This is a genomic window from Aminobacterium mobile DSM 12262 (assembly GCF_000526395.1).
GTDB lineage: Bacteria > Synergistota > Synergistia > Synergistales > Aminobacteriaceae > Aminobacterium > Aminobacterium mobile.
The window spans coordinates 117,844-173,773 of record NZ_JAFZ01000002.1 but is presented as its reverse complement, the minus strand read 5'-3'; the positions used below and the strand labels follow the sequence as shown (position 1 = coordinate 173,773).

The window sequence follows — 55,930 nt, the reverse complement described above, 5'->3', positions numbered from 1 at the left end:
AGCTTATGAAAGACTTGGAACATAAGCAACGCAAGCTTTTGGATCTCCAGGCCCAGAGAGAAGAAACCTCCGCTCTCCATGCAGAGGTCTACGCCTCTTGCCAGCAGTTAGCCTCTTCTGTAACTTTTGCAAAAAGGAATGTAACCCAACTGGAAAATCAGCTGGAAACTCTTTATGAAAACACGGAACAACGACTTTATCCCGAGCCAGTTCGTGTTGTATTAGCGGCGGGGAAACTAGGAAAATTAAATATAAAGGCTACTCTTGTGGCTGATGCTTTTACGTGTTCCAGTGATTTGGCGTCGCCCCTGGAAGCGTATCTTGGCGGCCGACAGTTCTGGTTGTTGGTTTCAACGCTGGAGGAGGCTCGCGAAGGCATAGAACTTGTAAAGGAACGAAAAGCAGGCCGTGTGACCTTTTTGCCGCTAGAACGATGTTATCCCCGCACACCTGACCGTAATTTTCATTTCTCTGATAAAGGAATTGTAGGATGGGCCGTAGACTTGCTCTCTATAAAAGAACCATGGGACCCGGCAGTGCGGCACCTCCTTGGAGATCTTCTTATAATAGAATCATATGATGTGGGTGTCCAATTAGCCCGTATAGGTGCTTCTTTCCCCATAGTGACTCTTGACGGAGATGTTTTTACTGTCGCAGGAAGTGTGAGCGGTGGTAAATTTCGTCGTTCTGGAGGTGCTATTGAACGGCGCCTTCTTATAGATGAACTGAACAATCATCTCGAAAAGGAACGTCTTGCTCTTAAAAATTTTTCTGCTGAATTACGGGAAGCGGAAAAACGGGAACAAGAAGTTGCTTTTCATAAAACAGGACTTTGCGAACAGGAGCAAGAAATAGAGAAGGAACTTTCAGTACTTATAGCTCGGAAAGACAGCCTCTTCAAAGAAGTACAACGTTTGAAGAGGGAAGAAGACGCATTTAAAAAAGAGGCAGAACAGGATGTAACGTTGTCGGAGCAAATAATCTTTCACTCCGAGGAACTGGAAAAAATGATCCTGGATTTTGGTGATTTACCAGATGAAGCAGATCTGGAACATAAGCTTTCCTCAGCCCAGGCCGAAGCCGCTATAACGAGGGAAAAAGTTCGAGCCCATCACGTCCTTGTAGAACGGATGGATTCGGAGGTGCGGCGCATGGAGCGAACGCTTCTCGATTTGACACAGGAACGGGAGAAGGTATCAGGGGATCTTTTGGTAAATCTCGACAGACTTCAATCTCTTGGAAAAGAGTCGTACCATGTGTGGTCTCGTCGGGGGAATGCGCTAAAAGAAGAGAAGAGAGTGCAAGACGACCTGGTTGTTATAAATAACAAGATAACTTTTTTGGTGCAGCGTCACGCAGATGCCATACAGTTTCGCCAAAATTGTGAAGAACAGCTACGTGATTGCCGTCGGCAGCTTGACAACGTAGAGGGAGAACTCACTCAGATTACCTCTTTGTGGGAAGAAAACTACCCCTATCCAGGGTCTCTTGCTCTTCCTGACGATTTGAGAGACGAAGGATTAGCGGGTGTTAAACGACTAGAGAAGAAACTACGGGAATTGGGAGAGTATGATCTCGGCGTCCTTTCTGAACATGAATCTCTCAATGCGCGGCTTGCCTTTCTTTCTGAACAAATGAAGGATGTACGCGCTGGAATAAAGGAATTGCAGGAAATGATCCAAGATACAGACAGGCGTGTGGGACAAGTGTTTGGAGAGGCTCTTGTCAATACCGATAAGCGATTCAATGCTCTTTTCCAACGACTCTTTGGTGGAGGCGAAGCTCATCTTCAAATGGAAGAGGGCCTCTCCCTGTGGGAAGCCGGGGTTGATATTTATGCTAGACCACCTGGGAAAAAACTACAGAACCTAACGCAGCTTTCTGGGGGGGAACAATCTTTATCGGCGATAGCCCTTCTTTTTGCTACTATGGAAGTGGCTGCTGTCCCTCTCGCAATTTTGGATGAAGTAGATGCCGCTTTGGATGAATATAATTTGCTCCGATTTGTAGATCTTGTTACAGATTATGCAGCGTATATACAGATATTGGCTATGACCCACCGGAGGAGCACTATGGAACGAGCTGATGTCCTTTATGGTGTTACGATGTCGGAACCTGGCCTTTCAAAAGTTATAGGAGTGAGTCTGGACGAATGGAAGGAATAAAAGCAACCTGTGATAATGTCCTTTATGGGGCCTTAAAAGCGTGGCAGCCGGTAGATGGTCCTCGGGTAACGGTGGATACTATTCTATTAGCCTCTTTTGTTCAGGCGAGAAGAAGAGATAACCTCATTGAACTAGGGAGTGCTACGGGTGTCATATCATTGCTTTTGGCCCTTCGTCTTCCTCAAAGCATACGTATAGAGGGACTTGAGATACAGAAAGAACTTGTTGATTTAGCCAAACGCAACGCTCTTGAAAACGAATTGGAGGAGCGTGTGCGTTTTTCTCTTGGAGATCTTCGGGAAGTAAAAAAGATGTATGCGCCTCAGTCTTTTGACGTGGTGGTCACTAACCCCCCTTACGACGAGCCAGCGCGGAGCCGATGGACAAAATCATTCAGTGATGCGACTGCTCGGCAGGGACTTTATTGTTCGTTACTCGATGTAGTGCGGGCGTCTCGGTTCCTCTTAAAGAATCGAGGTCATCTCTATATGATATTTCGAGCTCAACGGGCAGCAGAGCTATTGTGGAATCTTACCCAGAATAATATACTTCCGAAGCGAATTCGTCTGGTTCATCCCCGTCCAGATAAAAAAGCATCTATGATTCTGGTGGATGCGGTGCGGTCTGCCGGGACTGGTGTGACTATAGAACCTCCCCTTTTCATATATGATGAGCAGGGGTATTTCACTCCAGATTTATTAGCGGCGTACCGTTTGCCGGAAGGGAGGGCATAATGCCTCTTTTTGTAGTTCCTACTCCCATAGGAAACTTAGGAGATATAACAATCCGGGCCATTCGAGTACTTCGAGAAGCGGATATTATTGCTTGTGAGGATACTCGAAAAACAGCCGTACTCCTTCAACATTATCACATACGAGTCCCTACGATTTCTTATTATGCCCATAATGAATATAAAAGGGGAGAACAACTGTTAGAACGACTTCGTAAAGGGCAACAAGTCGCCCTTGTTTCCGATGCAGGCACGCCTGGCATTTCGGATCCCGGAGCTATTCTGATTCGTGCAGCGTTGTCCGAAAATATACTGGTGGATGTTTTGCCAGGTCCGACAGCGTTTGTTCCAGCCCTAATTCAATCAGGATTAGGGCCTCATCCTTTTACTTTTTATGGTTTTTTACCAGATAAAGCAGGAGAAAGGCAGAAAGAGCTGGCTCTTTTGAAAGATCATCCTTTCCCTATTATTATCTATCTTTCCCCTCATAAAGCTCAGAAACATTTGCGAGATATATTAAAATCTTTTGGAGATCGCCCGGCAGCTTTAGTTCGGGAAATCAGCAAAATATATCAAGAAGCTCGGAGATCGTCTCTCTCTCTTCTTCTAAAAGGTATAGAGGAAGAGGGGGTTCGTGGAGAACTTGTCCTTATAGTGGATAGGGCTCTATCCGCGCCACTTGATGAAAGTATGTGGCAGGGAAAGGCCCTTGACATGTTGCGCGATGGCATTACATCGAAAGAAGTTGTAGAATTTATAATTCAACATTACTCCGTATCAAAAAATACAGTCAAAGATTGGCTGATTCATAGGGGACAGGACTAAATTGAAAGAAGGAGGAGAAATTATGTCTGAGAAAAACTTTTATATCACGACTCCCATTTATTATGTTAACGATATCCCCCATATAGGACACGCCTATACAACTATAGCTGCTGATGTTATGGCTCGATATCGACGAATGACGGGCTATGATGTTTTCTTCTGTACGGGAACTGACGAGCATGGTCAGAAAATCCAGCAAAGCGCTGAAAAGAAGGGGCTGACAGCGAAAGAGCTGGCAGATAAAACCATGGAAAACTTCCGCAAGCTTTGGGAAGTGCTGAATATTTCAAACGATGACTTTATCCGAACGACAGAGAAACGCCATGAAGTTGTGGTTCAGGCCATATTTAAAAAACTTATGGAACAAGGGGATATTTATAAGGGGACATATGAAGGATGGTATTGTATCCCTTGCGAAACATATGTTCCAGAAAGCAGCATGGGAGAAGATAAGACATGTCCAGACTGTGGGCGTCCTCTTCAGAAAATGGAGGAGGAAAGCTACTTTTTCAGGGCATCAAAATATGCTGATCAGCTTTTAGATTACTATGAGAAAAATCTAAAAGCTATTATGCCTAAAAGCCGGTATAACGAGATAGTCAGTTTTATCAAAAGTGGCCTCCGGGACCAATCTGTTTCTCGCACTACTATCAAGTGGGGCATCCCTCTCCCAGGCGATGAAAAACATGTAGTTTATGTATGGTTTGATGCGTTGATTAACTATCTAACGGCATGTGGTTATATGTCTGATCCTCAAAAACTGGAGAAATATTGGCCCCATGTCCATCACCTTGTTGGAAAAGACATTATTCGATTTCATTGTGTTATTTGGCCCATTATGCTCATTGCGTTGGGGTTGAATCCTCCTGTCTCTGTTTTTGCTCATGGATGGTGGACTGTTGAAGGCGAAAAAATGTCGAAGTCGAAAGGGAATGTTGTGGATCCCTTTGAAATGGTGAAGTGTTATGGCGTGGACCCCTTCCGCTATTTCCTTCTTAGGGAAGTAACGTTTGGTCTTGACGGTGATTTCTCTGAGCAGGCTATGGTACAGCGTATTAATTCAGATTTGGCCAATGACCTTGGGAATTTACTCAATCGAACTCTTCAAATGGTCAAAAACTTTAGAAATGGCGTCATTCCTTCCTATACGTCTTTTAATGCCATGGATGAAGATATAAAGGAGTGTATCGTATCTACCTTTGCTCAAGTAGAGGAACATATGTCTAATTTTGCCTATGATGAAGCTCTAAAAAGCATCTGGGGCCTCATTCGACAAGGGAACAAATATATTGATGAGACTATGCCTTGGAAGCTCGGCAAAGAGGGACCTGAGGAGAGATTAGACACAGTGTTGTTCGTTCTCGCAGAGATTTTGCGAGCTACGGGCTTACTTATCACTCCTGTTATGCCTTATGCTGCTCAAAGACTATGGCAGCAAATGGGGCTTCCTGGAAAGCCAGAAGATCACAGCATTTGTGGTTACGTTTTTGGAGAATTCCCGGCAGGGATTAAAACAGCGAAAGGGGACGTTCTCTTCCCGCGTATTGACTTGGAGAAGTGGAAGAAAGAAAAGGCAGAGCGGGAGGAGAAAAAAAACTCCATGCCCGACCCAGGTAACCATGAAGAGCAAATTTTAATTGATGATTTTACAAAAGTAGAACTGAGAGTAGGGCAAATAGTAGAAGTTGAGGATATCCCTAAAGCGAGAAAGCTATATAAACTTTTAGTCGATCTCGGCTATGAAAAGCGTACTATCGTTTCCGGAATAAAGGAACATTTTACAAAGGAAGAGCTCTTTGGGAAGAGGATCGTTGTAGTGGTGAACCTTAAGCCCGTTAAACTTTGCGGTGTCGAGAGCAGAGGAATGCTTTTGGCTTCAGGCCCCGCTGATAAATCTACGTTGGCTTTGTTGACCCCTGACAAAAATATTCCCTTGGGATGTCGAGTTAGCTAAACGGGAGATAAATGTTTGTATCGGGTTTCTTCTCCTGGAAGAGACCCGATATTTTTTGAATAAGGTGTGGTAGATGTGTCATATTTTGTTGATACTCATTGTCATTTAAATTCAGAGGATTATAAAGAGGATCTCTCTCTCGTAGTCGATAGAGCGTTGGAATCAGGTCTTCGACGCATGCTTGTAGTAGGTGGCGATATTCCCTCTAGCAAAGAGGCTGTACATCTAGCAGAAAAATACAGCGCACAGGGCCTTTTTGCTGCTATTGGCGTCCATCCCCATGATGCAAGTACTATCTCATGGGGCATACCGGAAGAGTTGAAAAGTCTTGCTTGTCACCCGCGAGTATTAGCTATTGGGGAAAGCGGTCTGGATTATTTCTACGATTACTCTCCACGAGATATTCAGCAACAGGTGCTTTTATGGCACATTCAGTGGGCCAAGGAAGTGGACAAACCTCTTATCCTTCATGTAAGAGATGCCTTTCAAGATCTCTTCGCCACTCTGGATCGAAGTGGGAACTCCTTTTTCAAAGGTGTTATACACTGTTTTTCTGGAAATATGGAGGATGGAAAACAAGCATTGGATATGGGGTTTTATCTTTCTTTTGCAGGCCCTGTAACGTATAAAAGAAATCATATTTTAAGAGAAGTTGCAGCATCCATGCCTCTAGATAGACTGTTGTGCGAAACAGATGCCCCCTGGCTTGCCCCCCAGCATCATCGGGGAAAAAGAAATGAGCCATCTCTTGTTACTGAGGTATACGATGTAGTGGCCGAGGCTAGGGGAATAAGTGTGGAAGAACTGAAAAGGGTAGTCTGGCGCAATGCCTATTCCCTCTTTCAATGGGAGGATCAATAAATGTTTACATTTCGAGTACTCGCACAATGCCCGGAAACAGGAGCGAGGGCAGGAGAATTTGAAACCCCCCATGGGGTTATTTGTACCCCTGTTTTTATGCCTGTAGGGACTCAGGCAACTGTAAAAGCTATGGCTCCCTTTGAATTAGAAGCCATAAAAGCGCAAATTATTTTATCTAATACGTACCATCTCTATCTTCGCCCTGGGGCAGATATTGTGGAGGAAGCAGGTGGGCTCCATCGTTTTATGGATTGGCATCACCCTATCTTAACTGATAGTGGCGGATTCCAGGTTTTTTCCCTTGCCACCCTGAATAAAGTGACAGATGAAGGCGTTATTTGCCAATCCCATCTCGACGGAAGTCGCCATGTCATGAATCCCGAATGGTCTATGGATGTGCAACAGAAGCTGGGAAGCGATATAGCCATGTGTTTCGATCAGTGCCTTCACTATCCTTGTACTCGTGAGGAAGCAGAAGCTGCTTTAGCTCGCACGACTCGATGGGCTTATCGTTCTAAAGAAGCCCATCATAGGGTAGATCAAGCCCTTTTTGGCATTGTCCAGGGATCAGTTTATGAAGATTTACGCCGTCAATCTGCTCGAGAGATTACAGCATTGGATTTCCCGGGATATGGCATAGGAGGGCTTTCAGTGGGAGAACCCCATCACGTCATGTATCAAATGCTTGATGTGCTGAAGACAGAAATGCCCTTTAATAAACCTCGTTATCTCATGGGAGTGGGCCATCCTTCCAATCTAGTAGAAGGAGTAGCCAGAGGAGTGGACATGTTTGACTGTGTCTTGCCAACCCGTAATGGCCGTACAGGAACTGTATTTGTTTCTACAGGGAAAATAAACATTAAGAATCAGATTTATGCTCGAGATTTTTCTCCTATTGATCCTCACTGCGACTGTTATGTTTGTCGTCACTTTACTAAGGCATATTTACGCCATCTTTACAAGGCAGGAGAAATATTAGCGGCTCGTTTATGTAGTTGGCATAATCTGAGATTCCTTATACGTCTCATGGAACAGATGAGAGAGTCTATTCTCAACGGAAACTTCCCAGAATTCAGACAACATTTTAATGAAGTTTTCCATGGAGAAGGTGACGAAAATGAAAACTAAAGTCTATTCTGTAGATCGTTGGAATCCTGAGTCTGACATTATAAGTGAGGCTGGGAAAGCTATTCGAGATGGGGCACTTGTCGCTTTCCCTACAGAAACTGTCTACGGCCTTGGTGCTAATGGGCTTGATGATAAGGCTGTTCGAAAAATTTTTGCTGCTAAAGGGAGACCGGTAGATAATCCATTAATTCTTCACTTCGCTTCGCCGGAAGATGTGGAACAGGTTGCTTATGTAAATGAAAGGGCGAAGCTCTTGATGGATATTTTTTGGCCAGGTCCTTTAACTCTCGTATTACCAGTTAAGTCTATAGTGCCTCCTTCTGTTACAGCAGGATTGGGAACTGTAGCGGTTCGTATGCCCTCCCATCCTGTAGCTATGGCTTTTATTAAAGCTGCGGGAGTTCCTATCGCTGCTCCTAGTGCCAATAAAAGTGGACGCCCCAGCCCAACAGAAGCTTCCTCTGTATTAGCCGATTTAGGGGATGCTGTAGATATTATTCTGGATGGTGGAGCTACGGATGTAGGGCTTGAATCTACTGTTATAGATGTAACTGATAAAGTCGTAGTATTGCTACGTGCCGGTGGGATGCCTGTAGAGCGCATAGAAGAGGTAGTTGGGAGAGTGGTACTTCTTCCAGGTGAAGAGAAGAAAAAACGTTCTCCTGGAACGAGATATCGGCACTATGCTCCTTTGATTCCTCTTTATCTTTGGAAGGATGACTGCGATTGGCTTCGTCCTGAAGTGGCAGGGAAGAGGATCGGGTATATAGGGATGAAAGAACCGTTGCATCCAGTAGAAGAAAAGATCCTCTTTAAAACTCCGGAGTATTATGCCCACGGCCTTTTTTCTGCATTTCGTGTATTAGAAGGAAGGAACATCGACATTATAATAGCTGAGTGGCCAGAAGAAGCAGGCATAGGATTGGCTTTGCGAGATCGGCTGAGTCGAGCCGCAGGCCTTGGAAAATAAAGATTAGGCTTGCCAAAGGAGCCTTGCCTTGCTACAATTACCGTCGTAATGATAAAAGCCGGGGTGGCGAAATTGGTATACGCGCTAGATTCAGGTTCTAGTGGGCGCAAGCCTGTCGGGGTTCGAGTCCCCGCCTCGGCACCATATTTTTTAAAGACTTGCATTAAAAGCCTTATAGCGTATATAATAAGGGGCTGCGTTGTGTCGTTGACACAACGCGCCCTTTTTGTTATCTTTGTTCTTCGTTAACATATTTTCCCCCATATCTTTTACAGGGAGGTCATTAGGCGCATGGCCGAGTTTGTTCCCGTGGGCAGAATGCGGCAGAGGTTGACTTTCGGTCGTGCCAGGGATCTTGTAGAGATACCTGACATGATAGAAGTCCAACGCAATTCTTATGACTGGTTTTACCAGAGGGATTGTGATCCGGACTCCAGAAAGTTACAAGGACTGGAAGAACTTTTGAACGAAGTTTTTCCTATTGAGAGTTATGACGGGGCTTTCGCTCTCGAGTTTATTCATTATTTCATTGATGACCCTTCGGGAGATGAGGAAGAAGCTCGTCAAAGAGACCTCACGTGGTCCCAGCCCATACGTGCTACTATTCGCTTAGTTAATAGGAAAACCAAGGAGATTAAAGAAGAAGAAATATTCCTTGGTGATTTCCCTATTATGACGAAACGTGGCACCTTTATCATTAATGGGACGGAGCGAGTGGTGGTTAATCAACTTGCACGTTCAGCTGGTGTTTATTTTCATAAGGAAGAGCAGATTCCTGGGCAGGAATCCTATTCAGCGAAGATTATTCCTGATAGAGGAGCATGGCTTGAGTTTAATCTCAGCCCAGGAGATGTGCTGTCTGTCAATATTGATAACAGGAAAAAACTTCCTGCTACTATTTTATTGAAAGCTTTTGGTGTTTCAAACAATCAGGAAATTCTCGATATGTTTGGCGCCGAAGCTGAAGAGATTGACCTGACAGAAGAGGAAACGAAAGGTCGTCTTGTGGCAGAAACTGTTCTTGATGGCGATGGAAATGAGATAGTGGCAAAGAATAGCCGGCTCACCAAAGAGCATGTGGAAAAACTTTGGGATCTTGGCCGCACCAAGATACATGTTTGGGCGGTGGATCCGGCTATTGCTGCAACGTTGGAGCGAGATAGCACGTCCAATAGTGATGAGGCTGTGTTAGAAATGTTCCGTCGTCTTCGACCCAACGAACCTGCACGAGTGGAAAATGCCAGAGAATATGTCTACAGTCTTTTCTTCGATACAAGACGTTATAACTTGGGGAGAGTGGGCCGGTATAAGATGAATAGACGGCTTGACCTTAATATCCCCGAAGATAATCGTCTTTTAACCTTGGAAGATTTGCGTAAAATTATTCAAGGGGTAATCGACCTTCGAAACCCGGAAGTTAGTGATGATGATATTGACCATCTTGGCAACCGCCGAGTCCGTTCAGTGGGAGAATTGCTTCAGAACCAGATTCGTATCGGTTTGCTTCGCATGGAAAGAATAGCTAAAGAGAGGATGACGACTATTCCAGATCTCGAAGCGGCCATGGCTCGAGACCTTATCAACGTTCGTCCTATTGCTGCGGCAATTCGAGAATTTTTTGGTTCTGGCCAGCTTTCTCAATTTATGGATCAGACCAACCCCTTGGCAGAGGTCACCCATCGTCGTCGTCTTTCAGCTCTTGGACCGGGTGGTTTGAGCAGAGAGCGAGCCGGGTTTGAGGCTCGTGACGTTCATCATACTCACTATGGACGAGTATGTCCTATCGAAACTCCGGAAGGGCCTAATATCGGTCTTGTTACGTCACTTGCAACCTATGCACGTGTAAATGAATACGGCTTCCTCATGACGCCACGCAGAAAAGTAGTGGATGGGAAGGTCATGAATGAGATTGTCTATCTTTCTGCTGATGAAGAAGACGACATGTATATCGGGCGAGCTAATACTTTTATTGATGAGGATGGTTATCTTGAAAAAGAATGCCACACTCGCTATAGAGGTGACATAGAGCTCGTCCCCAGAGAAATGGTAGATTACCTAGATGTGTCTCCCAAGCAGATAGTGTCGGTTTCAACAGCTTTGATACCTTTTCTGGAGCATGATGACGCAAATAGAGCTTTGATGGGATCGAACATGCAACGTCAGGCTGTTCCTTTAATTCAGCCTGAAGCTCCAGTAGTAGGTACTGGAATGGAGCATCGTATTGCTAAAGATTCTGGCTCTTGTGTCGTTACTGATGTAGATGGCGAAGTTGTGTATGTCGATGCAGATAAAGTTGAGATACGGACGAAAAAAGGGCTTCAGGTCTACCCTCTTGTGAAGTTCCGCCGTTCGAATCAGGGCACAATTATTCATCAGCGTCCTTCTGTTTACAAAGGCGAAATGGTTAAGAAGGGCGATATTATAGCTGATGGGCAATCGGTAGATAATGGAGAGCTAGCTTTAGGGCGGAATGTTCTCGTAGCGTTCCTTCCATGGGAAGGATATAACTATGAGGATGCTATTCTTTTAAGTGAGCGCTTGGTAAAAGAAGACTTTTATACGTCTATCCATATAGAAGAATATGAAATTGAGGCCCGGGATACTAAATTAGGGCCTGAAGAGATCACTCGCGACATTCCTAACGTAGGCGAAGATATGTTGAAGAACCTTGACGAATACGGCATTGTGCGGGTGGGAGCTGAGGTCAACGCTGGAGATATACTAGTAGGTAAGGTTACGCCTAAGGGTGAATCAGACCAGTCCCCAGAAGAGAAACTGTTGAGGGCTATTTTTGGGGAGAAAGCACGTGAAGTACGCGATACTTCGCTAAAAGTTCCTCATGGAGCGAGAGGGAAAATTGTTGCTGTCAAGCGCATGACTCGAGAAAATAACCCAGATGCTTTAAGCCCTGGCGTGAGTGAAGTTGTCAAAATATATGTTGCACAGCTTAGAAAGATTACCGTGGGAGATAAAATGGCTGGTCGCCACGGCAACAAGGGCGTGGTTTCAAAGGTCCTGCCTATAGAAGATATGCCATATCTTCCCGATGGTACTCCTTGCGATATTGTGCTGAACCCTTTAGGTGTTCCTAGCCGAATGAACCTTGGTCAGGTTCTAGAAACTATCATGGGGTTTGTTGCAGTACATAATGGCTGGCAGGTAGCTACACCTGTCTTTGAGGGCGCTCAGGAAGATGAAATCTTTGAGCAGTTGGAAAAACTGAGCAAAGAGAAATATCCTGATCTTACGTCAGACGGAATGATTACCTTGTACGATGGCCGTACGGGAGAACCCATGGAGAAGAAGGTCACCGTAGGGTACATGTATATGCTTAAATTGATTCACCTCGTAGATGATAAGATTCATGCCCGTTCTATAGGGCCTTACAGTTTAATTACACAGCAGCCTCTTGGAGGGAAGGCCCAGTTCGGTGGGCAGCGTTTCGGAGAAATGGAGGTTTGGGCTCTTGAAGGATACGGAGCAGCCCATATCTTACAAGAAATGCTTACTGTGAAATCAGACGACATCAGAGGTCGCTTGAAAACCTATGAAAAAATAGTTAAGGGGCAAAATCTAGCAAGGCCGGGAGTCCCTGAAAGCTTCCGAGTACTTGTAAAAGAGTTGCAAGGACTCGTTCTTGATGTGGAGATAAAGTACAGCGATGGAACGATTGGCGAGCTGGTTATGGATGAAGAAGATGAGGAAGGAGCCAGTCGTCGTAGTGTCGTAGCAGCTCCTGAAGTTAAAGAAAAAGCAGTAGAAAAACCTGTTGAGGAAGAAAATGTAGTGGAAGAGGAACAGAAAGAAATAGAAAATGCGGAAGAACAGGTGATCGAAAACATGCTTTTTGAAGGCGTGTTCGAAGATCGTAACGACGACCCAGAGGGGGCTGAAGAATAGATGAGCCAGAAAGAAATAGTTGGGGTCCGCATTAAGCTGGCTAGCCCGGAACGAATCAGAGAGCTTTCCAGTGGCGAGGTAAAAAAACCTGAGACAATCAACTATCGAACCCTTCGCCCAGAAAAAGATGGACTCTTTTGTGAGCGTATCTTTGGGCCTACCAAAAGCTATGAGTGTGCTTGCGGCAAATATAAGCGAAGCGGGCCTAAGTTCAAGGGGATCGTCTGTGATCGTTGTGGAGTAGAAGTGACCGATAATCGCGTTCGTCGCGAGAGGATGGGCCATATAGAACTGGCCGCACCTGTCGTTCATATTTGGTATCTCAGGGGAATTCCCAGTCGTTTGAGCCTTCTCCTTGGAACGAGCACGAAAGATTTAGAGAAGGTCGTATACTTTGCTCCGACTCGCAAGCGAGAGCCAGCTTATAAGATAGTTATGGAGGGCCGGCGTCCGGACTTGGCCAAACGTGGGGATGTCATTGCGGAGAGTGAGGTTAAAATTCACTCTTATTACGATTCCAAGATTAAGGCAGAAGAGGCATATCGAATTGTAAGTGTCGATGATATCCCGGTTAATGTGGGAGATGTCCTTACTGCTCAGCAAGTATCGAGGTATAAGACGGAATATGGTGATAGCCTTTTCAAAGTAGAGCCCGCCTTTGAATTCGTGACAGTGCCAGAAGGGCTGGAATTTACTCCTGGCGATGTGGCTTCTGCGTCTGAGCTGGATCGACTTGAAAAACTTGGTCTTGAGTTTGAGACCAAGAGAGCCATAGTGAACAATCAGGAAACTTTTGTCGTAACAGCGGCAGCGAAGCTTCCCTTCGCAAAGGGAGATATTGTGTCGTCCACAGAGTTTCAGATGTTCCACGAAAAATATCCTGGTCGTTTCATGGCTCAGGTTGAGACTGTTACCATAGAAGATCCTTGCTATATCGTTATAGATAAGGGATCCTCTCCTTTTGACCCTGCGGACATTATTATGGAGAGAGAGCAGCGCTTATGCGCAGCATATGATAAAAAATTCAATGCAGGCATAGGAGCTGAAGGTGTGAGAAGTCTTCTGAGCAAGATAGACCTCGATTTTCTGTGCGCTACTCTCAGAGAAGACGTTTCGGAGAGCACAGGACAGAAAAAGAGGAAGCTTATTAAAAGATTGCAGGTAGCGGAAGATTTCAGGAGGAGCCATTCCCATGTGGAATCCATGGTCTTAGAGGTATTGCCTGTTATCCCTCCAGATTTGCGACCTATGGTCCAGCTTGATGGTGGTCGATTTGCTACGTCAGATTTGAATGATTTGTATCGCCGAGTCATTAACAGAAATAATCGACTTCGCAAGTTACAAGAGCTACGAGCCCCTGAGATTATCATTCGGAATGAAAAACGAATGCTTCAGGAGTCAGTGGATGCTCTTATAGACAATGGTCGAATGGGGAAGGCAGTTCTTGGCGCAGGGAATAGGCCTCTGAAGAGCTTAACGGATCTTTTAAGAGGTAAAAAGGGTCGGTTCCGACAGAACCTTCTCGGTAAGCGAGTCGACTATTCGGGGCGTTCCGTTATTGTTATAGGCCCGCAGCTCAAAATATATCAGTGCGGGTTGCCGAAACAGATGGCTCTAGAGCTCTTTAAGCCTTTTGTAATCAGACAATTGGTCGAGCGAAACCTAGCTCCGAATGTGAAAAGTGCTAAACGATTAATTGAACGAGGACGAGAGGAAATTTGGGGGATTCTGGAAGAAATTATTAAGGATCATCCCGTACTCTTGAATCGTGCCCCAACACTGCATCGTCTCGGGATTCAGGCCTTTGAGCCTGTGCTGATGGAAGGGAAAGCTATTCGTCTCCATCCTCTTGTCTGCACAGCTTTTAACGCAGACTTTGATGGAGACCAGATGGCTGTCCATGTACCTCTTTCTCTTGAGGCTCAGGCAGAAGCTCGGCTTCTGATGCTTTCTGCCAACAACTTGCTTTCCCCAGCAAGCGGTCGTCCTATAGTGACGCCTACCCAAGATATTATCCTCGGTATTTACTATCTTACTGATCTGCGAGATGGTTTGAAGGGTGAGGGCGATTATTTCTCTAATATAGAAGATGTTCTCGTCGCATTGAACCATAAAGTAGTTCATCTGAATGCGAAGATTCGACTAAAGAAAGATCCTGCTTGGAACGTAGAAAGTGAGGATGATCGGTGGATAGAGACTTCACCTGGTCGAGCACTTTTTAATAGCATTCTTCCAGAGAAACTCCGCTTCATGAATAAGCAATTTGGTAAAAAAGCCATAGGAAAGCTTATAGACGAGGCCTACGATGTTATTTCTAGGTCGGAACTCGTTAGAATGCTCGATGGCATTAAATCTTTAGGTTACCATTGGTCTACGGTGAGTGGAATAAGCTTTGGAGTAAAATCCATTATTATTCCGCCGGAGAAAGAGGAAATTACTCGAGAGGCGGCTGAAGAAGACGAGGAATTAATGTCTGAATATGAGATGGGCATTCTGACTCAAGAAGAGTACCTCTTCCGTAAAGAGATACTTTGGTCAGATGCTGCTCGAAGAATCTCTGACAGTATCCTTGACAATATGGCTCACGAGAACCCCATCCGCATGATGGTAGATTCTGGAGCTCGTGGTAGTAAGAGCCAGATGGGGCAGATGGCTGGCATACGAGGACTGATGTCTGATCCGTCGGGACGAATTATTGACTATCCTATTACAGCTAACTTCCGTGAGGGTATGAACATGTTGGAGTATTTTATTTCCACTCACGGAGCACGAAAGGGATTGGCTGATACAGCTCTTCGTACGGCAAAGTCTGGATACCTCACACGCAGATTGGTAGATGTAGCTCAGGATATTATAGTAACTGACCATGATTGTGGAACTAATAAGGGTATTGAGATTCATCCTTTGCTCCAAGATGGCAAGGTCATGATTTCTCTTGCTGAGAGAATCATAGGACGAACTGCCCTATATGATATCTATCATCCTGAGACTGGAGAGCTTCTTGTAGAAGCTGGAGAGTTGATTTGGCCTCAGACTGCTGAAACCATAGATAAGCTCGGCATCTCTTCCGTTTGGGTACGAAGTCCCTTAACGTGTACGTTGAAGCGTGGAGTGTGTCAGAAGTGTTATGGAATGGATCTGGCTACACGTTCTGGCGTTGCGGTGGGAGAGGCTGTAGGCGTTGTGGCCGCTCAATCTATAGGAGAACCTGGAACACAGCTTACCATGAGAACCTTCCATACTGGCGGTGTTCGTATGACGGGAGAAGATATTACTCAAGGTCTTCCCAGAATTGAGCAACTCTTTGAAGTTCGTCGACCCAAGAAGGTCGCTTTCCTCGCTGGCGTTGACGGCAGAGTCTCTGAAATTCGTGAGATGGAAGGGAAACGGAAGGTCATTATCACGAGCAATGAGCCAGGGAAGGAAGAAAAGGTTACATATAACATACCTTCATCTCAGCATTTGCTTGTAGAAGAAGGTCAGGAAGTCAATCGTACCGACCATTTAACGGAGGGGAACGTGGATCCTCAGCAACTCTTGGAAGTGGAAGGTATAGAAGCGGTACAGCGCAGTCTTGTTGATGAAATACAAGGTGTTTATCGATCCCAAGGAGTCTCTATCAATAACAAACATATTGAGGTTATATTGAGAAAAGTAGCTCCTGTCAATAGAGTACGAGTTGTTGAAGAGGGAGATACCTCTTTTGTTGCAGGCGATCTCGTATGGGTTGATGATATAGAGCAAGAAAACGGGGCTATTCGCAAAGAGAATGAGAAGAACATTATGGAGGCCACTCGTATCTTCTCAGGAAGAGTTGTAAAAAATATTGTTGCGCAACGAACAAACGACACTATAGCTCAGTATACGAATGCTCCGTTAACAGAGGAAGCGATTCGTACCCTCCTTCGTCCTGGATATCAAATATCTGAAATGAGCCTGGAAGAAGAGGGCGGGCAGGATCTGGTTCTTGTTATAGGGGAAGCTGCTTTCCGTAAGCGGATGGAGGGGCTGGAGTTGATTCGACCCTTCAAGTCTGAAGATGGGAAAGAAATTTTGGCAGGTACTGTTTTGACAGCAGGGCAGCTTGGAATTGTTACAGCTGGAGACCCCGTAGCTATTTGCGTCCGAGATAAGGGAGCTATCGAGAAGCTTATCGACGGTGCTTATTTGGCAACAGATATAGTTGTAGATGGCGAAGTTCTTGCTCAGGGTGATCGAGCTTTCGCTCAAGATGTGGCCGATGTCTGCCTTAAATATGACGTACCGTCAATAAAAACATGGCATACAGTAGAGCGCATCTCAGTACTTGACGCTCTACAGGAGCGGTTAATGGATAAAATCTGGGGACGTCCTTTGAGTCAGGCTATTGATTATGAAGGGAATGCACTCTCAGATGTGGCTCAACTCGTAGACGCTCGGATTATTAGAGGGCTGGTAGATGCAGAAATATCTGCAGTGGATCTCGAGGGGGAAATTCTTACTCGAGAAAAAGTATTGCTAGAGCTTCTTAATGACCTTGTCTACGGGAAAGTACTTCTTGAACCTATCTTTGATAAGAAAGGGCAGCTCGTTATGGACAGTGGTCAGGAAATTAACCGGGCTATGATTGACCTTTTAGTACAATCTGAGGCGGAGGAATTTGTTGTTCGCCCCATCTCTGCTCGTTCTGACGAAAAACGATTGATATGGAATGTTACTTTTGTTCGTAAGCTTAGAGAGGGTCCAAAGTGCAAGCCTTTTGTTCACGGTATTACGAAGGCTGCCTTAGCTACAGATAGTTTCTTGAGTGCCGCTTCCTTCCAGCAGACAGCTCAGGTTTTGGCAGGTGCGGCAGTAAAGGGGGACTTGGATCCTCTGGAAGGACTCAAAGAAAATGTTATCATTGGACATCTGATACCTGCAGGAACAGGGGTAGAATGGTTTAAGGAAGTAGAAGTAGCTCCATTAGGAAAAGAAATAAAAACAGAACAACAAGCTCCGGAAACGGGAGAGTCTGAAGTAAGCCAGAACTCAAAAGAAGCATAATGTAACAGATAAGTGTTCGTTTATACCTTCATAAAAATGTTACATATGCAGTAATATAAGAGCCCGGAGATATTAGTCCTTGACATTACTCCGGGCTCTTTGTTATTATTCCTTGGTGCTTTCTGCACAGGAGGGTTTTTTATGCCTTTAAGCGAGTTGGCTACCAATTTAAGAATTGTGGGCGAACGGGAAGTGCGTAGAACCCTTCAAGCCAGACGCTTGAAAAAGCTTTTCGTTGCGCAAGATGCAGACCTAGGAAGAATAAAAGATATTTTGAAAGACGCAGAAGATCAAGGAATTTCTGTGGAGTGGGTGGAAGAAAAAATTCGGTTAGGTCGTGCATGTGCCATTAGCCGAGGGGCGTCAGTTGCTGGAATTGCCAGTTCTAAAGCAGGAAATTAACTAGAACTGGAAAGCATAAATAGGTGGAAGGAGGGAGTCTTGTGCCAACAATAAATCAGCTAGTTCGTCGTGGGCGTTCGGAAAAGCCAAAGAAGAGTGACTCTCCTGCACTGCAGGGGAATCCTGCTCGGCGTGGAGTTTGCACTCGAGTGTATACTGTTACGCCTAAGAAGCCGAACTCTGCTTTGAGGAAAGTTGCTCGTGTTCGTCTCACAAACGGGATTGAGGTGACGTCCTATATTCCGGGAATTGGGCATAATCTTCAGGAGCACTCCGTAGTCCTTGTTCGTGGAGGTCGAGTGAAGGACCTGCCTGGTGTGCGATATCACATCGTTCGGGGAACGCTTGACTGTGGTGGCGTAGAAAACCGTAAAAGAGGACGTTCTAAGTACGGAGCCAGAAGGCCCAAGTAGTGTACTTAGCTTAGGCTAAGAAAGTAAGGAGGGATTGTCACCATGCCGCGAAAGGGGCATGTTAAGAAGCGCCAAGCACTAGCCGACAGTATGTTTGGAAGTGTTGCTGTAGCGAAGTTTGTAAGTAGTTTGATGAGGGGCGGCAAGAGAAGTGTTGCCGAAAAAACGTTTTATCGAGCCCTTGAAATTGCTGGAGAACGACTAGATGTAGAGCCTTTTGAAGTCTTTCAGAAGGCCATGGATAATGTGAAGCCGCTTGTAGAAGTACGAGCTCGTCGAGTAGGTGGAGCGACCTATCAGGTTCCTGTGGAAGTTCCTGCTGAAAGAGCCGAGGTTTTAGCTACGCGGTGGATCGTTTCTTTTGCTCGTTCTAAAAAAGGGATGCCCATGGCCGAGCGTCTTGCAAGAGAACTCGTTGATGCTTATAAGGGCGAAGGTAGCTCCATTAAGAAAAGAGAAGACACCCATAAAATGGCGGAAGCTAACCGTGCCTTTGCTCATTATCGCTGGTAATGCGCTGCGTCCCGAGTTTGATTAATTTTTTCTAGCTTGGTGGTGAAGTACGTGCAAACAAATATGGAAATGAAAAAAATTAGGAATATCGGAATTGCCGCTCATATTGATGCGGGCAAGACGACGACCACTGAGCGTATCCTGTTCTACACTGGACGTAGCTACAAAATTGGCGAGGTTCATGAGGGTGCTGCCACCATGGACTGGATGGAGCAGGAGCGCGAACGGGGGATTACCATTTCCTCCGCTGCTACAACGTGTATGTGGCGTGATTGTTTTATCAATATAATTGATACGCCCGGCCACGTGGACTTCACTGTTGAAGTGGAGCGCTCGATGCGTGTCCTCGACGGTGCTGTTGCTGTTTTTTGTGCCGTGGGAGGAGTTGAGCCCCAGTCTGAAACGGTGTGGCGTCAGGCTGATAAGTATCATGTTCCACGTATCGCTTTTGTTAATAAAATGGATCGCGTTGGGGCGGATTTTGGACAGGTAGTTAAAGATATCCATGAGCGCCTTGGCGTACGATCCGTTCCTCTTCAGCTTCCTATAGGAGCGGAAGATCGTTTTTCCGGTATTATCGATTTGGTACGGATGAAAGCGGTCTTCTATAGGGATGATATGGGGACAAATCCTGTTATGGGTGACGTCCCTGCCGAGATGTTAGATGAGGCTAAGGCTGCGAGAGATGGGATGATAGAGACTCTGGCAGATTTTGACGAATCTATAATGGAGCTTTATTTGAACGGTCAGGATGTACCTGAAGACCTTATTTGTAAGGCTATTCGAACTAACACCATCGCTCTTAAAATCGTTCCTGTCATGTGTGGTAGTGCCTTCAAGAATAAGGGTGTTCAGCTTCTTCTCGACGCAGTGGTCGATTATTTGCCGAGCCCTATAGATCTTCCTCCAATTGAGGGGTTTGACCCCAAAACAGAAGAGGTTCTTGAAAGGCATAGCGATGTAAACGAGCCCTTGACAGCATTAGCCTTTAAGATTATGGTCGACCCATTTGTAGGAAGGCTTATCTTCACTCGAATTTATTCGGGAAAAATTGAAAAGGGAACGACTATTTATAACCCTGTAACCAAATCCCGTGAGCGTATTGGTAGAATCCTTCGGATGCATGCCAATAAGAGAGAAGAGCTTGACGAAGCGTGCGCCGGTATGATTGTTGCTCTGCCAGGATTGAAAGCCACTCGTACGGGAGATACTCTTTGCGACGAGGCTAAGCCTATAGTCCTTGAGTCTCTTCAGTTTCCAGAGCCGGTTATTTCTCTTGCAGTGGAGCCTGAAACCAAAAACGATAAGATCAAACTTACAAAGGGACTTGTTTCTTTGGCTGAAGAAGATCCTACGTTCAGAGTTCGTACCGATGAAGAGACGGGGCAAACTGTTATTTCAGGCATGGGCGAACTCCATCTTGAAATTATTGTCGACCGCCTGAAGAGAGAATTTGGCGTCGATGTTAAGGTTGGTCGGCCTCAGGTTTCCTATCGTGAAGCCATTAAAAAAGCTTCAAGAGCGGAAGGTCGCTTTATTAAGCAGACAGGTGGCCGAGGGCAGTATGGACATGTTGTTTTTGAAATGGAGCCATTGGCAGATGGCAAGGGCTTTGTCTTCGAAGATAAAATTGTCGGTGGAGTTGTTCCTAAGGAATACATATCTGCTGTCCAAAAGGGTCTAGAGGAAGCCGTCAACAACGGTGTTCTTGGTGGATTCCCTGTTATTGGCGTAAAAGTGGCCTTAGTAGACGGAAGTTACCATGAAGTAGACAGCTCTGAAATGGCCTTTAAGATAGCGGCTTCCATGGGTTTCAAAGAAGCTATGAGGAAAGCTGGTCCTGTCCTTATGGAGCCCATTATGTTTGTGGAGGTAGTTACTCCAGAAGATTATGTGGGTGATGTAATAGGGGACATTTCTTCTCGTCGAGGACGTATCGAGGGTATGGAGATGAAAGCGAATGCTAGAGTCATTCGTTCCTACGTTCCTCTTTCTGAGATGTTTGGTTACGCGACAGATCTTCGAAGCAAGACTTCTGGCCGTGCCACTTACTCAATGCAGTTTGATCATTATGAGCAGGTACCCGCAGAGATAGCGGAAAAACTTTTGAAAGCTTAATAAGTCTTTCAGGGAGGGAGCATAAAAAATGGCAAAAGAGAAATTTGAAAGAGCGAAGCCCCATTTAAACGTAGGGACCATTGGTCACATAGACCATGGCAAGACGACATTGACAGCAGCAATCACGAAATGTTTGTCGACGAAAGGCTGGTCGAACTTCGAGGCGTACGACATGATCGACAAAGCGCCGGAAGAGCGCGAGCGAGGAATAACGATCAATATTTCCCACGTGGAATATCAGACAGAGCATCGTCACTACGCTCACATCGACTGCCCGGGGCACGCAGACTACATTAAGAACATGATCACGGGAGCAGCTCAGATGGACGGAGCGATTCTTGTTGTTTCCGCAGCAGATGGGCCCATGCCTCAGACACGGGAGCACGTTTTGTTGGCCCGCCAGGTCAACGTGCCTGCAATAGTCGTGTTCATGAACAAGACGGACCAGGTCGACGATGAGGAGCTTCTGGATCTGGTCGAGATGGAGATCAGAGAGCTTCTGAGCAAATATGACTTCCCTGGCGACGACGTTCCCATCATTCGAGGATCAGCATTGAAGGTTCTTGAGGAAGGGACCGGTGCAGAGGACGATCCAGTGAGCAAGTGCATATGGGATTTGATGGCTGCCTGTGATTCGTATATTCCGGCACCACAGCGAGAGACCGACAAGCCATTTCTTATGCCCATCGAAGACGTGTTCACGATTACCGGACGTGGCACGGTTGTTACTGGTCGAGTAGAGAGCGGCATGGTGAAGGCAGGCGAAGAAGTTGAGATCGTAGGGATTAAAGATACGATGAAGACGGTAGCCACCTCTCTTGAGATGTTCAGAAAGATATTGGACGAAGCCATGGCAGGAGATAACGTAGGAGTTCTTCTTCGTGGAGTTGACAAGGAAGATGTGGAGCGCGGTCAGGTATTGGCGAAGCCCGGTTCCATAAAGCCTCATACGAAGTTCAAGGCAGAGGTTTACGTACTGAAGAAAGAGGAAGGCGGCCGTCACACACCGTTCTTTGCAGGATACAAGCCCCAGTTCTACTTCAGGACGACTGACGTAACAGGAAGCATCAAACTCCCAGAGGGAGTTGAAATGGTAATGCCAGGGGACAATGCCACTTTTGAGGTAGACTTGATAGTTCCTATCGCTATGGATAAGGGACTTCGTTTTGCCGTCCGTGAAGGTGGACATACTGTCGGTGCTGGTGTTGTAACTGAAATTCTTGGGTAACCCCAACAAAGGGGGTCGTTGATTTTGGCAAAGAAAATTCGTATTCGTCTGAAGGCTTTTGATCATAGAGTGTTAGATAGCTCTGCCTCTCAGATAGCGGAAACGGCGGAGAGAAGTGGGGCGAAAGTATCTGGCCCTATCCCTCTGCCAACGGAAATTAATAAGTATACTGTTTTGAAATCCCCGCACAAAGACAAGGATGCGAGGGAGCAGTTTGAAATGAGAACTCATAAGCGCTTAATTGACATTGTCAATCCTACTCAAAAAACTATGGATGCGCTTATGCAGCTGAACCTTCCTTCTGGGGTGGACATCCAGATCAAACTGTAGGAAGCTCTGAGCTGAAAGGAGTGGAAGTTGATGAGCATTGGAATTCTGGGGCGAAAGCTGGGTATGACCCAGATATACAACGAAACAGGGCAAGCCGTTCCTGTAACGGTTATCCAAGCAGGACCATGTCCTGTAGTTGCACTCCGAACCCCCGATAAGAACGGTTATTCCGCTGTTCTTCTTGGCTTCGGAGAAATGAAGCCCCACAAGCTCACAAAGCCTGTGAAAGGGCAGTTCGATAAGGTTAACGTAGAGCCTCAACGGTACTTGAGAGAATTTCGTCTTGGTAGTGTTGATGGATACGAAATAGGGCAGGCTATTGATGTTTCCTTTTTCAAAGAAGGGGAAAAGATTAATGTAGTCGGCATGAGCAAGGGTAAGGGCTTCGCTGGTGTTATAAAACGTTTTAACTTCGGTGGAACTTTTGCTACCCACGGTGTATCTAAAACTCATCGCCACCCTGGTTCCAGTGGAGCGAGCAGCTATCCTGGGAAAATCTTTAAGGGTAAAACCATGCCTGGGCGTATGGGTGGAGAAAGAGTTACCGTCAAAAACCTTACCGTTGTGGCAGTAGATACTGAAAACAATCTTCTGCTGGTTAAAGGGGCTGTACCTGGTACTAGAAATGGTATCATTACAGTCTACAAGCAGGATTAGGTCGGGAACAGAAGGAGGGCAGAACGATTATGCCTACTGTGAAGCTTGTTAGTTTTCAGGGTGAAGAGATAAGTGACCTCCAGCTTTCCGACTCTGTGTTTGCTGCGCCGATTCACGTACCGGCTATGCATCAGGTTGTTGTGGCTCAATTGGCGAACCGACGCCAAGGGACTCACAGCGCCAAAGGAAGAGGAGAGGTTAGCGGGGGAGGACGGAAGCCTTGGCGGCAGAAACATACTGGTCGGGCACGTCAAGGAAGTACTCGATCCCCGATTTGGGTTGGAGGTGGAGTGGCCCATGGCCCGAAACCTCGTGACTACAGCCAGAAGGTCAATAGAAAAGTTCGCCGTCTCGCGTTGAGAAGCGCACTTTCACTGAAGGTTCGAGATAATTTGTTGACCGTACTTGAAAACTTTGATGTGGAGACTCCGTCAACAAAATCTATGCTCGGGTTCTTTGAGAAAATCAGTGCAAAGAAACCGTTGGTTATCGTACATGAACCTAACGACGCTGTAGCGAAATCCGCTCGTAATATTCCAGGAGCGAGAGTTATTAACGTGGGCAATATAAATGTCTACGATCTTTTGAATTATCAGAGTCTGGTTCTGACACAGGAAGCCGTTGCCCGGATTGAGGAGGTGTACTCCATATGAAACTCCTTGCTCACGATATTATAATCAGACCGGTTATTACCGAAAAGAGCAGCCGGTTAATGGAGCATAATAAATATACATTCGAAGTACACACCAGTGCCAATAAAATTCAGGTTCGGCATGCTGTGGAAGAAGTTTTCAAGGTCAAAGTCACGGATGTCCATATGATGAGAGTCCGTTCTAAGCCCAAAAGGATGGGTGTTTTTGTGGGAAAAACCCGTTCTTGGAAGAAAGCGATTGTTAGCCTTGCAGAAGGCGAACGTATCGAGTTCTTTGAGGGCGCGAGCATTTAGGCAGGGGGGAGACGAGAATAATGTCTGTTAAAGAGTTCAAACCCTATACTCCTGGCCGTCGTGCAATGTCTAGTCAGTCTTACGAAGATGTGACAAAAAGCGAGCCGGAACGCGCCCTGACCGCCGCTTTAAAGAAATCAGGCGGACGGAACAATTTAGGTCGCATTACTATGCGCCGTCGTGGCGGCGGAGTAAAACGTCTCTATCGAGTTATCGATTTTAGACGGGATAATATAGGTGTTCCTGGCAAAGTTGCAGCTATTGAATATGATCCAAACAGATCTGCACGTATCGCCTTGGTTCATTATCTCGATGGGGACAAACGTTATATTCTTGCCCCAGCAGAGCTGAACGTAGGAGACACTGTGGTAGCTGGACCAGAGTCTGATATCAAACCTGGTAACGCATTGAAATTGAAAGATATACCGGTGGGAACTATTGTTCATAACATAGAACTCGAGCCGGGCTGTGGCGGGAAGCTTGTTCGTTCTGCTGGGACTTCTGCTCAAGTCATGGCTAAAGAGGGTAAATACGCTTATTTGAGGATGCCTAGCGGAGAGCTTCGGCTGGTTCTCAACGAGTGTATGGCTACGGTCGGTCAACTTGGCAATGTAGAGCATGAGAATATTTCTTTGGGAAAAGCAGGTAAAACTCGGCATCTGGGCCGAAGACCGAAAGTGCGTGGAATGGTTATGAACCCAGTGGATCACCCACTTGGTGGAGGAGAAGGACGAAGTAAATCGCATAAACATCCTGTCTCTCCGTGGGGAACTCTGGCTAAAGGTTATCGTACCCGGAAGAACAAGCCTAGCGATAGGCTCATTGTTCGCCGCCGGTATGCGAAGTAGCGTGAGGAGGGACTGATATGGCTCGTTCCACTAAGAAAGGGCCCTATGTTGACCTTAAACTTCTTCGCAGGATAGAGGATATGAACGTATCGGGGAATAAAAAGGTTCTTAAAACCTGGTCTCGGCGTTCTACAATCGTTCCGGCGATGATTGGTCATACCATAGCGGTACATAATGGTCGAATTCATATTCCCATCTATATAAGTGAAAATATGGTGGGACATAAACTTGGAGAGTTTGCTCCGACCCGCAAATTAGCACATCATGCTGGGCAGGAACGCTCTTCGAGAGTGAAGTAGGAGAGTGATGGTAATGGAAGCTAAAGCCGTTGCCAGACAGGTGAGGCTCTCTCCCTACAAGGTGAGAAAGATTCTGCCTCTCATCAGAGGGAAAAAAGCAAATGAAGCGATGATGATACTCAAGTATTGCCCTAATAAGGCAGCAAGAGTCGTCAGCAAGGTTTTGCAGAGTGCGGTAGCTAATGCTGAGCATAACTACGGCATGGATACTGACAAGCTGCATGTTATTACAGCTACGGCAGATCAGGGACCCAGCATGAAACGTTTTCGCCCCGTTTCTATGGGAAGAGCCCATCCCTATCGGCACCGTACCAGCCACGTAACGATTATCGTTGCAGAACGTTAAGGAGGGGGAACTCGTGGGACAGAAAGTTCACCCAGTGGGATACAGATTAGGTGTAGTGACAGAATGGGAGTCTAAGTGGTACGCTGAAGGCAGAGATTATGCAAAGAAGCTCCATGAAGATCTCAAACTAAGGAAGTGGATTCTGGATAGATGGGCCCATGCCGGTATCGCCAGAGTCGACATAGAGCGCGTGGGTAATGTTATGCGGTTTTCAATTTGGACCTCCCGGCCTGGTGTAGTAATTGGGCGTGGTGGCGCGGAGATTCAGGCGGTTAAAGAAGACCTTCAGAAGATGACTGGATCAAAAATTATGATCAACGTTCAGGAGATTAAAAATCCTGACGTGGAGGCCCAGCTTGTAGCGGAGAACGTATCCTCTGCGCTGGAGCGCCGGGTCAGCTTCCGGAGAGCCATGAAACAGGCTATCTTCCGAGCGATGAAATCTGGTGCAAAGGGTATCAAAATCCAGTGTTCTGGTCGTCTTGGAGGAGCTGAAATCGCGCGGACTGAATGGTATAACGAGGGGCAGTTGCCTCTTTCCACTCTTCGGGCCGATATTGATTACGGCTTTTCTGAAGCGGAAACCATGTATGGAATTATTGGCGTAAAGGTCTGGATATTTAGGGACAAGGCAAACGAAAAACCTATGGCAACCAGACCATTCAGAAAGAGGGGGTAATCCGTCATGCTTATGCCGAAAAGAGTTAAATATCGGAAACCCTATCGGAGACCTCTTCGCGGTACAGCAAAGGGCGGCGTTACAGTTGCTTTTGGTGACTATGGCCTTCAGGCTCTTGATTGTGCCTGGATTACGGCTCGACAGATAGAAGCAACCCGTATCGCTATCTCCAGAAAAATGAAAAAGGGCGGTAAAATCTGGATCAGAATTTTCCCAGACCATCCCTTTACCAAAAAACCCCTTGAAACTCGTATGGGTAAGGGGAAGGGAAGCCCAGAGTTTTGGGTAGCTCCAGTTAAACGAGGGCGTATCCTTTTTGAAGTGGCCGGTGTCTCTCGAGAAGTTGTAGAAGATGCTTTCAGAACTGCTTCTCATAAGTTGCCTGTCAAGGTTAGAATTGTTGCCCGTGAAGGTCTGGGTGGTGAATAGAAATGGATGCGAAGAGTTTACGAGATTTGACTCTCGAAGAGCTTCAGGAGAAGCATCGTCAATATAAGGAAGAGCTGTTCAACCTTCGGTTTCAAAACGCCATTGGACAGCTTCAGAACACAAGCCGGATCAAAGCGGTAAAAAAGACCATCGCTAGAGTTTTAACGGTGGTACGAGAGAAACAGCAGGCTTCTGAAAGCGCTGCTGGAAGGAGGTAACGACAGATGGAGGCACGTACACCCCATCGTAAGAAACGGGTTGGCACGGTTGTCAGCGATAAAATGGACAAGACCATCGTCGTCCGTGTAATCCGGCACGATATTCATCCGTTGTACGGGAAGAGGATTATTAAAGCCACGAAGTATATGGCTAGTGATCCAGAAAACACCTGTCGGGTTGGGGATCTTGTGAGCATAGTGGAAACCCGGCCTTTAAGCCGTAGAAAATGCTGGGCTCTTGAGAGAGTTATTCAGAGAGCCCCAGTGCTTGACACTCCCGTTGACGAAGTGGCCGAGGAGGAATAGGTCATGATTCAGCTTAGAACAGTCCTTAATGTAGCTGATAACTCTGGGGCAAAAAGCCTGATGTGCATACAGGTTCTAGGCGGAAGTGGACGGCGGTATGGAACCATCGGAGATGTGATAGTCGCTTCAGTTCGAGAGGCTATCCCCAATAGCAATGTAGCTAAAGGTTCTGTGGTTAAAGCTGTCATTGTCCGTACGAAAAAGGAAGTGCGCCGTCCTGACGGATCTTATGTCCGTTTTGACGATAACGCAGCCGTAATTATCGACAACAATGGAGACCCTAAAGGGACACGCATATTTGGTCCTGTAGGAAGAGAACTCCGGGCCAAGAAGTATATGAGAATACTCTCTCTGGCTCCTGAAGTTGTCTAAGGGGGCAATGCGAGAATGAGCAAAATGAGAATTAGAAAGGGAGACCTTGTCAAGGTTATTTCAGGAAAAGACAAGGGGAAAGAAGGGAAAATTCTTCGTAATTTTCCCAAAGAGGGGAAGGTCATTGTCGAGGGCGTTAATATGGTCACTCGCCATGTAAAGCCGACCCCTAAAAGCCCTCAGTCTGGACTTGTGAAGAAGGAAGCCCCTCTTCATGCCGCAAAGATCATGCTTGTTTGCCCCTCCTGTGGCAAGGCAACGAGAGTTAGCCGAGCCTTTTTGGAGGATGGCAGAAAAGTTCGGGTCTGCAAAAAATGCGGCGAAATAGTAGACAGGGTGTAGGGAGGCAAAACCATGAATCCTCGTTTTCTTGACAAATACAAGAATGAAGTGGTGCCTCGACTGAAAGAACAGTTCGGTTACACCAATGTTATGGAGGTTCCACGGATTGTTAAAATCGTGGTTAATGTAGGTGTCGGTGAAGCGAAAACCGATATGAAATATATGGACGCCGCTCTTGCTGAGGTTCGGGCCATTACTGGTCAACAGCCTCTTATGAAGCGGGCAAAAAAGTCCATTGCCGGATTTAAACTTCGTCAAGGCATGCCGGTAGGATGTAAGGTGACTCTTCGAGGAGCCAGGATGTGGGAGTTCCTTGATCGTCTTATATCTTTGGCGTTGCCTTCCATTAAAGACTTCCAGGGAATTTCCCGTAGGGGTTTTGATGGGCGTGGAAATTATAACCTCGGGCTTAGAGAGCAGCTTATCTTCCCAGAGGTAGACTATGATGACGTAATCCGAACTCGCGGGATGAATGTTTCTATTGTAACAACTGCGAAAGCGGACGAAGAGGCCTTTGCCTTGCTGAAAGAGCTCGGCATGCCTTTCAGTAGCCGATAAGTACAAGGGGGAAATGAAATATGGCGCGTAAAGCAATGAAATATAAAGCACAGCTGCCCCCAAAGTTTAAGGTGCGGAAGTATAACAGATGCCCGATCTGCGGACGTATTCACTCGTATATGCGTCAGTTTGATATGTGCCGCTGCTGCTTCCGCAAGTTGGCTCGAGAGGGGAAGATCCCCGGAATCGTTAAGTCCAGCTGGTAAGCGAGAGCGAACATAAGGGGGTCACAGGAATGTATGTTACCGATCCAATAGCTGATATGCTGACGCGGATCCGGAATGCTAACGTGGTGTACCACGAGAGTGTTGATATCCCTCACAGCAATATGAAACTGAGCATAGCTAAGATTTTGAAAGAAGAGGGATATGTCCGGAATTATAAAGTCATCAACGATCCTGAAAAGCCCTATGCTGTTTTGCGTATTTTCCTGAATTACGGTCCTAACCGTGAACGAATTATTCAGGGACTTCGTCGGATCAGCAAACCGGGCAGAAGGATCTATGTGGGCAAAGACAATCTCCCCAAGGTTATGGGTGGTCTCGGAATTGCTATTATTTCCACTTCCCATGGCCTAAAGACTGATACTGAGGCATCTCAGCTTGGTCTTGGCGGAGAGGTCGTTTGCTACGTCTGGTAGCGAGGAGGGATTTTCTATGTCGCGAATTGGACGTAAACCCATTACCCTCGCCAAGGGAACATCTGTAACAATAAAGGATGGCAAGGTTATAGTAAAAGGGCCCAAGGGAGAGCTTTCTTCTGCTCTTGTACCTGGGATTTCTGTTTCTGTCGATAACGATGCCATCGTTGTTTCTCGAGGAAATGATGAGAAACAAACGCGAGCCTATCATGGAATGATGCGGGCTCTTGTAGCAAATATGGTGGCTGGAGTAACAGAGGGTTTTGTGAAAAACCTGGAGATTGTTGGAGTTGGTTACCGTGCGCAGATGCAGGGTAAAAAACTTATTCTCAACGTGGGGTACTCCAATCCGGTGGAATACGATCCTCCAAAGGGGATTGAAATTCTAACCGACGGCCCCACTAAAATATCTGTTAAAGGCATTGATAGGCAGCTTGTTGGCCAGGTGGCTGCCATCATTCGAGCATTCAGGAGCCCTGAGCCCTATAAAGGGAAAGGTATCCGCTATGCTGGCGAGCATATTATCCGTAAGGCCGGCAAAGCCAGTGCCAAGTAACCTGAGGTGACGTGGATGAAAACGAAAAGCAGAAATGATATGCGAATCATCCGGCACCGGAGACTCAGGAAACAAGTTTCCGGAACGCCGGAGCGCCCTAGAATGGCCGTTTATCACAGTCTGAACTATATATATGTTCAGATTATCGATGACATGGCAGGCCATACTCTTGTCTCGGCTTCGACTCTTGAAAAGGAACTTAAGGGATCCCTTTCAGGTCACTGCAACATCGAAGCGGCCAAAGCAGTAGGCAAGCTTGCGGCAGAGCGGGCCCTTGAAAAAGGCATAGTGTCAGTTGTATTCGATAGGGGTGGGCACATGTTCCACGGAAAAGTCAAAGCCCTTGCCGAAGCAGCTCGCGAAGCCGGCCTGAAGTTCTAAAGGGGAGGTCCGAGAATGACCATGAAACGTGTCGACACGAAAGGCTTAGAGCTCTCCGAGCGTGTTGTGGCTATTAACCGAGTCAGCAAGGTTGTAAAAGGTGGAAAACGTTTTAAGTTTAGCGTCCTTGTTGTCGTTGGAGATGGCGAGCAATACGTAGGTGTAGGGATGGGCAAAGCCAAAGAAATCTCCGAGGCTGTTCGTAAAGGTATTGATAAGGCGACGAAGAACCTTCGAGAATTGAAAAAAGTAGGGAGCACCATTCCCCACCCGGTAGACGGAAACTTTGGTGCGGCTCATGTGCTTCTTAAGCCAGCAGCACCAGGTACTGGAGTTATTGCCGGTGGAGTGGTTCGTGCCATTATGGAGCTTGGTGGGGTAAAGGACGTTCTTACTAAAGTTATAGGAAGAACATCTAATCCTGTTAATGTTGCTTGGGCAACGCTCCAGGCCCTTGAAACGATGAGGACGCCCGAAGAAATTTTGCGTCTGAGAGGGAAACAGACCGCTCAGACTGAGGCGGAATAAGGAGGGGTTGTCCTATGGCTAAACTGCGTATTACATGGGTTAGAAGCGCGATTGGACATCAGCTTCGACAGAAGAAGACAATCAAGGCCCTTGGGCTCAAAAAACTTCATCAGACAGTAGAGCACGAGGATGTCCCCCAAATTCGTGGCATGATCAATCAGGTCCACCACCTTGTGGAATGGGCCGTTGTGGAAGACTAGGAGGGACGCACCATGAATTTGCATGATCTTCGACCTGCTCCTGGTTCCCGCCAGAAAGCTAAACGTCTTGGACAGGGAATTGGTAGTGGGAATGGCAAAACAGCTGGGAAGGGAACAAAAGGCCATAAATCAAGAGCTGGCGGAGGAGTTCGTCCTGGTTTTGAAGGCGGGCAGATGCCCATTACACGAAGAGTTCCCAAACGCGGATTCAACAATGCCCGTTTTGCGAAGAGCTATCAGATTATTAATCTCGAACAGCTCGCAGATCGTTTTGAGGCTGGGTCTGTGGTTGGGGTAGAGGATCTCTATCGAGCAGGTCTTGTTAGAGATTTGACAAAGCCGGTAAAAATTCTCGCGAGAGGAGAAATTTCCCAGGGACTTACACTTAGGGTCCACGCCTTCAGTGCCCAGGCAGCTGAAAAAATAGCGGCTGCAGGTGGGAAGGCTGAGGTGATCTAAGTGATAGATTCCTTCAGGGATGCCTTTAAGCTACCAGATCTAAAGAGACGGATACTATTTACACTTGGAGTTTTGTTTATTTTCCGTCTTGGCGCCCATATTCCAACGCCTGGCATTGATGCGTCTGCTATGGCCCAACTTTTTGAACAGGGTGCTGGTGTGCTCGGGTTCCTTGATATTTTTGCGGGTGGTGCGCTGAGGCGATTCAGTATTTTCGCTCTCGGCGTTACACCCTATATTAACTCGAGCATTGTTATGCAGCTCCTCGTTATTGTCTTTCCTGCCTTGGAAAAAATGCAGAAAGAAGGCGAGGAAGGAAGGAAAAAGATTATTCGTATTACCCGTTGGGGGACGATTCTTTTTGCTGGCATACAAGCGATAGGCATGACGTTCTGGCTTGGCCGAGTGGGAATATTCCATGGAGGCTTTTTTGCTGGGGTTATCGTAGTTGTGACGGTAACTGCTGGAGCATTAGCAGTGATGTGGCTTGGCGAGGAAATTACAGATCATGGAATTGGTAATGGCATTTCTTTGCTTATTTTTGCTGGTATCGTTGCTCGGCTCCCAGAAGCTATTATTCGTAGCTGGAGAATGTTGCGGTTAGGAGAAATGAGCATATTTGTTTTGATCTTAGCTCTTCTTCTTATGTTTGCTGTAATTGCAGGGTGTATTCTTCTGCAAGAAGGACAGCGACGTCTTCCAGTGCAATATGCGAAAAGGGTGGTTGGGAACAAGGTATATGGCGGACAAAGTACCTTTATACCATTAAAGGTTAACCAGTCTGGCGTTATGCCTATAATCTTCGCATCATCAATTCTATTGTTCCCTTATTCTATTGCCCGATTCTTCTCTGGGAACATTGCTTTAGCTGTTCAGAAGATGTTTGAGCCTGGCAGTACTGTTTATATGGTACTTTATATTGCTCTTATTATCTTCTTCTCTTACTTTTATACAGCGGTGGTCTTCAACCCAGCGGACATTGCCAATAACATGAAGAAGTATGGCGGGTTTATATTAGGGATTCGCCCAGGTCGCCCTACGTCGGAGTTTATAGAAAAGGTTATGACCAGAATTACTCTCGGTGGAGCGATTTTTCTCGCGATTATTGCCCTCGTCCCCACATTAATGACGAATATTATGGGGATTACGAGTTTTTACTTTGGTGGAACTGCGGTCTTGATTGTAGTAGGAGTAGCTCTTGACACTGTTCACCAGATCGAAGGACAGCTTCTCATGCGGCATTATGAAGGTATATTGAAGCGCCGTGATTCTAAGAGCGGAAGCTTCCTCAGATTCTAAGGGGGATAGAAGAAGCTATGCGAGTCGTTCTGCTAGGACCGCCTGGCGCAGGCAAAGGAACCCAGGCGGCAGAAATAAAAAAGAAGTATGATGTAGCCCATATCTCTACGGGGGATATTCTCCGACAAAACGTAAAGGATCAGACGTCCTTAGGTCGTCAAGCACAAGAGTATATGAATGGCGGAAAGCTTGTTCCTGACGATATTATTGTTCGTATGATGGGCGAGCGGTTGAAAGAGAAGGACTGTGAGAAGGGGTTTTTGTTAGACGGATTCCCTCGCACGGTTCCGCAAGCTGAAGCGTTAAATGAACTTTTGCAAGCAATGCATCTTGCTCTTGATGCTGTTATATTGCTTGATGTGGATGATGATTTAGTGGTAGAAAGATTGTGTGGTCGTCGTATGTGCCGCCAGTGTGGGGAGATTTATCATGTGACGTTTAAACCCTCCCTCAAAGGTGCCCATTGCGCCAAATGCGGTGGAGAACTATATCAGCGCGACGATGATAAAGAATCGGTGATTCGAAGTCGTCTCAAGGTATACCATGAACAGACAGCACCACTCATTGCTTATTACGAGGAGAGAAATTTATTGCGACGGGTCGATGCTGGGACGTCAAGTTCTCTCGTAATGACTGCAATTGAGGCGTTATTTACTAAGAAGGTAGCTGAATGATTGTACTTAAGACGGAAGAAGATCTCCGATATATGCGGAAAGCGGGCCGGATCGTTGCTGATGTTCTCGATCTCATAGCAGGGATTGTCCGGCCCGGCATCACCACAGCCGATATTGATCGAGCTGCAGAAGAGCTTATGACAAAGGAAAGTGCAACGCCAGCCTTTAAAGGGTATCGGGTTCCAGGTATCCCCGTCGCTTTTCCGGGAGCTGTGTGTGCTTCTATTAATGAAGAGATAGTTCACGGGATACCTACTCAGGAGCGATATCTGGAAGAGGGGGACATTATAAGCATTGATGTAGGGGCTTGTTATAAAGGCTATTACGGAGATGCAGCTTGTACTTTCCCTGTCGGACAGGTGAGTCTTGAACGCCAAACTCTTATTAACGTGACCCTTGAAAGTTTAAACAGAGCAGTCTCTGTAGCAAAAGATGGGAATACCATAGGAGACATTGGATATGCGGTGGAATCCTATGTTGTTCCTAAAGGGTTTGGGCTCGTGAGAGATTACACTGGGCATGGTGTGGGGAAACACTTACACGAACCACCTCAAGTCCCGAATTTTGGACGCCCTGGAAGAGGCGTGACTCTCAAAGCAGGTATGACTATAGCCATAGAGCCTATGGTTATGTCGGGAGCGGAAGATACTGTTGTTGGGCCAGACCGTTGGGTAGTTCTCACTGCAGATGGCTCTGACGCTGCTCATTTTGAAAGATCCGTTCTCATCACAAAAGATGGGGCAGAGGTACTTACTCCTTGGGAATGGGCCTGATTGTGGCTGGGACTTTTCAGGTTGGTCAGGTCGTTATTTCGAGAAAGGGAAAAGACACGGGGAAATGGTATGTTGTCGTGAAGGTAGAACCTGAAAAAAATAGGGCGTATCTTTCAGATGGCAAGAGATTTCAAGTGTCTGCCCCTAAACTTAAAAATCTGAGTCATCTTCAGCCTACTCGATGGGTTCTTGAAGAGATTGCAGGGAAGATTTCCAGGGGAGAAAATATAGATAGCGGGAGATTACAATATCTTTTTTCTCAGGTGAGAAATATAGTGAGTAGTGAGTCAGATGCAGGGAGGTTGACATAACCGTATGGCCAACAAGGACGAAGTCATAGAGGTGCGAGGGACCGTAATAGAGCCACTTCCAAATGCCATGTTTCGGGTAGAATTAGAGAACGGCCACAAATTACTGGCCCATGTGTCGGGGAAGATGAGAATGCATTTTATACGTATTCTCCCAGGCGATAAGGTTCTTGTCGAGATTTCGCCCTACGACTTGACACGCGGACGAATAGTGTATAGATATAAATAACTTGTGTTCTGCCCTTATGCTTTAACCGCGGCTGGTGAAAAGCATTGAATAGATTGTCGGGATAGAACCGAAGAGGTCTGTCAAGGCAGGGTAAAGGTTTTCTCGGAGGAGCGTGGAACGAATGAAAGTGAAACCATCGGTAAAACCGATATGCGAATTTTGCCGGGTTATCCGGCGCAAAGGCGTGGTACGGATTATTTGCAGTAAGGATCCGCGCCACAAACAGAGACAGGGTGCAAGGAGGTAACGAGCATATGGCCCGTATAGCTGGTGTAGACCTGCCTCGCGAAAAGCGGGTTGAGATAGCGCTCACTTATATTTATGGGATAGGGCTTCCCTCTTCACACAAAATTCTTGCGGCTACCGGCATTAGTCCGGATACTCGTGTGAAAGACCTTACAGAAGAGGAAGCTCAGAAGCTCCGTAAAGAGATAGAAGAGCACTATAAGGTAGAAGGAGACCTGCGGCGCGAAGTTACAATGAATATCAAGCGGTTGATGGATATCGGCTGTTACAGAGGACTACGACATAGGCTGGGGCTTCCAGTCCGTGGTCAGAGAACTAAGACTAACGCACGTACACGGAAAGGGCCACGCCGTACGGTAGCTGGGAAAAAGCAGGCCGGTAAATAATATAGTTTAGAGATATCAAGGAGGCTGACGCACGTGGCCAAACGTACACAGCGTAGAGGTAAAAGAAGAGAAAAAAAGAATGTAAGCTATGGAGTTGCTCATATTTTTTCTACTTTTAACAACACTATAGTGAGCATCTGCGATAAAGGCGGGAATATCCTGTCTTGGGCTTCTGGTGGAAACGTGGGTTTTAAGGGAACGAGAAAATCGACTCCTTTTGCCGCTCAGATTGCTGCTCAACAGGCAGCTAAAACAGCTCAGGACCACGGGGTGAAAGAAATAGATGTAGTGGTGAAGGGACCAGGACCTGGCCGAGAGTCGGCAATCCGTTCTCTTCAAGCTGCAGGACTTCAGGTTAACATGATTAAAGATGCGACGCCTATTCCTCATAACGGCTGTAGACCGCCGAAGCGTCGTAGAGTGTAGTTCACCCCGATAAGGAGGCGAAAAAGAACTTATGAGCAGATATACAGGACCAGTATGCCGTCTCTGTAAAGCTGAAGGAGCAAAGCTTTTCCTCAAGGGAGACCGTTGCTTTACAGAGAAGTGTGCTATTACTAGGGGAGAGTCTAAAAGTAAACAAAGGAGGGGCAGGCCTCGCTCGAAGGCTAGTGAATATGGAATTCGACTTCGCGAGAAGCAGAAGCTGCGCCGCTTTTATGGTATGAACGAGGGCCAGTTCCGGAGATTCTTTGCTGAGGCAAACAGAATGGCTGGAGTGACAGGACATAACTTCCTTCAGCTTCTTGAGCGACGCCTTGATAACGTGGTTTACAGAATGGGATTTGCCGCTAGCCGAAGCCAGGCCAGACAGCTTATTCTTCATGGCCATTTTGTAGTTGATGGCCGTAAAGTTGATGTGCCGAGTTTCCTCGTTCGGGCTGGCTCTACGGTAGCTGTTGCGGAAAATAGCAAGGAAATTGCGTTGATTCGAGAGAACGCTGAAGTGGCAGCGTCAAGAACCGTTCCGGAATGGCTGGAGGTTAATACCGAGCGCATGGAAGCTAATGTTGTTTCCATCCCTGTGCGAGAACAGATTGATGTTCCCGTCAATGAGCAGCTCGTTGTTGAGTTCTATGCCAGATAGTAGGCATGAAAGGTGTTGGACAAAGTGGAACTGATGCGGCCTGAAATCCGAATTGAAGAGTGTAGCCCCACCTTTGGTAAAATTATTGTAGAACCCCTTGAAAGAGGATACGGAGTAACGCTGGGCAATGCTCTGCGACGGGTACTGCTTTCCTCCGTTAAGGGGGCGGCTATTACTTCAGTCCGTATCGATGGCGTTCTACATGAGTTCAGTACCATCCCAGGGGTTCGCGAGGACGTCATCGAACTGATGTTGAACCTGAAGCATATTCCTGTTCGTTCTTATAGCAAAGATGTGAAGGTCCTTCATTTAGAATCAGAGGGATCTAGAGCAGTTGTAGCTTCAGATATTCAGCCTGATAGTGAAATTGAGTTTTTTAATCCTGACGCACCTATTTGCGTGTTGGAAGAGGGAGCCCAACTTTCAATGGATCTCTACATAGAGCAGGGGACAGGATATGCCACCATCGATCGACCACGCCCTGCGTATCTTCCGGCAGACGCCCTCTTGATCGACGCTATTTTTTCGCCGGTTTTGAAAGTACATTACGATGTGGAAGCGGCCCGTGTAGGCCAACGTACAGACTTTGAGCGGCTAGTTCTTGACGTAACAACAAATGGTGTTATAGCACCAGATGTGGCGGTAGGCGAAGCTGCGAGGGTTATACGTACCTATTTTGGGTTTATCGTTGAGGATATAGACAAGCTTCATCCGGTAGAAGGGGCTGAAGAAGAGGATGCTGCTCTGGCAGCAGCCGAAGCGGCAGCAGCTGAGGCAGCTGAAGCGGCAGCAAAAGAGGAAGATGATCTTCTTTCAAGGCCTGTGCGAGAGCTTGAACTCTCTATTCGAAGCGAGAACTGCCTCCTTCGTGGTGGAATTCATACCATCGGCGAGCTCATAACAAGAAGTAGAGAAGATCTGTTGAAGATTCGTAACCTTGGGAAAATTTCTCTGAGAGAAATCGAGGAGAAACTGGAAAAGCAGGGGCTTCACCTCAGCACAGAGAAGAGCGAAGAGAAAGCAGTAAAGGAGGACTAGTTCCATGAGACACCGTATGGACCATAGAAGGCTTGGTCGTTATGGAAGCCATCGCAGAGCAATGTTAGCTAATATGGCCGCCAGCCTTTTCTTAGAGGAGAGCCTCACTACAACGGTGACCCGGGCGAAAGAACTTCGTCGAGTAGCTGAAAAGCTTATCACCAGAGCTAAAGGGGATTCTCTCAATGATCGCCGGGTTATTCGTGCCCGTTTAGGACATAAAGAGGCTTCGATCAAGCTTTTTGAAGATCTGGCCAAGCGGTATGCACATCGTCCCGGTGGCTATACCAGAATAATAAAAACGGGCAATCGTTGCGGCGACGGATCGCCCATGGCGATAATTGAGCTGGTTGATTAACGATGACCCCAAAGGACATCTGTACGCTTCAGGATGTAGGGTATACCTACCCTGAAGCGGACAGGCCTGCCTTGGACGGTGTTTCCTTCCAGGTCAGGGAGGGGGAATGGCTAGCTTTACTGGGCAGCAATGGCTCAGGAAAGTCCACGCTGGCCAAACATTTAAACGCCCTGCTGCTCCCAACGCAGGGCGCTTGTTTTGTTTATGGCATGGATACTCGGGACGAGCAGAATCTTTGGACAATTCGGAGCCATGTTGCCATGGTGTTTCAAAACCCCGAAAATCAGATAGTTGGTACTGTAGTAGAAGATGATGCAGCTTTTGGACCAGAAAATCTCGGGCTTCCTTCAGAAGAGATAAGGAAGCGTGTTGATTGGGCTTTATCTGTAACTGGTCTTGAAGGTAAGGCGACAAATCCTACTTACTCTCTTTCGGGAGGGGAAAAACAGCGTTTAGCTGTAGCGGGAGCTTTAGCTCTGGATCCACCTTGTCTCGTTTTGGATGAGCCTACAGCCATGCTTGACCCTCAAGGGCGACGAGATCTGCTTAGTATTTTAAAGACGCTCCATAGCCAGGGCCGGACAATAGTGTATATTACTCACCGTCTAGAAGAGACAGTGTTTTGTGATAGAGCTCTTGTTCTTCAAGAAGGTCGGGTAGAGTGGAGCGGTTGTATATCGGAACTTTTTACGCATAGAGGAAAACTTGAAGAATGGGGGTTAGAATGTCCTCCGTTTGTCGAGTTATGGCAAATGCTAGTGAGGGAGAATATTATTTCTCGTAATACTCCCGCAACAGTAGATGGAGTTCGACAGGCTTTATGTCTATTATAGTAAAAAACCTCACCCATATTTATCATCCTTCCACTCCATTGGAAACAGTGGCTTTGAAGGATGTGAATTTGCGTACGGAAAAGGGGCAATGGCTTTCTATTGTAGGGCATACTGGTAGCGGTAAGTCTACTCTTGCCCAGTATTTGAATGCGTTGCTGGTTCCTGAGGCTGGACGTGGAGAGGTGTCTGTGGAAAATTATTTATCTCGTCCAGGTAGCTCTCAGTTAAGAAGTATCAGACATACTGTAGGTCTTGTTTTTCAATATCCTGAACAACAACTTTTTGCTGAAACAGTTTTTGAAGAGGTGGCTTTTGCCCCTAGAAACTGGGGGGTAGCAGAGAAAGATCTCGAGGAAGTCGTGAAAGGCGCCCTTCGTGAAGTGGGGCTTTCTGAAAGTTTTTTAGATCGGAATCCCTTTCAGCTTTCTGGGGGCGAAAAAAGACGTATAGCCCTTGCTTCTGTTCTTGCAGCTAATCCCGCCTATCTCGTTCTGGATGAACCTACGGCGGGGCTTGACGCCACTGGTCGTAAAGATCTCGTAAAGCTTCTCTTGTCCCAGAAAGAGAAAGGGAGAGGTATTGTTTTTGTTACTCACGATTTGGAAATAGCCCTTACTGCCAGTGATTCTATTCTTGTTCTCGAAGGGGGCAAAGAGGTTGTACAGGGTGATCCAGAAAAGATAGTTCAAGCACTGAGTCAAAATCCAGTGCGAGGCCTATGTCTTCCTGATGTCTTAGAGTTAGCAGTTCTTTTAGAGCAAGGAGGCTGGAAGGTGCCATTGACTTGGAATCAACGTAAACTTTTTCAATCCATAGTAAAAAGGGTGAGAAAATCATGAAGTTTCTTAATCATCTTACCTTCGGTCAATTTGTGCCTGCTCCCTCGATAATCCATAGACTTGACCCTCGATGTAAAATTTTAGGAACCATGCTCCTATTAACGGGGATTTTTTTAATAAAGCATCCCATGGCTTTTGGTGTGTGGGCTTTATTGCTTCTTGTCATGACTTTTTTCTCCAAACTTCCTTTTTCTTTAGTTCTTCGTTCTGTAAAACCTGTGATGATTCTGGTTGTTTTTACAGCTCTGATACACCTTTTCTTCACTAAAGGGACGCCGGTTTTTCAATGGGGCATCATTTCTATTACCGCAGAAGGCATTCGTATGGGGGCTTATATGGGCTTGAGACTTCTTTTTCTGGTTCTTTTTGCTTGTTTCCTCACATTAACAACTAGCCCCATGGAACTTTCAGATGGATTGGAAAAACTTTTTTCGCCCTTGGCGCCATTAGGTTTTCCTGCCCATGAGTTAGCCATGATGATGACCATTGCTTTGCGGTTTATTCCTACCCTTCTTGATGAAACAGACCGCATTATGAAGGCTCAGCTTGCGCGGGGGGCCAATCTCGATAAAGGGAACCTATGGCAACGTTTGCGGGCGATGCTTCCGGTGCTGGTCCCTCTTTTTGTCATTGTTTTTCAGCGAGCAGACGACCTGGCTACAGCTATGGAAGCTCGATGTTACAGGGGGGGGAATGGACGAACCAGGTTCAAGCCTCTTTGCTGGAAGATGCGTGATAGCGCAGCATTGATCGTTCTCATCCTTACCATTGGTTTATTAATATATATAGATCGAAGGGTGATTGTTTTATGAACTATGCTGCCACAATAAGTTACGATGGAACCGCTTTCTGTGGTTGGCAGCGACAATCAGGAGTCCCTACCGTTCAACAATCTCTGGAAGAAGCTATAGGCAAAATATTTGGTGAGCCCACCACTGTTTTTGCTGCTGGTCGAACTGATGCCGGTGTTCATGGGAAAGGACAAGTTGTTTCCTTTGAGCTTCCTGTCGGATGGGATCCTGGCAGATTATTGTTAGCTATCAATTATTACTTGCCAGAAACGGTACGTATTATGAATATTTATCATGTTTCTGACGATTTTAACGCTCGTTTTAGTGCTTTATGGAGAGAATACCGATATTATATATGGCATGGCCCTGCTTTCCCTCCGTATCTTCGAGAACGGGCGTGGTGGAATCGCTGGAAATGGGATAAAGAAGCCGTGGGAAAGGCTTGCGAGTACGTAAAAGGGACCCACGATTTCAGGGCGTTCTGTCCAATCAAAGAGTGTCCAGACAATACTATCCGTACCATTTACACTTTCCGCTGGCATCAAAATGGGCAACTATCGATTGTTACTATTCGCGGTAACGCTTTTCTTATGAACATGGTTCGCATTCTTATAGGAAGTCTAGACCTTGTAGGAAAAGGCAAGCAGAGTCCAGAGTGGATTAGAGACTTACTTAATGGGAAAGGGAGTCGTAGGGAATCAGGAATGACGGTGCCGGCTCATGGCTTGTATTTTTGGAGAGTTGGGTACGATGCATCTCCATTTCTTAACGGCCTTCCAAAAATAAAGGAAAAAGCAGGCATATTTGTCCCTTCTGATTTTTGGAGGAAACACATATAATACTTTCCCAGAGAGGGAATGTTTTTGCAGATAAGGAGGCTACCTTCGTGTTCGGAAGCGATATCGGTATAGACCTTGGAACAGCGACAGTGCTTATTTATGTAAAAAATAAGGGGATCGTTCTTCGGGAACCTTCAGTGGTTGCCATAGATCTAGAAAATGGGAAAATACTTGCAGTAGGCAATGAAGCAAAAAATATGGTGGGGCGTACCCCGGGAAACGTAATTTCAGTCCGGCCGCTACGTGATGGAGTCATTGCCGACTATACCATGACAGAAGCCATGCTTCGTTATTTTATGAAGCGAGTCAACAAAGGGTTCAGTCGTTTCTTTAGAAACAGGGTTATGATTTGTGTCCCATCAGGAGCTACTGATGTAGAACGAAGAGCTGTTTTAGAAGCCGCGGTTGAAGTAGGAGCCAGTGAAGCTTTTCTGATTGAAGAGCCTATGGCTGCTGCAATAGGGGCCAGCCTCAGCGTAGAAGAGCCTCGAGGAAAAATGATTGTAGATGTTGGTGGTGGAACTACCGATATTGCAGTTATTTCCTTGGGGGGAATTGTTGTATCTAAGTCGCTGCGCATTGGTGGAGATAAATTTGATGAAGCAATAATGCGTTATTTGCGTAAACACTATAGCCTTGCTATAGGAGAACAGACAGCTGAGAATTTGAAGATTACTATCGGAACCTGTGGCCAGGAAGAGGAAGAAATGACGATGACCATTAAAGGGAGAGATCTAGTCCAAGGCCTCCCTCGCCAGATAGAGATTAGCAGTGCTTCTGTGAGCCAAGCCATTGGTGAAATGATCCAGGCTCTTAATGATGGAGTAAGAAATGTATTAGAGCTAACGCCTCCGGAACTTTCGGCCGATATTATAGATAGAGGGATTGTCCTTACTGGCGGTGGATCGTTACTGCGAGGTCTCCCAGAGCTTATTACACAGCAAACTGGCATCAATTGTTTCTGTGCCGAAGATCCTATGGAGTGTGTTGCTGTTGGGACAGGTAAAGCGCTTGCGGAGATCGATAAGCTGAAGGCTACTGGGCGGAGCGGAATATTAATGACCAGCGCATCAAAGAAAGGACGGAAGAAAAAACTCTAGAGTCTATAGGAGGATTGTCCAGTGCATCGAGGGCTTTATGCTGCTGCGTCAGCCATGCTAGTACAAGAGAGAATGGGCGATGTAGTCGCCAACAACCTGGCCAACGTAAACACCGCTGGTTTTAAAGGAAGGATTGCCGTTAATAAGTCTTTCCCTGACGTCTTTATGGATCGCCTGGAAAAACTTGATCCTGGAGAAGGGAAAATAGAAGTAGTGCCTCCAGATAGTGTCGTTTTTAGAGGAAGAGTTCCTATAGGTGATATACCTCTTGCCAACGTCCTTTCAGAAACGGCGATGAAAACAGAGGCAGGAATGCTTCAGATAACAGGAAAAAACTTGGATGTGGCGTTGCAAGGGGATGGTTTTTTCGTTGTACAGGATTTGGGTGGGAACATTTTCTATACCCGTTCTGGTCATTTCCAACTTGATTCTGAAGGAAGAATTGTTACACACGACGGTATGCTGGTGCTAGGCAATGGAGGACCTTTGGAAATAGGGGATGCAACGCGAATAGAGTTTGATAACTCCGGTCGCCTTATTGCAGATGATGAGGTAGTAGATACTCTTCAGGTCGTATCTTTTCAAAGCCCCTCGTATTTGAGGCAAATAGGAGGATCTCTCCTATCAGAGACAAGAGAGTCGGGCCAGCCAGATGCTGTAGAGGATTTTGAGCTTCAGTCAGGGGCACTGGAAATGTCTAACGTCAATGTGGTGGAAGAAATGGTACGGATGATTGAAGCCCACAGAGCTTATGAAAGTGCTTCGAAAGCAGTATCTACTCATGACGAGATGACAGGCCGGCTTATTACCACATTCGGCAGAGCCGTCTAACTTCTGGAGGGATGATAAATGATTCGAGCTCTATGGTCTGCAGCAACAGGAATGGTGGCCCAACAAACAAATCTCGACGTTACATCTAACAACTTAGCTAATGTGAACACGTCAGGATATAAGAAAATGCGAGCCGACTTTCAGGACCTTCTTTATCAAATAGATAGAGAACCTGGTGCTCCAGTGGAAACAGGAGCTACTGTCCCAACTGGAATTCAGGTAGGTTTGGGCACTAAAGTAGTCGGAACCAGCCGAATGTTTTCTGAGGGGAACTTGCAGGTAACAAATAATCCTCTTGATGTTACTATCGAAGGCGATGGCTTCTTTCAAGTTGTGCGCCCTAACGGGGATATTGCTTATACGCGAGACGGCTCTTGGAAGATAGATGGAGATGGCCAGATTGTAACAACCGATGGTTTTTTATTAGAACCGGCTATCACCGTCCCAGAAGATGCAACCGAAATCATTATCGATAATATGGGGCGTTTTTCCGTCAAAACAGTAGGGAATCAGGAAGCCGACGAAATTGGACAGATTGAAATCGCCCGTTTTGTGAACCCAGCTGGTCTTCGAGCTATAGGCAGAAATCTTTTTGAAGAAACGCCTGCCAGCGGTGAAGCGATAGCAGGCCTTCCAGGAGAGGATGGCCTGGGGTATCTCCATCAGGGGATTCTTGAGATGTCAAACGTTCAGGTGGTAGAGGAAATGGTCAACCTTATTGTAGCCCAGAGAGCATATGAGGCCAACTCTAAAAGTATTCAAACCGCCGATGAACTCTTGAGAATTGCTAACGGGCTTCGTCGATAAAATATAGCAATGAAGAGAAAAGGCATGTTTTACAGGCGGGTGAGGTATGTGTCCCGCCTGTTTTTTGTTTTTTTGTGGATTGGATTTTTTGCCCCCATGTATACCCCTGCTATGGCCGCAAGCCCCCTTTCCATAGATATCCCTGCCTCGATTTTTTATTGGGGAGATGGAATGCGGCTGGAAAATGTGGCGATTATTAACGGGCCTTCTCCTGTGGTAGAAAAGGCTCGTGCGATTCCTTTCCCTAAAAAAACTGGTTATATATCGAGGGAAGATATTATTAATGCCTTGCAGGAGGGAGGAATAGGTGGTATACGCCTCTCTCTTCTCATGGCAGAGCGAGTTCCTGTTCTTCAGGAACCTCGACTCCCGAACATTGTTCGCCGTATTTCAGGGTGGGCGTGGGAGGTAGACGTAAATCCTCTATCAGGAGCCGCACCTAAAGACACGGAAGAATTTCTGGAACCTGGTTCTTTAACCCCTGGTGTTGGATCAACAACCCTTAAATTCCGGAGTGCTAAAGGAGAAAAATCTGTCCCAGTACGCATTAATTGGTATCAGCCAGCCGTTGTTCTTCAACGAGCTTTTCCCAGAGGGAAACCTCTCTCTGAAGAGGATGTAGTATTGCGAAGAGTGTGTTTAAGTCAGCCTGGTGAACTGCCAAGCCGTATTGAGGAAGTGTTAGGGCTTGTGTTACGAAGAGACGGGCAGATGGGAGATATTGTTTCTCTCAACATTCTTGAGACAAAGCCGATAATTTTAAGAGGAGATCGTGTTATTATTGCGGCGCAGGTAGGGGCACTTTTAATAGAAGTTCCAGGTGAAGCTCTTGATGAGGGCCAGCCCGGCGATTTTATACGAGTTCGCAATATAGCCAGTAGAACAGTGGTTACAGGGCGAGTGGCAAGTCCAGGTAGAGTGGAGGTAGATACCCAATGAAAAAGAATATGTTTGCTCTTTTGGTGGCGATTGTTATAACTTTTTCAGGCAGCAGCCCTATCGCTTTTGCCCAGTCTATTTGGAATGACAATACAAATTGGGTAGCCGATCAGCGCCCTAGTAAAGTGGGGGATCTTGTAACAGTCGTAGTGTCGGAAAAAACAACTACGAAAGATGAGGCTAAAACTGACGTAAGCAAAAAGAATGACAGTTCAGTGAGTGACGGAGTGGGGGTCCTCGATTTTATCAAGGCTTTAGGGTTCTCCTCGAAAAGTTCTGTGAAAGGTGATGGATCTACAGAGAGAACTCACACGGCGAAAAGTCGCATAGCTTGTCTTGTTACGGAGGTTCTTCCTAATGGAAATCTCGTTATAGAGGGCGCTAGGGATGTAGAAACTCACGAGGAAAAACTACAGCTTTGCATTCGAGGGGTCATTCGTCCCCAGGATGTAGATGGTAATAATACTATCGCCAGCGATAAAATAGCTAACGCAGAGATTGGCATTGAGGGGAAGGGCGCACTTTCCAAAGTCCAGCGTCCAGGATTGCTCACACAGATTTTACAGGCGATTTTCTAGGAGGCTAGTAATACATGAAAAGAAGTGCAAAAATATCCATATGCTTTCTCACCCTCTTTTTCTTATGGAGCTCTCAGGTGACGAATTTGTGGGCAGCGATTCATCCTGGAGTTCGAATAAAGGATCTGGTAGATATTCAAGGAGTTCGATCAAATCAGCTTGTTGGTGTGGGGCTGGTTATGGGGTTGCAGGGTACTGGCGATAAGTCGAAGATGGCGCTTCAGATGATACGTAACGTAATGAGCCAGTTTGGCCTAACTCTTGACGATGGAGCTATAAAAAGTAAGAATGTCGCTACTGTAACAGTAACGTGCGAACTTCCTCCCTTTGCCCGCCCAGGGCAGCAAATAGACGTAACGATAAGCACTATGGGAGACGCCAAGAGTCTTCAAGGCGGTACGTTGCTTCAAGTTCCCCTAAAGGGGGCGGATGGGCTTGTTTATGCGGTAGCCCAAGGGCCGGTACTTGTAGGAGGTTTCGCAACAGGTGGACAAGCAGCTTCTATGACTAAAAATGTAGTTACGGTTGGCAGAATTCCCGGGGGAGCTATAGTGGAACGGGACGTACCTATGACTTTTACTGCCGATGGAACTGTTTCCCTGCTTCTCAGGGAGCCTGATTTTACTACATCAGAACGAATTGCCAAGTCTATTAATTCTCGTTTTGGTGCAGTGGCGACACCTGTTGATGCGGGAATGGTAACCATTGCCCTTCCTGGGCAGTTCACTTCCTCGCCTTCTTCTTTTATATCCCAAATAGAAGGTCTCACCGTGCAACCAGATGCCATAGCTCGCGTAGTGGTGAACGAAAGAACCGGTACGGTTGTTATGGGTGGTGATGTAAAGATAAGCGCTGTAGCAGTCGCTCATGGAAATCTGACGGTGCGCGTTACGGAGAAACCCGAAGTCGTCCAGCCTCAGCCTTTCGGAGAAGGACGAACGGCAGTACAGCCAAGAACGGAAATTGAAGCGGAAGAGCAGGGCGGAAGCCTTATCTCTCTTGGAGCCTCGTCGACGGTCAATCAGCTTGTGGATTCTCTTAATGCTGTAGGAGCAACGCCCAGAGATATTATCTCTATCCTTCAGGCAGTGAAAGAGGCTGGGGCTCTCCATGGAGACCTTGTAGTTATGTAGTGGAGGCATAATAATGTTGAATAAAGTTGATGCTTCTCAAAATCATGTTGTGCAGAAAAATTTTGTTTCGGAAGATCACAAGAAGCAGCGGGAACAATTGGAAGAAGCATGTCGTCAGTTTGAAGGGGTCTTGTTATCTCAGATATGGAAAAATATGCTTCGTGACGCTAAAAGGATATCGGGGCGTGACGAAAAACGGCCGTTTGGAGCGATGGAAGATCTTTCTGTAGAAATGTCTGCCGAGGCTTTGTCGAAGCAAAATGGTGTGGGACTTTGGAAGGTTCTCTACAACCAGTTAGCTTCATCCTTGGAAAGTGATGCTTCCCCGCATGAAGAATGAAGAGCCCCTTCCGTGGTGGAGAGAGGGATTGCGTTTTTCCTGTATAGGGTGCGGACGATGTTGCAGAGGAGAACCTGGCGCCATTTGGGTCTCTCCTATAGATGAGGAACGGATCGCCTGTTGGTTGAACATAGATATTCCTACATTCCGAATAAAAAATGAAACTCAAAGATGGGGAGCCCCCAGCCTTCGCGAAAAAGAAGGAGGGGCATGTGTGTTTTATACTCTAGAAACGGGGCGTTGTGCTATTTATCCTGTGAGGCCGATACAGTGCTCCCTTTTCCCCTTTTGGCCTCATGTAGTGCGTACCCCTCAATCGTGGGAACAGACAGCTCAAATGTGCCCTGGGATGAATCAAGGACGACTATATCCAGCCCAGGAAATAAAGTTTATGACCATGCTGTTCCCTAGAGTAAATCGTATGTAATTTTGCTGAAAATGGGGGTAGTCCTTTGTGGCTACCCCCATTTCGTGTTATTCTGAGATACATAGATAGATATGCTCTATGAAATGGAGGCAGTGCTGTGCAAGCCCAGATATGGTCTGATATGAACTGGAGACTCATTATAACGCTCCTTGTTGTCAGTGCTATCCTGGCGTATTTAGGTGACAGGGTTGGGATGCGTATAGGGAAGAAACGAATCTCTCTTTTCGGTTTACGTCCTCGCCATACGAGCCAAATCATTACCGCATTTACAGGAGTGCTTATATCTATCGCTATTCTTGGAACCATGTCTGTAGTTTCAGAGAACGTTCGTACGGCCCTTTTTTCCATGAAATTTTTACAGAGCCAACTTACAAATCTCACAGCAGAGCTTCAAGATAGTCGGGATGAAGTACAGCTCATGTCTATACGCCTTGTGGAGAGCCAGAGTAAACTTGAAGCCCAAGAGAAGAAGTTGCAGGAAGTTCAGAACCAACTGGCTTCTGTCCGTCCAGAGCTGGAAAAGGCCAGGGGTGATTTGTCTCAGATAAAAAATGAGAAGAATGCCCTTGAGAGAGAAAAATATAAACTTGATGAGGAAGTAGGAAGTCTTCGCCAAGAAGCGAGCCGTTTGCGAGAGGGGTTAATTCAGGTTCGCAGTGGCCGTATCGCTGTTTTTGCAGGAGAGCTTCTTGGGCAGCACGTTATTCAACCTAAAAGTTCTCCAAGTAAAGTAGATGCCCTTTTTCAAGAACTTCGCCGTCGAGCCGAGTTTGTGGTGGGGCTTCGATCGGGAGTTTCTCCTGACGAAATTACATTGGCAGTTGACCTAGAGGAAGAAAAAGCTAAAATTCAGGAGTGTACGAATTCGGAAAATAGGAAATTTATACGCATTATAGCGAACGCTAACGTTTTACAAGGTGAAGATGTGAGAGTGCGTTATGAGGTATATGATAGCCGGCTGGTTTATTCTAAAGGGGAGAATATTGCTTCCCGATCTTGGGTTCCTAAAGGTGCAGATGCAGAATCCTTTCTCCATGATCTTTTGGCAGAGGTTAATCATCAAGCAGTGGACGAGGGAATTATGCCAGATCCTGTAAGTGGCAAGGTAGGAGCTATGGATGCGACAGCTTTTTTTGATGCTGTAGAGGAACTGCAAAAGGCTACAAAAGTGATGAGTGTAAAGGTTTTGGCTGCGGAAAATATCTATACCGAAGGCCCCGTCCAAATCGTTTTTCATATTACACCCTTTGGGGCCTCTTCCTAGTAGGAGGAATAGAAATGCTCATAGTAGCATGTCAAATATGCGGAGAGACTAAAGTGTTGGCAGGAACTCCCGATAGCGATGGAATCGCTCGAGCCATGTGGATCTGTCCCCGCTGCGGTACAGGTCAGATCCTTCAATTACAGGTTTCTGCCGACGCGAGAAAAAGTGATTTAAGGAAAATCATTCATGGATTATCTTTCTCTAAGGTGGCAGCAATACATGAAAACCAAGCTTGAGTATGCTTTCTACGACAGTAAGCAAGCGGTAACTCCTGCTGAGCTCCGCGATCTTTACCGTTTTACCCAATGGGGGCGAAGCCGCTCTTTAGAAGATATACAGCGCATGCTAGACGGAACAACCATGTGTTTTTCTGTCCGGCATGATATGAAGTTAGTTGCTTTTTGTCGTATCCTTACAGACTTTGTTTTTCGGGGAACTCTTTGGGATATTATGGTTCATCCAGACCATCAAGGGAAGGGTATTGGCTCTGCTCTTATTGATTATGCCCTCAATCACCCGGCTATACACTCTATTCCCATGATACTTACATACACCAGCGAGTTGGGGCCTTTTCTGGCTCAATATGGTTTTGAGGAGAAGGAAGGGGCTTTAATGTTGTTGCGTTGCCCCATTGAATATTCTTGAGCTACTTTACTTTTATGTTTCGTAGAATAGCCCAGTTTATAGAGCATTGTTTCTGGCCGACAGAGTGTCCGATGTGTGGCCGAATTGGCTCTGTAGGGTGTGTATCGTGCCTCCAATCGTTGTTATGTCATCCGCTTCAACTCGCCATAGGAAAAGATTTACAGCTTTTTTCAGGTGCCCTTCATAAAGATATTTGCCGAGATATGGTTCTAAAATTGAAATACGCTGGATGGGGGCAACTTGGAATATCCATGGGGAGAGCTTTGGGAAAAACTTTTTCTCGAATACCCTGTTGTCTTGTCCCGATCCCTCTCCATAAGAAAAGTACACGGCCATGGAATCAGGCAGCTCTTTTGGCCAGGGGCATTGCTCAAGAATGGAATGTGCCGGTTCTTTATGGGCTGGAATGGAGGCGACATGTTTCGGCCCAAACGTCTGGCGGATCAGAAGCTCGGCGGTCTATGGCTTCTGACGCCTTCGTAGTGACGTGTCCTTTCCCTGAAGCAATGCCTGTTATTCTCGTAGATGATGTATGTACTACGGGAACGACATTACGTCGTGGAGCATCTGCATTAAAGAGAAAAGGGGTGAAAGTCCCTTATGCCATAACATGGTCTACATCTCTTCGTTTTTCCCGTTAAAGCTGTTGAAGATGTATTCCGATAATAGATATGAGAAAGGTTAGAGCGGGGTGATCATTAATGATCGATAAAATTCGTGGTATCTATGGCCCTAGCCCTGTGGGCAAAGTCAATGGTAAAAAGTACCTAGGTCAGTCTTCAGCAGAGGAGACTGACGGTGTTGAATTTAGTGCTTTTGCCAAAGAGCTTGCGAAAGCCCGTACAGAGCTTAAAAAAGTGCCAGATGTCCGTTTTGAGAAGGTAGAAGAACTAAAAAAACAGATTCAGAGCGGGCAATATCGTCCGGATCTCCATAAGGTAGCAGAGGGCTTGATCCGGGCAGGGTTGCTTGACAAGGACGAATGATTCCATGGACGGACAATCGCTGGTAGAAGTCCTTCTGCAGCAGACTGATGTGTTGCAGAAAATGCATAGTGTTGTGGTTAAACAGCGTGAGGCGCTCAAGGAAGGGCGCCTCGAATTATTACAGCAACTTATGAAAGAACAGCAATCTCTAGCCTTTGAAGGGGAGGCATTGGAACAGGAACGCCGACGTTTGGCTGGTCGCCTTTCTTCTGCGTATCATTGTGCCCCTACAATTATGGAGTTTTGTTCTTTTTTACCAGAACAAGAAGGAGTTGAGCTACGGGAGGCCGCCGAAGCTCTTATCCCCGTAGTGCGGAACCTACAGGCTGAAATAGGTATTTTATCTCGTCTCGTTGACGAAAATAGGGCCCTTAGCGACATCTTGCTTGCTGAGTGGCGTCGTTTAGAAGGAATGGCAGCTCCCGGTTGCGGGGGGCTGGATATGTCTGTATAAGGAGGAATATCCATGTTTAACAGTTTTTTTGGCCTGGAAATGGGCCGGCGCGCCATGGATTACTTTCGGCGTGCTATAGAAACTGCCGGTCATAACATATCGAATGCCAACGTAGAAGGATATTCGCGCCAAAGAGTGGAAGCCTCCTCGACAGACCCTTATACGGTTCCTGGACTTTCTCGACCAGGTCTCCCCGGGCAGATTGGAACGGGGGTCAAAATAGACGCAATTCGAAGGTTACGAGACGATTTCCTCGACCTCCAATTTCGGGAAGAAACTTCTGTACAAGGCTATTGGGAGGTTTTGGAAAAATCCTTAAACACCATAGAACTGTACGTGAACGAGCCTGCAGGGGAAGGATTTAAAGTTGCTCTTGACGAGTATTGGAAAAGTCTGGAAGAACTCCATAAAAGGCCAGATGTACCGTCGGTGAGAGAAACAGTAGTACAGAGTGCCCAAAACCTGACTGTTTTTATGGACCAGCTTGTTCGTAATTACGATCAATACAGACAATCTCTAGATCAAGAAGTTGTGTTAAAGGTTCAGGAAGCAAACGACTATATAGATCAGATTGCAGCCTTAAATCGTACCATTGCGGAAGTGCAGGGGGTTGGTGGAAACCCTAACGACCTTCTCGATCGACGAGATTTGCTGGTAGAGAAATTAAGCGAGTTAGTAGATGTGGAAGTTTCTCTTCCCTCTGACATGGATGATGGAGATTTTAAAGTATATCTTCATGGCAAACTTTTGGTACAGGGAGATAAAACTCGGCATTTAGTAGCGGTTTCAGTGCCAGGGAACGAAGGTTTTCATGATGTTCAAGTAGAAGATAACCTGTTCGACATTGTGGATAATACTGACGTCCTCTTTGTTACACCAGGGCAAAATTCTCCTGAAGGTGTTCATTCTGTATACGTTGACCGACTCGCTTCTGAAACGGCATGGAAAATTGGCGGAGGAAGCTCTTCCCAGACGCCTCGTCTTCGTCCCCAATCAGAGACAGAAGCCCTTAATATTCGTGGAAGTTTTAGTTTGAGTGTAGGTAGCCAAGGTGTGTTGTCCCGTTCAAAGATTCTCCCTTCAGACACAATTCTTGCCTCTGGTAAAGATGGTGATGCATACTCTTTTCGCGTGGCAGCAGGGAGTGAAGAGAGGATCATTTCAATTGTCTGGAACGATGCTGACGGAAAGTGGGATCTCTCTGATGGCACAAATACCTCTCAATCAGCAGATGGGACTCTGTCTTTAACTGACCTGAACGGGTTTCTCAACACGAGCCTTGCTTCAGCTCAGATCACAGCTTCCCTTGATGGGAATCAGCTGACCCTTCGTTCGGGAAACAACCATCTTCTTTCCATTACTGACATGAAGGGACATTTGATGTCGGATTTAGGGTTGAACATGTCGGGAAAGAAGGTCTCTATTGATGTTACTGAGGAGGATTCCTTAGAGACAATTCGGAATAAAATTAATGCGGCTTATGGGGAAGAAGGAGGACCTAATAGGCCTGAAGAGTGGCTCCATGCCGCAATAGAAAAAGATGAAGCTACAGGAACCTACTTCTTGACCCTTGAAAGTAATGTTGTAGGTGAAGGAACGCGAATTAATGTGATGGGGGATGAAAATGGTTCCCTCAACATTGCTCGTCGCCTCGGCCTTTTGGGAGATCAGGATGCCACGAGCTGTATAAAAGCTTCACAAGATGCAGTTTTTTCTGTGGACGGCAAAACCTACCTCTCCAGCAGCAATGCCCTAAAAGAGGCCCGGCGGGTTCCGCGTCAATCTGATTATTCTGCGTCGGTGCTTGAAGAGGTTTCCCCAGGCTTGCGTTTTGAACTTCGAGGCGTGGGGCAAGCGGGTGTAACAATAAAACATCACGTAAAGGGTGGCGCTATGAGAGGTCTTATGGAAGCCCGAGATGACATGATCCTTGGCTTTATAGACCAGTTTGATGAAATAACCTACGGTCTGGTTACGGAAATAAACGCAAGGCACTATGCAGGTCATGGAACAGGGGATTCGGCAATGACCACAGGTGTTGCCTTTTTTGAGCAAGTGGGGGCGAGATACGGAGCCTCCAGACGTTTTGCTTTCAATAGTGCTATTGATAAAGACTCAAGCCTTATAGCTGCAGCGAGAGGAGACGGAACGGGGCATTCAAAGGGATCTGGCGATGGAAGCAACGCTCTGGCTCTGGCACAGCTTAAGCAGGGAAAGGTTATCCAAAACCGCAGCGCAAGCTTCAATGAGTACTATCTTTCTTTTCTGGCAGAGCTTGGCTCTCGAGGGTTGCAGTCGAAAACCATGGCTACGAACCAACGGCATTTGACGTTGCAGATTGACGCCCAGCGCCAGTCTACTATGGGAGTGAATATGGACGAAGAGATGTTGGATATTATTAAGTTTCAGCAGGCATTTAACGCCATGGCCCGATATATTACGACTATAGACGAAATGCTCGACCGGCTTATTAATGGTATGGGCATTGTTGGACGATAGGAGGGATCCTCATGCTTCGAGTGACGAACCCTATGCTTCAGAGAACCATGCTTTCAGATATGCATAAAAACTTAGCTCGTTTGCTTGAAGAGCAGCGTCAGCTGAATACGGGAAAAAAGCACGCGCGTCCATCGGATAATCCCATCGATGTGACTCGAGAGTTAGGGCTTCATACTTCTATTTTTGAAAACTCTCAGTATCAGAGAAACCTTGATGATGCTGTAACGTGGCTTTCTAATACAGATACAGCCATGAACCAGATTACAGATGTGGTTCAACGTATTCAAGAGTTGTCTGTTTATGCAGGTGACGGAGGTTTAGGCGAGACAGAGCTGAACGCTATTGCCGAGGAAATTCTTCAGCTTCAGGAAGAACTTGTTAATATTGCTAATTATTCTGTAGAAGGAAGGTTCCTTCTTGCCGGTCTCAATACGTCTGTTCCTCCTTTTCAGCGAGATGTATCTGGTCGGGTCCTGTACACAGGAAATAGAGAGCATGTAAATTTTGAGGTGGAACAGGGCGTAGTTGGCCAGGTGTCTTTTCATGGCCGGGAACTTTTCCCCCAGAATGAGACAAATTATGCTATTCGGAGTCGGGCTCTCCCCATGAATTTTAGGTGGGAAGGCCGCTCTGAGATCCTCCAGTTTAAAGTAGGAGATAGAGTCGCAAAAGTGCGCATTCCAGAGCAGTGGAGCGATGATCAGCTTCCCGGTATCGACCAACCTTCAGATGAAAACGGATTCCGAGATCAGGGAGAGATGAAGGGGTATACCCTCTCACAAATAGCAGATATTATTAACAACAGTACGGAAATGGGAAGCGTCAGCAAACTTGCAACAGTACGAGTGATGACAGACCCTCAAAAGCAAGTTCAATATCTCGAATTTGTGGGGCATACAGGGGAACCTATTCAGGTGACCAGCTGGCCTGAGACCGATAAAGACCAGGTCGATCACAGCCATATAGGCCTTATAGATCTGCTGGGCATGGAGACCACTCTTCAGAGCATAGAATTTTCTTCAGATGCTCTTTCTCTTGATGGGGGGGGGCTTCATTGGCGGCTCCAAAGTGGTGACCATAAAGCTGATTTACAAATTGACGCCAACGCTTCGTTAACTGTGGAAGAGTTGGCAGAGCGGATTCGTCAAGTGGCAGGAGATTGGTTAGAAGTTGTTGTTCAGTCTGATAACGAGGAGGTACAAGATGGGAATCTTGAGGGAGCTACGAAAAAACTCCTCTTGCGGCCTAAGGAGAATGCCCCCCTTACAGTATATGATCGTTCTACAGTGCCAAGTGCCCATTACGCTGCACAATGGGGCCTCTCTACGGCTCAGGAAACCGCTTCAGGTGTTTCTGTAACCTTCCCGAATGCCGATGGCCTCGACCCAAGCCTTCCTGCCCTCATGAAGGTGTCGGTAGGCGGAGAGGATCATATAGTAAAAATCTATCTCGATGATGTACGGAGCAGTACAGGCGGGAACAACGTAGATTCTGTTAAAGTAATGGAGCAGATAGTGGCTCAGGTTGGTGAGGATATCCTGGGCCTGGATGTTTTAGATAAAGATTCGGGGTATGCGGCTCTTTATGCAAAAACAGGTGAGCCGGTAGTCATCAGAGATATGAATTTCTCTGATCCTTCCTTTGCCCAGTACTCGGGCGGACTGGCCCTTCAGATGGGGCTTCAGACTGGCCTTGTAGGCGGAACCGGTACTTCTGACACAGCGACGACAAGTGGTGGAACCCTTCGTATTGCTACTCTCGGCAAAAGTGTGGATATTACCATTGATCCGGGCAGTTCTCCAGAGGACGTAACTCGGCGAATTCGGGAAGCAGCAGGGGATTGGATAGATGTTTCCTATTTTGACCCTCAGCCTGGCGTAAATGGTTCCCAAATACAGTTCGGTCTTGTGGCTAAAGACGGCTCGCGGTTAACTGTATATGACGTAAAGGGATCTGTTGCCAGTGATATGATGAACATCGACAATGCGGTAAAGGGAACAGTTGACATATCGGGATGGACTCCTCCTGCGAACGGAACCCTCACGGTATCGATAAAGGGAATGAAACACTCTATTGATCTCTCTACTCTTGCTCCAGCAGAGGCAGGTCACCCTGTAGGAATACAAGACCTCGTCAATACAATCAACAGCCGTTTTCAGGGGCAAGATATACGGGCGGGAATTGTTAAAGATGGCGGAGAGGAACGGCTTGTTTTCTGGTCTCCAAAAGGATATTCCTTTAAGGTAGAGCAGAATGGAGACGATTCTAGCGCCCTATTAGGAACTCCGGCCATGGAAACGTCAAGCAGAGGCGGATCTGGCCCCTATTCTCAAAGGGTAGCTGTGCGAACAGGAGCTGATCGAGAGGCCAGTGATTTTTTTGGGGTTTTAGATAATTTAGCCAGGGCTGTCCGCCAAGGGGATCAAGAGGGCATTAGTAGTGCGTTGATGGGAAAGATAGATAGTTTTCAAGATAACCTGCTTCGTATTCGGACGCGAGAAGGAGCCGTTCAAAAACGATATACATCCAATAATGCTCGTTTGAAGCAGAATAACCTGAACTTGACAGATCTTTATAGCAAAGTGTCTGATGTTGATCTGGCTGAAGCTTATACCCAATATAAGATGAACGAAGCCGTATATCAGGCGAGTTTGGCGATTATCGCTCGCATAGTGCAGCCCACCCTTGTGGACTTTTTGCGATAGATAAACGATTTGTGCGGAGGTGTATAGATTATGACCCGCGTACTTGAAACGACCCGTTTCGGCCGTTTAGAAGTGACATCGGAAGCGGTGGTTTATTTCCCCAAAGGCCTTCCGGGATTTGAAGACCATTACGAATGGGTGGTGGCAGGAGAGGACGAGAATCCTATAAAATGGCTGCAGAGCGTTAAAGACGAAG

At 46.5% G+C, this 55,930-nt stretch carries 67 protein-coding genes and 1 tRNA gene (2 of these 68 running past the window's edge); all 68 read left to right on the top strand.

Features of this window, described 5'->3' with window-relative positions:
- Nucleotides 1-2,165 carry the 3' portion of a chromosome segregation protein SMC gene (gene smc, locus K360_RS0107675; protein WP_051461144.1) on the top strand. 1,252 nt of this gene lie to the left of the window's left edge, so 2,165 of the gene's 3,417 nt are visible here — the last part of the coding sequence; the start codon falls outside the window, past its left edge; it ends in the stop codon at nt 2,163-2,165.
- Nucleotides 2,153-2,899, top strand: a complete 747-nt coding sequence (locus K360_RS0107670; protein ID WP_034326860.1) for a tRNA1(Val) (adenine(37)-N6)-methyltransferase — start codon at nt 2,153-2,155, stop codon at nt 2,897-2,899. The genes smc and K360_RS0107670 overlap by 13 nt, the downstream gene beginning before the upstream one ends.
- Nucleotides 2,899-3,720, top strand: a complete 822-nt coding sequence (gene rsmI, locus K360_RS0107665) for a 16S rRNA (cytidine(1402)-2'-O)-methyltransferase (protein ID WP_024822582.1) — start codon at nt 2,899-2,901, stop codon at nt 3,718-3,720. The genes K360_RS0107670 and rsmI overlap by 1 nt, the downstream gene beginning before the upstream one ends.
- Before the next feature lie 22 nt (nt 3,721-3,742).
- Nucleotides 3,743-5,674 (top strand): methionine--tRNA ligase, encoded by a 1,932-nt coding sequence (gene metG / locus K360_RS0107660; protein WP_024822581.1) that lies wholly within the window; start codon nt 3,743-3,745, stop codon nt 5,672-5,674.
- Between the two features lie 75 nt (nt 5,675-5,749).
- Nucleotides 5,750-6,535: a TatD family hydrolase gene (locus K360_RS0107655; protein WP_024822580.1), complete on the top strand. Its 786-nt coding sequence runs from the start codon at nt 5,750-5,752 to the stop codon at nt 6,533-6,535.
- A complete protein-coding gene (gene tgt, locus K360_RS0107650) occupies nt 6,536-7,663 on the top strand; it encodes a tRNA guanosine(34) transglycosylase Tgt (protein WP_024822579.1) in 1,128 nt (375 codons plus the stop codon).
- Nucleotides 7,653-8,633, top strand: a complete 981-nt coding sequence (locus K360_RS0107645) for an L-threonylcarbamoyladenylate synthase (protein ID WP_024822578.1) — start codon at nt 7,653-7,655, stop codon at nt 8,631-8,633. Before tgt ends, K360_RS0107645 begins: the two co-directional genes overlap by 11 nt.
- Before the next feature lie 57 nt (nt 8,634-8,690).
- A tRNA-Leu gene (locus K360_RS0107640) sits at nt 8,691-8,777 on the top strand.
- A gap of 147 nt (nt 8,778-8,924) precedes the next feature.
- The gene (rpoB, locus tag K360_RS0107635) at nt 8,925-12,533 is read left to right on the top strand and encodes a DNA-directed RNA polymerase subunit beta (protein ID WP_024822577.1); all 3,609 of its coding nucleotides are present in this window, start codon (nt 8,925-8,927) and stop codon (nt 12,531-12,533) included.
- Nucleotides 12,534-17,558, top strand: coding sequence for a DNA-directed RNA polymerase subunit beta' (gene rpoC / locus K360_RS0107630; protein ID WP_024822576.1), 5,025 nt, complete (start codon nt 12,534-12,536; stop codon nt 17,556-17,558).
- Nucleotides 17,559-17,699: 141 nt separating this feature from the next.
- Nucleotides 17,700-17,960: an RNA methyltransferase substrate-binding domain-containing protein gene (locus tag K360_RS0107625; protein WP_024822575.1), complete on the top strand. Its 261-nt coding sequence runs from the start codon at nt 17,700-17,702 to the stop codon at nt 17,958-17,960.
- A gap of 41 nt (nt 17,961-18,001) precedes the next feature.
- Nucleotides 18,002-18,373 (top strand): 30S ribosomal protein S12, encoded by a 372-nt coding sequence (gene rpsL, locus K360_RS0107620; protein WP_024822574.1) that lies wholly within the window; start codon nt 18,002-18,004, stop codon nt 18,371-18,373.
- Between the two features lie 42 nt (nt 18,374-18,415).
- A complete protein-coding gene (gene rpsG, locus K360_RS0107615) occupies nt 18,416-18,886 on the top strand; it encodes a 30S ribosomal protein S7 (protein WP_024822573.1) in 471 nt (156 codons plus the stop codon).
- 63 nt (nt 18,887-18,949) lie between these two features.
- Complete coding sequence (fusA, locus tag K360_RS0107610) at nt 18,950-21,004, top strand: elongation factor G (RefSeq protein WP_034326956.1); 2,055 nt, start codon at nt 18,950-18,952, stop codon at nt 21,002-21,004.
- A gap of 28 nt (nt 21,005-21,032) precedes the next feature.
- Nucleotides 21,033-22,232, top strand: coding sequence for an elongation factor Tu (gene tuf, locus K360_RS0107605; RefSeq protein ID WP_024822571.1), 1,200 nt, complete (start codon nt 21,033-21,035; stop codon nt 22,230-22,232).
- A gap of 24 nt (nt 22,233-22,256) precedes the next feature.
- Entirely contained in the window at nt 22,257-22,562 is a 306-nt protein-coding gene (rpsJ, locus tag K360_RS0107600) for a 30S ribosomal protein S10 (RefSeq protein ID WP_034326857.1), read from the top strand.
- Between the two features lie 30 nt (nt 22,563-22,592).
- Nucleotides 22,593-23,219 carry a 50S ribosomal protein L3 gene (rplC, locus tag K360_RS0107595; protein ID WP_024822569.1) on the top strand — a complete coding sequence of 209 codons (627 nt, stop codon included), beginning with the start codon at nt 22,593-22,595 and terminating at the stop codon, nt 23,217-23,219.
- Between the two features lie 29 nt (nt 23,220-23,248).
- Nucleotides 23,249-23,872 (top strand): 50S ribosomal protein L4, encoded by a 624-nt coding sequence (gene rplD, locus K360_RS0107590; RefSeq protein WP_024822568.1) that lies wholly within the window; start codon nt 23,249-23,251, stop codon nt 23,870-23,872.
- Nucleotides 23,869-24,165: a 50S ribosomal protein L23 gene (gene rplW, locus K360_RS0107585; RefSeq protein WP_024822567.1), complete on the top strand. Its 297-nt coding sequence runs from the start codon at nt 23,869-23,871 to the stop codon at nt 24,163-24,165. Before rplD ends, rplW begins: the two co-directional genes overlap by 4 nt.
- A gap of 20 nt (nt 24,166-24,185) precedes the next feature.
- Entirely contained in the window at nt 24,186-25,013 is an 828-nt protein-coding gene (rplB, locus tag K360_RS0107580; RefSeq protein WP_024822566.1) for a 50S ribosomal protein L2, read from the top strand.
- A 17-nt stretch (nt 25,014-25,030) separates the two neighbouring features.
- Entirely contained in the window at nt 25,031-25,312 is a 282-nt protein-coding gene (gene rpsS, locus K360_RS0107575; RefSeq protein ID WP_024822565.1) for a 30S ribosomal protein S19, read from the top strand.
- 13 nt (nt 25,313-25,325) lie between these two features.
- A complete protein-coding gene (rplV, locus tag K360_RS0107570; protein WP_024822564.1) occupies nt 25,326-25,658 on the top strand; it encodes a 50S ribosomal protein L22 in 333 nt (110 codons plus the stop codon).
- Nucleotides 25,659-25,671: 13 nt separating this feature from the next.
- The gene (rpsC, locus tag K360_RS0107565; protein WP_024822563.1) at nt 25,672-26,337 is read left to right on the top strand and encodes a 30S ribosomal protein S3; all 666 of its coding nucleotides are present in this window, start codon (nt 25,672-25,674) and stop codon (nt 26,335-26,337) included.
- Nucleotides 26,338-26,343: 6 nt separating this feature from the next.
- Nucleotides 26,344-26,766: a 50S ribosomal protein L16 gene (gene rplP, locus K360_RS0107560; RefSeq protein ID WP_024822562.1), complete on the top strand. Its 423-nt coding sequence runs from the start codon at nt 26,344-26,346 to the stop codon at nt 26,764-26,766.
- 2 nt (nt 26,767-26,768) lie between these two features.
- The gene (rpmC, locus tag K360_RS0107555) at nt 26,769-26,984 is read left to right on the top strand and encodes a 50S ribosomal protein L29 (protein ID WP_024822561.1); all 216 of its coding nucleotides are present in this window, start codon (nt 26,769-26,771) and stop codon (nt 26,982-26,984) included.
- A 6-nt stretch (nt 26,985-26,990) separates the two neighbouring features.
- Nucleotides 26,991-27,290, top strand: a complete 300-nt coding sequence (gene rpsQ / locus K360_RS0107550; RefSeq protein WP_024822560.1) for a 30S ribosomal protein S17 — start codon at nt 26,991-26,993, stop codon at nt 27,288-27,290.
- 3 nt (nt 27,291-27,293) lie between these two features.
- Entirely contained in the window at nt 27,294-27,662 is a 369-nt protein-coding gene (rplN, locus tag K360_RS0107545) for a 50S ribosomal protein L14 (protein ID WP_024822559.1), read from the top strand.
- Nucleotides 27,663-27,677: 15 nt separating this feature from the next.
- Nucleotides 27,678-28,004, top strand: a complete 327-nt coding sequence (gene rplX, locus K360_RS0107540) for a 50S ribosomal protein L24 (RefSeq protein ID WP_024822558.1) — start codon at nt 27,678-27,680, stop codon at nt 28,002-28,004.
- Nucleotides 28,005-28,016: 12 nt separating this feature from the next.
- Nucleotides 28,017-28,562, top strand: coding sequence for a 50S ribosomal protein L5 (gene rplE / locus K360_RS0107535; protein WP_024822557.1), 546 nt, complete (start codon nt 28,017-28,019; stop codon nt 28,560-28,562).
- A 20-nt stretch (nt 28,563-28,582) separates the two neighbouring features.
- Nucleotides 28,583-28,768, top strand: a complete 186-nt coding sequence (locus K360_RS11240) for a type Z 30S ribosomal protein S14 (protein WP_084043923.1) — start codon at nt 28,583-28,585, stop codon at nt 28,766-28,768.
- 29 nt (nt 28,769-28,797) lie between these two features.
- Nucleotides 28,798-29,202: a 30S ribosomal protein S8 gene (rpsH, locus tag K360_RS0107530; RefSeq protein WP_024822556.1), complete on the top strand. Its 405-nt coding sequence runs from the start codon at nt 28,798-28,800 to the stop codon at nt 29,200-29,202.
- A gap of 16 nt (nt 29,203-29,218) precedes the next feature.
- The gene (gene rplF, locus K360_RS0107525; RefSeq protein WP_024822555.1) at nt 29,219-29,758 is read left to right on the top strand and encodes a 50S ribosomal protein L6; all 540 of its coding nucleotides are present in this window, start codon (nt 29,219-29,221) and stop codon (nt 29,756-29,758) included.
- A 15-nt stretch (nt 29,759-29,773) separates the two neighbouring features.
- Nucleotides 29,774-30,139, top strand: a complete 366-nt coding sequence (gene rplR / locus K360_RS0107520; protein WP_024822554.1) for a 50S ribosomal protein L18 — start codon at nt 29,774-29,776, stop codon at nt 30,137-30,139.
- A 15-nt stretch (nt 30,140-30,154) separates the two neighbouring features.
- Nucleotides 30,155-30,667, top strand: coding sequence for a 30S ribosomal protein S5 (gene rpsE / locus K360_RS0107515; RefSeq protein WP_024822553.1), 513 nt, complete (start codon nt 30,155-30,157; stop codon nt 30,665-30,667).
- A gap of 14 nt (nt 30,668-30,681) precedes the next feature.
- Nucleotides 30,682-30,867, top strand: a complete 186-nt coding sequence (rpmD, locus tag K360_RS0107510; RefSeq protein ID WP_024822552.1) for a 50S ribosomal protein L30 — start codon at nt 30,682-30,684, stop codon at nt 30,865-30,867.
- Nucleotides 30,868-30,879: 12 nt separating this feature from the next.
- Nucleotides 30,880-31,326 carry a 50S ribosomal protein L15 gene (gene rplO / locus K360_RS0107505; RefSeq protein ID WP_024822551.1) on the top strand — a complete coding sequence of 149 codons (447 nt, stop codon included), beginning with the start codon at nt 30,880-30,882 and terminating at the stop codon, nt 31,324-31,326.
- The gene (gene secY / locus K360_RS0107500) at nt 31,327-32,625 is read left to right on the top strand and encodes a preprotein translocase subunit SecY (RefSeq protein ID WP_024822550.1); all 1,299 of its coding nucleotides are present in this window, start codon (nt 31,327-31,329) and stop codon (nt 32,623-32,625) included.
- A 17-nt stretch (nt 32,626-32,642) separates the two neighbouring features.
- Complete coding sequence (locus K360_RS0107495; protein ID WP_024822549.1) at nt 32,643-33,299, top strand: adenylate kinase; 657 nt, start codon at nt 32,643-32,645, stop codon at nt 33,297-33,299.
- Entirely contained in the window at nt 33,296-34,072 is a 777-nt protein-coding gene (map, locus tag K360_RS0107490; protein WP_024822548.1) for a type I methionyl aminopeptidase, read from the top strand. Before K360_RS0107495 ends, map begins: the two co-directional genes overlap by 4 nt.
- Nucleotides 34,057-34,383: a KOW domain-containing RNA-binding protein gene (locus K360_RS0107485; protein WP_024822547.1), complete on the top strand. Its 327-nt coding sequence runs from the start codon at nt 34,057-34,059 to the stop codon at nt 34,381-34,383. Before map ends, K360_RS0107485 begins: the two co-directional genes overlap by 16 nt.
- A gap of 4 nt (nt 34,384-34,387) precedes the next feature.
- Nucleotides 34,388-34,609, top strand: a complete 222-nt coding sequence (gene infA / locus K360_RS0107480; protein WP_024822546.1) for a translation initiation factor IF-1 — start codon at nt 34,388-34,390, stop codon at nt 34,607-34,609.
- A 121-nt stretch (nt 34,610-34,730) separates the two neighbouring features.
- The gene (gene rpmJ / locus K360_RS11235; protein ID WP_084043922.1) at nt 34,731-34,856 is read left to right on the top strand and encodes a 50S ribosomal protein L36; all 126 of its coding nucleotides are present in this window, start codon (nt 34,731-34,733) and stop codon (nt 34,854-34,856) included.
- Between the two features lie 7 nt (nt 34,857-34,863).
- A complete protein-coding gene (gene rpsM, locus K360_RS0107475) occupies nt 34,864-35,241 on the top strand; it encodes a 30S ribosomal protein S13 (protein WP_024822545.1) in 378 nt (125 codons plus the stop codon).
- A gap of 33 nt (nt 35,242-35,274) precedes the next feature.
- Nucleotides 35,275-35,667 (top strand): 30S ribosomal protein S11, encoded by a 393-nt coding sequence (gene rpsK, locus K360_RS0107470; RefSeq protein WP_034326853.1) that lies wholly within the window; start codon nt 35,275-35,277, stop codon nt 35,665-35,667.
- Nucleotides 35,668-35,698: 31 nt separating this feature from the next.
- Nucleotides 35,699-36,328, top strand: coding sequence for a 30S ribosomal protein S4 (rpsD, locus tag K360_RS0107465; RefSeq protein ID WP_024822543.1), 630 nt, complete (start codon nt 35,699-35,701; stop codon nt 36,326-36,328).
- Between the two features lie 33 nt (nt 36,329-36,361).
- Nucleotides 36,362-37,366 (top strand): DNA-directed RNA polymerase subunit alpha, encoded by a 1,005-nt coding sequence (locus K360_RS0107460; RefSeq protein ID WP_034326947.1) that lies wholly within the window; start codon nt 36,362-36,364, stop codon nt 37,364-37,366.
- A 4-nt stretch (nt 37,367-37,370) separates the two neighbouring features.
- Entirely contained in the window at nt 37,371-37,724 is a 354-nt protein-coding gene (gene rplQ / locus K360_RS0107455; protein ID WP_024822541.1) for a 50S ribosomal protein L17, read from the top strand.
- Nucleotides 37,725-37,726: 2 nt separating this feature from the next.
- Nucleotides 37,727-38,557 carry an energy-coupling factor transporter ATPase gene (locus K360_RS0107450; protein WP_024822540.1) on the top strand — a complete coding sequence of 277 codons (831 nt, stop codon included), beginning with the start codon at nt 37,727-37,729 and terminating at the stop codon, nt 38,555-38,557.
- Nucleotides 38,545-39,396, top strand: coding sequence for an ATP-binding cassette domain-containing protein (locus K360_RS0107445; RefSeq protein WP_024822539.1), 852 nt, complete (start codon nt 38,545-38,547; stop codon nt 39,394-39,396). Before K360_RS0107450 ends, K360_RS0107445 begins: the two co-directional genes overlap by 13 nt.
- A complete protein-coding gene (locus K360_RS0107440; protein WP_024822538.1) occupies nt 39,393-40,208 on the top strand; it encodes an energy-coupling factor transporter transmembrane component T family protein in 816 nt (271 codons plus the stop codon). The genes K360_RS0107445 and K360_RS0107440 overlap by 4 nt, the downstream gene beginning before the upstream one ends.
- Entirely contained in the window at nt 40,205-41,026 is an 822-nt protein-coding gene (truA, locus tag K360_RS0107435; protein WP_024822537.1) for a tRNA pseudouridine(38-40) synthase TruA, read from the top strand. Before K360_RS0107440 ends, truA begins: the two co-directional genes overlap by 4 nt.
- 47 nt (nt 41,027-41,073) lie before the next feature.
- Complete coding sequence (mreB, locus tag K360_RS0107430) at nt 41,074-42,126, top strand: rod shape-determining protein (protein WP_024822536.1); 1,053 nt, start codon at nt 41,074-41,076, stop codon at nt 42,124-42,126.
- Nucleotides 42,127-42,147: 21 nt separating this feature from the next.
- Nucleotides 42,148-42,957 (top strand): flagellar basal-body rod protein FlgF, encoded by an 810-nt coding sequence (gene flgF / locus K360_RS0107425; RefSeq protein WP_024822535.1) that lies wholly within the window; start codon nt 42,148-42,150, stop codon nt 42,955-42,957.
- A gap of 18 nt (nt 42,958-42,975) precedes the next feature.
- Complete coding sequence (flgG, locus tag K360_RS0107420; protein WP_024822534.1) at nt 42,976-43,764, top strand: flagellar basal-body rod protein FlgG; 789 nt, start codon at nt 42,976-42,978, stop codon at nt 43,762-43,764.
- Nucleotides 43,765-43,812: 48 nt separating this feature from the next.
- The gene (flgA, locus tag K360_RS0107415) at nt 43,813-44,703 is read left to right on the top strand and encodes a flagellar basal body P-ring formation chaperone FlgA (RefSeq protein WP_024822533.1); all 891 of its coding nucleotides are present in this window, start codon (nt 43,813-43,815) and stop codon (nt 44,701-44,703) included.
- Nucleotides 44,700-45,281 (top strand): flagellar basal body L-ring protein FlgH, encoded by a 582-nt coding sequence (locus K360_RS0107410; RefSeq protein WP_024822532.1) that lies wholly within the window; start codon nt 44,700-44,702, stop codon nt 45,279-45,281. Before flgA ends, K360_RS0107410 begins: the two co-directional genes overlap by 4 nt.
- A 14-nt stretch (nt 45,282-45,295) precedes the next feature.
- Nucleotides 45,296-46,414: a flagellar basal body P-ring protein FlgI gene (locus tag K360_RS0107405; protein ID WP_024822531.1), complete on the top strand. Its 1,119-nt coding sequence runs from the start codon at nt 45,296-45,298 to the stop codon at nt 46,412-46,414.
- A gap of 13 nt (nt 46,415-46,427) precedes the next feature.
- Entirely contained in the window at nt 46,428-46,754 is a 327-nt protein-coding gene (locus tag K360_RS0107400; RefSeq protein WP_024822530.1) for a hypothetical protein, read from the top strand.
- A complete protein-coding gene (locus tag K360_RS0107395; protein WP_024822529.1) occupies nt 46,744-47,181 on the top strand; it encodes a YkgJ family cysteine cluster protein in 438 nt (145 codons plus the stop codon). Before K360_RS0107400 ends, K360_RS0107395 begins: the two co-directional genes overlap by 11 nt.
- A 97-nt stretch (nt 47,182-47,278) precedes the next feature.
- On the top strand, nt 47,279-48,445 hold the full coding sequence (locus K360_RS0107390; RefSeq protein WP_024822528.1) for a DUF3084 domain-containing protein: 1,167 nt from the start codon (nt 47,279-47,281) through the stop codon (nt 48,443-48,445).
- Between the two features lie 14 nt (nt 48,446-48,459).
- Nucleotides 48,460-48,681: a hypothetical protein gene (locus K360_RS0107385; protein ID WP_024822527.1), complete on the top strand. Its 222-nt coding sequence runs from the start codon at nt 48,460-48,462 to the stop codon at nt 48,679-48,681.
- On the top strand, nt 48,665-49,090 hold the full coding sequence (locus K360_RS0107380; protein ID WP_024822526.1) for a GNAT family N-acetyltransferase: 426 nt from the start codon (nt 48,665-48,667) through the stop codon (nt 49,088-49,090). The genes K360_RS0107385 and K360_RS0107380 overlap by 17 nt, the downstream gene beginning before the upstream one ends.
- A 14-nt stretch (nt 49,091-49,104) precedes the next feature.
- The gene (locus tag K360_RS0107375) at nt 49,105-49,731 is read left to right on the top strand and encodes a ComF family protein (protein ID WP_156923383.1); all 627 of its coding nucleotides are present in this window, start codon (nt 49,105-49,107) and stop codon (nt 49,729-49,731) included.
- A gap of 60 nt (nt 49,732-49,791) precedes the next feature.
- Nucleotides 49,792-50,076, top strand: a complete 285-nt coding sequence (gene flgM / locus K360_RS0107370; RefSeq protein ID WP_024822524.1) for a flagellar biosynthesis anti-sigma factor FlgM — start codon at nt 49,792-49,794, stop codon at nt 50,074-50,076.
- 4 nt (nt 50,077-50,080) lie between these two features.
- Nucleotides 50,081-50,530, top strand: a complete 450-nt coding sequence (gene flgN, locus K360_RS0107365) for a flagellar export chaperone FlgN (protein WP_024822523.1) — start codon at nt 50,081-50,083, stop codon at nt 50,528-50,530.
- A 12-nt stretch (nt 50,531-50,542) separates the two neighbouring features.
- Entirely contained in the window at nt 50,543-53,029 is a 2,487-nt protein-coding gene (flgK, locus tag K360_RS0107360) for a flagellar hook-associated protein FlgK (protein WP_024822522.1), read from the top strand.
- A gap of 11 nt (nt 53,030-53,040) precedes the next feature.
- Nucleotides 53,041-55,734: a flagellar hook-associated protein FlgL gene (gene flgL / locus K360_RS0107355; RefSeq protein WP_024822521.1), complete on the top strand. Its 2,694-nt coding sequence runs from the start codon at nt 53,041-53,043 to the stop codon at nt 55,732-55,734.
- 30 nt (nt 55,735-55,764) lie between these two features.
- On the top strand, nt 55,765-55,930 hold the 5' portion of the coding sequence (fliW, locus tag K360_RS0107350) for a flagellar assembly protein FliW (RefSeq protein ID WP_024822520.1). 308 nt of this gene lie beyond the right edge of the window; the window shows 166 of its 474 coding nt (coding positions 1-166); it begins with the start codon at nt 55,765-55,767; its stop codon lies off the right edge, out of view.

What these genes read in the sequence shown, in the direction of transcription:
- rplW (WP_024822567.1), top strand. Translation starts at nt 23,869, where the DNA reads ATGAAACTCCTTGCTCACGATATTATAATCAGACCGGTTATTACCGAA.
- K360_RS0107410 (WP_024822532.1), top strand. Translation starts at nt 44,700, where the DNA reads ATGAAAAAGAATATGTTTGCTCTTTTGGTGGCGATTGTTATAACTTTT.
- K360_RS0107440 (WP_024822538.1), top strand. Translation starts at nt 39,393, where the DNA reads ATGAAGTTTCTTAATCATCTTACCTTCGGTCAATTTGTGCCTGCTCCC.
- rpsD (WP_024822543.1), top strand. Translation starts at nt 35,699, where the DNA reads ATGAGCAGATATACAGGACCAGTATGCCGTCTCTGTAAAGCTGAAGGA.
- rplN (WP_024822559.1), top strand. Translation starts at nt 27,294, where the DNA reads ATGATTCAGCTTAGAACAGTCCTTAATGTAGCTGATAACTCTGGGGCA.
- K360_RS0107385 (WP_024822527.1), top strand. Translation starts at nt 48,460, where the DNA reads ATGCTCATAGTAGCATGTCAAATATGCGGAGAGACTAAAGTGTTGGCA.
- K360_RS11240 (WP_084043923.1), top strand. Translation starts at nt 28,583, where the DNA reads ATGGCGCGTAAAGCAATGAAATATAAAGCACAGCTGCCCCCAAAGTTT.
- rpsS (WP_024822565.1), top strand. Translation starts at nt 25,031, where the DNA reads ATGGCTCGTTCCACTAAGAAAGGGCCCTATGTTGACCTTAAACTTCTT.
- rplB (WP_024822566.1), top strand. Translation starts at nt 24,186, where the DNA reads ATGTCTGTTAAAGAGTTCAAACCCTATACTCCTGGCCGTCGTGCAATG.
- rplF (WP_024822555.1), top strand. Translation starts at nt 29,219, where the DNA reads ATGTCGCGAATTGGACGTAAACCCATTACCCTCGCCAAGGGAACATCT.
- rplV (WP_024822564.1), top strand. Translation starts at nt 25,326, where the DNA reads ATGGAAGCTAAAGCCGTTGCCAGACAGGTGAGGCTCTCTCCCTACAAG.
- rpoB (WP_024822577.1), top strand. Translation starts at nt 8,925, where the DNA reads ATGGCCGAGTTTGTTCCCGTGGGCAGAATGCGGCAGAGGTTGACTTTC.
- rplP (WP_024822562.1), top strand. Translation starts at nt 26,344, where the DNA reads ATGCTTATGCCGAAAAGAGTTAAATATCGGAAACCCTATCGGAGACCT.
- flgM (WP_024822524.1), top strand. Translation starts at nt 49,792, where the DNA reads ATGATCGATAAAATTCGTGGTATCTATGGCCCTAGCCCTGTGGGCAAA.
- K360_RS0107625 (WP_024822575.1), top strand. Translation starts at nt 17,700, where the DNA reads ATGCCTTTAAGCGAGTTGGCTACCAATTTAAGAATTGTGGGCGAACGG.
- K360_RS0107400 (WP_024822530.1), top strand. Translation starts at nt 46,428, where the DNA reads ATGTTGAATAAAGTTGATGCTTCTCAAAATCATGTTGTGCAGAAAAAT.
- flgG (WP_024822534.1), top strand. Translation starts at nt 42,976, where the DNA reads ATGATTCGAGCTCTATGGTCTGCAGCAACAGGAATGGTGGCCCAACAA.
- flgK (WP_024822522.1), top strand. Translation starts at nt 50,543, where the DNA reads ATGTTTAACAGTTTTTTTGGCCTGGAAATGGGCCGGCGCGCCATGGAT.
- K360_RS0107460 (WP_034326947.1), top strand. Translation starts at nt 36,362, where the DNA reads ATGCGGCCTGAAATCCGAATTGAAGAGTGTAGCCCCACCTTTGGTAAA.
- K360_RS0107395 (WP_024822529.1), top strand. Translation starts at nt 46,744, where the DNA reads ATGAAGAATGAAGAGCCCCTTCCGTGGTGGAGAGAGGGATTGCGTTTT.
- rpsM (WP_024822545.1), top strand. Translation starts at nt 34,864, where the DNA reads ATGGCCCGTATAGCTGGTGTAGACCTGCCTCGCGAAAAGCGGGTTGAG.
- K360_RS0107495 (WP_024822549.1), top strand. Translation starts at nt 32,643, where the DNA reads ATGCGAGTCGTTCTGCTAGGACCGCCTGGCGCAGGCAAAGGAACCCAG.
- rpsH (WP_024822556.1), top strand. Translation starts at nt 28,798, where the DNA reads ATGTATGTTACCGATCCAATAGCTGATATGCTGACGCGGATCCGGAAT.
- truA (WP_024822537.1), top strand. Translation starts at nt 40,205, where the DNA reads ATGAACTATGCTGCCACAATAAGTTACGATGGAACCGCTTTCTGTGGT.
- rpmJ (WP_084043922.1), top strand. Translation starts at nt 34,731, where the DNA reads ATGAAAGTGAAACCATCGGTAAAACCGATATGCGAATTTTGCCGGGTT.
- map (WP_024822548.1), top strand. Translation starts at nt 33,296, where the DNA reads ATGATTGTACTTAAGACGGAAGAAGATCTCCGATATATGCGGAAAGCG.
- metG (WP_024822581.1), top strand. Translation starts at nt 3,743, where the DNA reads ATGTCTGAGAAAAACTTTTATATCACGACTCCCATTTATTATGTTAAC.
- flgN (WP_024822523.1), top strand. Translation starts at nt 50,081, where the DNA reads ATGGACGGACAATCGCTGGTAGAAGTCCTTCTGCAGCAGACTGATGTG.
- rplE (WP_024822557.1), top strand. Translation starts at nt 28,017, where the DNA reads ATGAATCCTCGTTTTCTTGACAAATACAAGAATGAAGTGGTGCCTCGA.
- rplQ (WP_024822541.1), top strand. Translation starts at nt 37,371, where the DNA reads ATGAGACACCGTATGGACCATAGAAGGCTTGGTCGTTATGGAAGCCAT.
- tgt (WP_024822579.1), top strand. Translation starts at nt 6,536, where the DNA reads ATGTTTACATTTCGAGTACTCGCACAATGCCCGGAAACAGGAGCGAGG.
- rplR (WP_024822554.1), top strand. Translation starts at nt 29,774, where the DNA reads ATGAAAACGAAAAGCAGAAATGATATGCGAATCATCCGGCACCGGAGA.
- infA (WP_024822546.1), top strand. Translation starts at nt 34,388, where the DNA reads ATGGCCAACAAGGACGAAGTCATAGAGGTGCGAGGGACCGTAATAGAG.
- rpsQ (WP_024822560.1), top strand. Translation starts at nt 26,991, where the DNA reads ATGGAGGCACGTACACCCCATCGTAAGAAACGGGTTGGCACGGTTGTC.
- K360_RS0107375 (WP_156923383.1), top strand. Translation starts at nt 49,105, where the DNA reads ATGTTTCGTAGAATAGCCCAGTTTATAGAGCATTGTTTCTGGCCGACA.
- K360_RS0107405 (WP_024822531.1), top strand. Translation starts at nt 45,296, where the DNA reads ATGAAAAGAAGTGCAAAAATATCCATATGCTTTCTCACCCTCTTTTTC.
- rplO (WP_024822551.1), top strand. Translation starts at nt 30,880, where the DNA reads ATGAATTTGCATGATCTTCGACCTGCTCCTGGTTCCCGCCAGAAAGCT.
- K360_RS0107450 (WP_024822540.1), top strand. Translation starts at nt 37,727, where the DNA reads ATGACCCCAAAGGACATCTGTACGCTTCAGGATGTAGGGTATACCTAC.
- rplC (WP_024822569.1), top strand. Translation starts at nt 22,593, where the DNA reads ATGAGCATTGGAATTCTGGGGCGAAAGCTGGGTATGACCCAGATATAC.
- K360_RS0107670 (WP_034326860.1), top strand. Translation starts at nt 2,153, where the DNA reads ATGGAAGGAATAAAAGCAACCTGTGATAATGTCCTTTATGGGGCCTTA.
- fusA (WP_034326956.1), top strand. Translation starts at nt 18,950, where the DNA reads ATGGAAATGAAAAAAATTAGGAATATCGGAATTGCCGCTCATATTGAT.
- rpsE (WP_024822553.1), top strand. Translation starts at nt 30,155, where the DNA reads ATGACCATGAAACGTGTCGACACGAAAGGCTTAGAGCTCTCCGAGCGT.
- rplD (WP_024822568.1), top strand. Translation starts at nt 23,249, where the DNA reads ATGCCTACTGTGAAGCTTGTTAGTTTTCAGGGTGAAGAGATAAGTGAC.
- rpoC (WP_024822576.1), top strand. Translation starts at nt 12,534, where the DNA reads ATGAGCCAGAAAGAAATAGTTGGGGTCCGCATTAAGCTGGCTAGCCCG.
- K360_RS0107645 (WP_024822578.1), top strand. Translation starts at nt 7,653, where the DNA reads ATGAAAACTAAAGTCTATTCTGTAGATCGTTGGAATCCTGAGTCTGAC.
- K360_RS0107380 (WP_024822526.1), top strand. Translation starts at nt 48,665, where the DNA reads ATGAAAACCAAGCTTGAGTATGCTTTCTACGACAGTAAGCAAGCGGTA.
- K360_RS0107445 (WP_024822539.1), top strand. Translation starts at nt 38,545, where the DNA reads ATGTCTATTATAGTAAAAAACCTCACCCATATTTATCATCCTTCCACT.
- rsmI (WP_024822582.1), top strand. Translation starts at nt 2,899, where the DNA reads ATGCCTCTTTTTGTAGTTCCTACTCCCATAGGAAACTTAGGAGATATA.
- rpmD (WP_024822552.1), top strand. Translation starts at nt 30,682, where the DNA reads ATGGCTAAACTGCGTATTACATGGGTTAGAAGCGCGATTGGACATCAG.
- tuf (WP_024822571.1), top strand. Translation starts at nt 21,033, where the DNA reads ATGGCAAAAGAGAAATTTGAAAGAGCGAAGCCCCATTTAAACGTAGGG.
- rpsG (WP_024822573.1), top strand. Translation starts at nt 18,416, where the DNA reads ATGCCGCGAAAGGGGCATGTTAAGAAGCGCCAAGCACTAGCCGACAGT.
- rplX (WP_024822558.1), top strand. Translation starts at nt 27,678, where the DNA reads ATGAGCAAAATGAGAATTAGAAAGGGAGACCTTGTCAAGGTTATTTCA.
- flgL (WP_024822521.1), top strand. Translation starts at nt 53,041, where the DNA reads ATGCTTCGAGTGACGAACCCTATGCTTCAGAGAACCATGCTTTCAGAT.
- rpmC (WP_024822561.1), top strand. Translation starts at nt 26,769, where the DNA reads ATGGATGCGAAGAGTTTACGAGATTTGACTCTCGAAGAGCTTCAGGAG.